General features: G+C 41.5%; 42 protein-coding genes and 1 tRNA gene (2 of these 43 only partly in view). 17 read left to right on the top strand and 26 right to left on the bottom strand.

Annotated elements, in window-relative coordinates; genetic code table 11:
• Nucleotides 1-1,726 carry the 5' portion of a TonB-dependent siderophore receptor gene (locus H5123_RS03155; protein ID WP_182697010.1) on the bottom strand. 380 nt of this gene lie to the left of the window's left edge, so 1,726 of the gene's 2,106 nt are visible here — the first part of the coding sequence; the start codon lies at nucleotides 1,724-1,726; its stop codon lies beyond the left edge, outside the window.
• 260 nt (nucleotides 1,727-1,986) lie between these two features.
• Here H5123_RS03155 and H5123_RS03150 point away from each other — a divergent pair, with 260 nt between their 5' ends.
• A complete protein-coding gene (locus H5123_RS03150) occupies nucleotides 1,987-3,159 on the top strand; it encodes a PepSY domain-containing protein (protein WP_182697009.1) in 1,173 nt (390 codons plus the stop codon).
• A complete protein-coding gene (locus H5123_RS03145) occupies nucleotides 3,159-3,635 on the top strand; it encodes a hypothetical protein (protein WP_182697008.1) in 477 nt (158 codons plus the stop codon). Before H5123_RS03150 ends, H5123_RS03145 begins: the two co-directional genes overlap by 1 nt.
• Before the next feature lie 92 nt (nucleotides 3,636-3,727).
• Here H5123_RS03145 and H5123_RS03140 read toward each other — a convergent pair whose 3' ends face one another.
• From H5123_RS03140 to H5123_RS03125, 4 genes are all read right to left on the bottom strand, one after another.
• Nucleotides 3,728-4,054: a YkgJ family cysteine cluster protein gene (locus H5123_RS03140; RefSeq protein WP_049763595.1), complete on the bottom strand. Its 327-nt coding sequence runs from the start codon at nucleotides 4,052-4,054 to the stop codon at nucleotides 3,728-3,730.
• A gap of 504 nt (nucleotides 4,055-4,558) precedes the next feature.
• Nucleotides 4,559-5,290 (bottom strand): hypothetical protein, encoded by a 732-nt coding sequence (locus tag H5123_RS03135; RefSeq protein WP_182697007.1) that lies wholly within the window; start codon nucleotides 5,288-5,290, stop codon nucleotides 4,559-4,561.
• 97 nt (nucleotides 5,291-5,387) lie between these two features.
• Nucleotides 5,388-7,307: an alkaline phosphatase gene (locus H5123_RS03130; protein ID WP_404948296.1), complete on the bottom strand. Its 1,920-nt coding sequence runs from the start codon at nucleotides 7,305-7,307 to the stop codon at nucleotides 5,388-5,390.
• A gap of 19 nt (nucleotides 7,308-7,326) precedes the next feature.
• Nucleotides 7,327-8,931 (bottom strand): alkaline phosphatase, encoded by a 1,605-nt coding sequence (locus H5123_RS03125; protein ID WP_182697005.1) that lies wholly within the window; start codon nucleotides 8,929-8,931, stop codon nucleotides 7,327-7,329.
• Nucleotides 8,932-9,386: 455 nt separating this feature from the next.
• Between H5123_RS03125 and H5123_RS03120 the strand changes: the two genes are divergently transcribed.
• Nucleotides 9,387-9,608 (top strand): penicillin-binding protein, encoded by a 222-nt coding sequence (locus H5123_RS03120; RefSeq protein WP_182697004.1) that lies wholly within the window; start codon nucleotides 9,387-9,389, stop codon nucleotides 9,606-9,608.
• Nucleotides 9,609-10,093: 485 nt separating this feature from the next.
• Here the strand turns inward: H5123_RS03120 and H5123_RS03115 are convergent, their stop codons facing one another.
• Nucleotides 10,094-10,705: a Yip1 family protein gene (locus H5123_RS03115; RefSeq protein ID WP_124016455.1), complete on the bottom strand. Its 612-nt coding sequence runs from the start codon at nucleotides 10,703-10,705 to the stop codon at nucleotides 10,094-10,096.
• 365 nt (nucleotides 10,706-11,070) lie between these two features.
• Between H5123_RS03115 and H5123_RS03110 the strand changes: the two genes are divergently transcribed.
• The gene (locus tag H5123_RS03110) at nucleotides 11,071-12,675 is read left to right on the top strand and encodes a methyl-accepting chemotaxis protein (protein ID WP_182697003.1); all 1,605 of its coding nucleotides are present in this window, start codon (nucleotides 11,071-11,073) and stop codon (nucleotides 12,673-12,675) included.
• A gap of 283 nt (nucleotides 12,676-12,958) precedes the next feature.
• Here H5123_RS03110 and recD read toward each other — a convergent pair whose 3' ends face one another.
• The 8 genes from recD to rmuC form a co-directional block, all read right to left on the bottom strand.
• Nucleotides 12,959-15,007 (bottom strand): exodeoxyribonuclease V subunit alpha, encoded by a 2,049-nt coding sequence (gene recD, locus H5123_RS03105; protein ID WP_182697002.1) that lies wholly within the window; start codon nucleotides 15,005-15,007, stop codon nucleotides 12,959-12,961.
• Nucleotides 15,001-18,834 (bottom strand): UvrD-helicase domain-containing protein, encoded by a 3,834-nt coding sequence (locus H5123_RS03100; RefSeq protein ID WP_182697001.1) that lies wholly within the window; start codon nucleotides 18,832-18,834, stop codon nucleotides 15,001-15,003. Before H5123_RS03100 ends, recD begins: the two co-directional genes overlap by 7 nt.
• Complete coding sequence (gene recC, locus H5123_RS03095) at nucleotides 18,834-22,610, bottom strand: exodeoxyribonuclease V subunit gamma (RefSeq protein ID WP_182697000.1); 3,777 nt, start codon at nucleotides 22,608-22,610, stop codon at nucleotides 18,834-18,836. Before recC ends, H5123_RS03100 begins: the two co-directional genes overlap by 1 nt.
• Before the next feature lie 103 nt (nucleotides 22,611-22,713).
• The gene (locus H5123_RS03090) at nucleotides 22,714-24,765 is read right to left on the bottom strand and encodes a DUF3488 and transglutaminase-like domain-containing protein (RefSeq protein WP_182696999.1); all 2,052 of its coding nucleotides are present in this window, start codon (nucleotides 24,763-24,765) and stop codon (nucleotides 22,714-22,716) included.
• A complete protein-coding gene (locus H5123_RS03085; protein WP_182696998.1) occupies nucleotides 24,762-25,880 on the bottom strand; it encodes a DUF58 domain-containing protein in 1,119 nt (372 codons plus the stop codon). Before H5123_RS03085 ends, H5123_RS03090 begins: the two co-directional genes overlap by 4 nt.
• Before the next feature lie 14 nt (nucleotides 25,881-25,894).
• Nucleotides 25,895-26,806 carry a MoxR family ATPase gene (locus tag H5123_RS03080; RefSeq protein ID WP_182696997.1) on the bottom strand — a complete coding sequence of 304 codons (912 nt, stop codon included), beginning with the start codon at nucleotides 26,804-26,806 and terminating at the stop codon, nucleotides 25,895-25,897.
• Between the two features lie 309 nt (nucleotides 26,807-27,115).
• Nucleotides 27,116-29,044, bottom strand: coding sequence for a transglycosylase SLT domain-containing protein (locus H5123_RS03075; protein WP_182696996.1), 1,929 nt, complete (start codon nucleotides 29,042-29,044; stop codon nucleotides 27,116-27,118).
• Between the two features lie 133 nt (nucleotides 29,045-29,177).
• Nucleotides 29,178-30,683, bottom strand: coding sequence for a DNA recombination protein RmuC (gene rmuC, locus H5123_RS03070; RefSeq protein ID WP_182696995.1), 1,506 nt, complete (start codon nucleotides 30,681-30,683; stop codon nucleotides 29,178-29,180).
• Nucleotides 30,684-30,980: 297 nt separating this feature from the next.
• Here rmuC and msrP point away from each other — a divergent pair, with 297 nt between their 5' ends.
• Together msrP and msrQ are read left to right on the top strand one after the other, a co-directional pair.
• Nucleotides 30,981-32,018, top strand: coding sequence for a protein-methionine-sulfoxide reductase catalytic subunit MsrP (msrP, locus tag H5123_RS03065; protein WP_124016465.1), 1,038 nt, complete (start codon nucleotides 30,981-30,983; stop codon nucleotides 32,016-32,018).
• Nucleotides 32,018-32,623 carry a protein-methionine-sulfoxide reductase heme-binding subunit MsrQ gene (msrQ, locus tag H5123_RS03060; protein ID WP_124016466.1) on the top strand — a complete coding sequence of 202 codons (606 nt, stop codon included), beginning with the start codon at nucleotides 32,018-32,020 and terminating at the stop codon, nucleotides 32,621-32,623. The genes msrP and msrQ overlap by 1 nt, the downstream gene beginning before the upstream one ends.
• A 16-nt stretch (nucleotides 32,624-32,639) precedes the next feature.
• On the opposite strand, the gene H5123_RS03055 is transcribed toward msrQ, so the two are convergent.
• Both H5123_RS03055 and H5123_RS03050 read right to left on the bottom strand, forming a co-directional pair.
• Entirely contained in the window at nucleotides 32,640-32,969 is a 330-nt protein-coding gene (locus H5123_RS03055; protein ID WP_182696994.1) for a hypothetical protein, read from the bottom strand.
• A 242-nt stretch (nucleotides 32,970-33,211) separates the two neighbouring features.
• Nucleotides 33,212-33,679, bottom strand: coding sequence for an N-acetyltransferase (locus H5123_RS03050; RefSeq protein WP_259395578.1), 468 nt, complete (start codon nucleotides 33,677-33,679; stop codon nucleotides 33,212-33,214).
• A 177-nt stretch (nucleotides 33,680-33,856) separates the two neighbouring features.
• Here H5123_RS03050 and H5123_RS03045 point away from each other — a divergent pair, with 177 nt between their 5' ends.
• On the top strand, nucleotides 33,857-34,285 hold the full coding sequence (locus H5123_RS03045) for a lysozyme inhibitor LprI family protein (RefSeq protein ID WP_182696993.1): 429 nt from the start codon (nucleotides 33,857-33,859) through the stop codon (nucleotides 34,283-34,285).
• 45 nt (nucleotides 34,286-34,330) lie between these two features.
• Here H5123_RS03045 and H5123_RS03040 read toward each other — a convergent pair whose 3' ends face one another.
• The 3 genes from H5123_RS03040 to H5123_RS03030 form a co-directional block, all read right to left on the bottom strand.
• Nucleotides 34,331-34,507, bottom strand: a complete 177-nt coding sequence (locus H5123_RS03040) for a DUF6435 family protein (RefSeq protein WP_182696992.1) — start codon at nucleotides 34,505-34,507, stop codon at nucleotides 34,331-34,333.
• A 283-nt stretch (nucleotides 34,508-34,790) separates the two neighbouring features.
• The gene (locus H5123_RS03035; protein WP_182696991.1) at nucleotides 34,791-35,477 is read right to left on the bottom strand and encodes a glutathione S-transferase family protein; all 687 of its coding nucleotides are present in this window, start codon (nucleotides 35,475-35,477) and stop codon (nucleotides 34,791-34,793) included.
• A gap of 165 nt (nucleotides 35,478-35,642) precedes the next feature.
• Nucleotides 35,643-36,635, bottom strand: a complete 993-nt coding sequence (locus H5123_RS03030; RefSeq protein WP_182696990.1) for a catalase family peroxidase — start codon at nucleotides 36,633-36,635, stop codon at nucleotides 35,643-35,645.
• Between the two features lie 398 nt (nucleotides 36,636-37,033).
• Here H5123_RS03030 and H5123_RS20565 point away from each other — a divergent pair, with 398 nt between their 5' ends.
• Nucleotides 37,034-37,156, top strand: coding sequence for a hypothetical protein (locus H5123_RS20565; protein ID WP_259395220.1), 123 nt, complete (start codon nucleotides 37,034-37,036; stop codon nucleotides 37,154-37,156).
• Between the two features lie 58 nt (nucleotides 37,157-37,214).
• Here the strand turns inward: H5123_RS20565 and H5123_RS03025 are convergent, their stop codons facing one another.
• A complete protein-coding gene (locus H5123_RS03025) occupies nucleotides 37,215-38,420 on the bottom strand; it encodes an MFS transporter (protein WP_124016471.1) in 1,206 nt (401 codons plus the stop codon).
• Between the two features lie 575 nt (nucleotides 38,421-38,995).
• On the opposite strand from H5123_RS03025, the gene H5123_RS03020 reads away from it, so the two are divergent.
• The 4 genes from H5123_RS03020 (at nucleotide 38,996) to H5123_RS03005 (ending at nucleotide 46,295) form a co-directional block, all read left to right on the top strand.
• On the top strand, nucleotides 38,996-40,699 hold the full coding sequence (locus tag H5123_RS03020; RefSeq protein ID WP_182696989.1) for an AMP-binding protein: 1,704 nt from the start codon (nucleotides 38,996-38,998) through the stop codon (nucleotides 40,697-40,699).
• 717 nt (nucleotides 40,700-41,416) lie between these two features.
• A complete protein-coding gene (locus tag H5123_RS03015) occupies nucleotides 41,417-43,498 on the top strand; it encodes a hypothetical protein (protein WP_182696988.1) in 2,082 nt (693 codons plus the stop codon).
• Nucleotides 43,499-43,611: 113 nt separating this feature from the next.
• Nucleotides 43,612-44,982, top strand: coding sequence for an ankyrin repeat domain-containing protein (locus H5123_RS03010; RefSeq protein ID WP_182696987.1), 1,371 nt, complete (start codon nucleotides 43,612-43,614; stop codon nucleotides 44,980-44,982).
• 887 nt (nucleotides 44,983-45,869) lie between these two features.
• Nucleotides 45,870-46,295 carry an HPP family protein gene (locus tag H5123_RS03005; protein ID WP_124016473.1) on the top strand — a complete coding sequence of 142 codons (426 nt, stop codon included), beginning with the start codon at nucleotides 45,870-45,872 and terminating at the stop codon, nucleotides 46,293-46,295.
• 262 nt (nucleotides 46,296-46,557) lie between these two features.
• On the opposite strand, the gene H5123_RS03000 is transcribed toward H5123_RS03005, so the two are convergent.
• From H5123_RS03000 to H5123_RS02990, 3 genes are all read right to left on the bottom strand, one after another.
• Nucleotides 46,558-46,634, bottom strand: a tRNA-Pro gene (locus H5123_RS03000).
• Nucleotides 46,635-46,993: 359 nt separating this feature from the next.
• A complete protein-coding gene (locus H5123_RS02995; protein WP_182696986.1) occupies nucleotides 46,994-48,784 on the bottom strand; it encodes a DUF3413 domain-containing protein in 1,791 nt (596 codons plus the stop codon).
• Nucleotides 48,785-48,868: 84 nt separating this feature from the next.
• On the bottom strand, nucleotides 48,869-49,081 hold the full coding sequence (locus H5123_RS02990; protein WP_124016475.1) for a YejL family protein: 213 nt from the start codon (nucleotides 49,079-49,081) through the stop codon (nucleotides 48,869-48,871).
• Nucleotides 49,082-49,264: 183 nt separating this feature from the next.
• Between H5123_RS02990 and yejK the strand changes: the two genes are divergently transcribed.
• Together yejK and corA are read left to right on the top strand one after the other, a co-directional pair.
• The gene (yejK, locus tag H5123_RS02985) at nucleotides 49,265-50,293 is read left to right on the top strand and encodes a nucleoid-associated protein YejK (RefSeq protein WP_124016476.1); all 1,029 of its coding nucleotides are present in this window, start codon (nucleotides 49,265-49,267) and stop codon (nucleotides 50,291-50,293) included.
• 461 nt (nucleotides 50,294-50,754) lie between these two features.
• Entirely contained in the window at nucleotides 50,755-51,702 is a 948-nt protein-coding gene (gene corA, locus H5123_RS02980; protein ID WP_182696985.1) for a magnesium/cobalt transporter CorA, read from the top strand.
• A gap of 149 nt (nucleotides 51,703-51,851) precedes the next feature.
• Here corA and H5123_RS02975 read toward each other — a convergent pair whose 3' ends face one another.
• Nucleotides 51,852-53,102, bottom strand: a complete 1,251-nt coding sequence (locus tag H5123_RS02975) for a DUF3391 domain-containing protein (RefSeq protein ID WP_182696984.1) — start codon at nucleotides 53,100-53,102, stop codon at nucleotides 51,852-51,854.
• 115 nt (nucleotides 53,103-53,217) lie between these two features.
• On the opposite strand from H5123_RS02975, the gene H5123_RS02970 reads away from it, so the two are divergent.
• On the top strand, nucleotides 53,218-53,913 hold the full coding sequence (locus tag H5123_RS02970) for a 2OG-Fe(II) oxygenase (protein ID WP_124016479.1): 696 nt from the start codon (nucleotides 53,218-53,220) through the stop codon (nucleotides 53,911-53,913).
• A gap of 79 nt (nucleotides 53,914-53,992) precedes the next feature.
• Here H5123_RS02970 and H5123_RS02965 read toward each other — a convergent pair whose 3' ends face one another.
• Nucleotides 53,993-55,345, bottom strand: a complete 1,353-nt coding sequence (locus H5123_RS02965; protein ID WP_182696983.1) for an ATP-binding protein — start codon at nucleotides 55,343-55,345, stop codon at nucleotides 53,993-53,995.
• On the bottom strand, nucleotides 55,336-56,010 hold the full coding sequence (locus tag H5123_RS02960; protein WP_182696982.1) for a response regulator: 675 nt from the start codon (nucleotides 56,008-56,010) through the stop codon (nucleotides 55,336-55,338). Before H5123_RS02960 ends, H5123_RS02965 begins: the two co-directional genes overlap by 10 nt.
• 241 nt (nucleotides 56,011-56,251) lie before the next feature.
• On the opposite strand from H5123_RS02960, the gene H5123_RS02955 reads away from it, so the two are divergent.
• On the top strand, nucleotides 56,252-57,106 hold the full coding sequence (locus H5123_RS02955) for a putative selenate ABC transporter substrate-binding protein (protein WP_182696981.1): 855 nt from the start codon (nucleotides 56,252-56,254) through the stop codon (nucleotides 57,104-57,106).
• Nucleotides 57,106-57,671, top strand: the 5' portion of a protein-coding gene (locus H5123_RS02950; RefSeq protein ID WP_182696980.1) for an ATP-binding cassette domain-containing protein. It continues 112 nt past the right edge of the window; the window shows 566 of its 678 coding nt (coding positions 1-566); the start codon lies at nucleotides 57,106-57,108; the stop codon falls past the right edge of the window. Before H5123_RS02955 ends, H5123_RS02950 begins: the two co-directional genes overlap by 1 nt.

Here is a 57,671-nt window from a genome sequence, read left to right as displayed (position 1 = left end):
CCGTTACTTCAACTTCAAATCCTTTCGATTCGACGTTTACACCTTTATAAAAATAGTTTCCGTTAGCATTAAGGCCGGCGTAGCTAGCGAGGTTATTTTGCTCAGCACTAAATAGTGCAAAGGTAGCCATTAAATCATTATCAAGCCACAGGGTTTTTAGCCCCAGTTCGTAATTGACGCCTTTAGTTGGGTCTAAAAAATACCCATCGTAATCATATTGCTCTTGTGGTTGGTAAATATCTGAATAACTGAAATAGGTATTTATATCCTCTGTGATGCTGTAAACCACGCCTGCATAAGGGCTTAATTCACTCTCATCGTTGTCAATATCAACACCGCTATTAATACCTTCGCGGGTATATTTAATCGCATTAAAACCAGCAACGACAAATAGGCTGTCATTGATATTGAACTTAGTCGAACCATAAGCGCGCAGTAAACTAACATCTATGTCAGAGTACTCGATTTTATCGGCCCATTCTGGCTCAGGAATAGCATCGAGATCGTAAGGGAAGGCCGGCGTGGGCCCATATGCCGGAGTGGCAGTATAATCAAATGGGTGTTGGTACATGTATTTTTTACTTTTTGAACCGCTTAAGCCTAAGGTCAGTTCGTGATCTTGACCAAATAAGCCGTAATGACCAATTGTGGTGATATCTAATATATCGGCTGAAAATTCAGTGTCATAGCGACCTGGCGACCCCATTAACCCTAAACCCGTTTCTTTATCAATGGTACCAGAAGCATAAAATAGCTTACTTTCATCTTCTAATCCTTGATGATTATAGGCAACTTTAAGATCCCAATCGTTAGGCAGTATGTAAGTATACTCAACAAACGCGGTTGTATTAATGGTGTCCCACATGGTCCAGTCTTGACTTGTAGTCGCACTAGTATCCCACTCAGCTTGGGTACCGTCAGTATAGTTAAATACTAATCCACCCCAGGTATTACCGTCTGTGTTGGCATCTTGGTAAGAAAACCCTAACGTTAAGGTTGAGTTATCTGTTAACTGACCATCAACGACAGCGTAAAGATAACCACGGTCATTTTCTAGGCCATCTAGGTATGACCCTTTGTCTTCTACTACCGCAACAACTCTACCAGCCCAACTACCGCTTTCTGTTAATAGGGCAGAGTAATCAGCCTGTACGCGCTTAAAGTCATCTGAACCGTATGAGATGCCTACTTCACCTTCATTTTCATTCGTCGGGCGTTTACGCACATAATTAATGGTACCAGCAGAATTACCTATCCCGGTTAGTAGGCCGTTAGCGCCACGAATAACTTCAATTTTTTCATAACCATAAGCTTCCATTGCACCAGTGACTATCCCCCAGTCATTTGGCAATCCAACGCCATCAATTTGGGTACTTTTAATTTCAAAACCACGAGAAGTATATTGTGTGCGGTTGGTTTCCCATTCTTCAACATTAATACCAGTAGCAAGACGAAGTACGTCGTTAAGATTATTAGCGCCAAAATTAGTTATTTGATCGTTGGTGACCACACTGATTGATTGAGGTGTCTCATTAATCTCCATGGTTAAGCCTGTTGCGCCTTGGCTAACGCGTTTATAACGTACACCTAAAATTTGGATTTTTTCAATGTTTTGATCATTGTTGTCAGCATTTTGTTGTTGTTCGGCTGCTAGGGCGAAGGGCTGTACTACAAAGCCCATCGCCAAAACTAATGATGAAAGTGCAAATATGTGTTTCGGTTTCATGTTTTGCTTTACCTGTATCTTTTTCAAACGATGAATAATATTAACGGCCAACCATAGCGCTTATTAGATGCTAATGTTATTGCTAACGATTATCATTAGCAAATATAATTAAGGTCAGATTGATAAAAATGCGAGGATTAACCCAAAATTTACAATTGATAATAATTATCACTCAATATTTGTTGAGATTGGTTATCAATCGTATTAGCATGTGCGGGATATTCATGTATATAACGACAGCGAACAAATTTGGAAAACAGATGGCAAAACGTAGTAATCGATTTTGGTTTAAGCTTCATGGCTGGTTTTCATTACCCGTATGGATAATATTTTGTTTTGTGTGCCTTACCGGGACCATTTCAGTGATAAGTCATGAGTTAACCTGGCTGACCAATCCTGACGCTCGCGCAACTAATCCGCAAAATTTGACTGAAAAGCCGATGTCAGAACTCGTTGACATTGTGCAACAAGCGCACCCAACAGCAAACATCACCACAGTGATGAGCTTTGAGTCTTATCTAGTTAATGCAGTGATCTTTAGTGATAGCGATGTGCCTTTTGCTATCGCTTACGTCAATCAATACACAGGCCAAATACAAGCAATCAACCTTGGCATGACCTTCACTAATTTTATGCGTTCCTTACATGGCTGGTTGCTGTTTCCTTGGCACAGTAATTACAGTGTTGGCTATTACATTGTCTGTTTCATGGCCATTGTTATGTTAGGAGCGCTGGTATCTGGACTGGTGATTTATAAAAAGTTCTGGCGCGCTTTTACTCAGCCTAAATTACGAATAAACCAAGGTAAAAAAACGCTGCTTGCAGATCTCCATCGATTGGCTGGCGTGTGGTCAATGTGGTTTTTAATGTTAATGAGCATTACGGGGTTATGGTATTTAGCACAGGCGATTATGTGGCACAATCATATCGAGATTGAAGAACATCCTCCTTTAGTGGAGGTCAGTCAGCTTATAACGACAACCGATGGTGCGCCAATTAGGCCATATACTTTGGCTAATGCACTTCATCTCGCAGAGCAAACCTTCGCGGATTTTAAAAGTACTTACATTATGCTTCCTGAGCACAATCGAGATACTTACAAAGTGTATGGTCAAGGAGATCACATTTTCTATGACCAATACGCTTATGGTGTGACGGTTAATCCTTGGAGCGGCAACATTGAAAGTGAAAGATCGCCAGCGGCAATGACGACGTTACAAACGCTATCACATATCGCTAACCCCCTGCATTACGGCACAATCGGCGGTCTGTGGACAAAAGTGATTTGGTTTATTTTTGGCGTATTTCTAACGGGTATGTCTATCACAGGATTTTTAATGTGGGGAAGTCGAACCGTAAAAGCTGCCAGAACCGAACTCGACGATTCGTTGACAATGCATAACTCATCGCTAGTCGAGCAGGAAGGTAACTAATGGCCCGCATTAAAAATACCATATGGAATCGTTACAAGTATAAAATAAATGGCTTAATGCTAGTGCTAGTCGGTTATTTTCTATATCAGTCTTTATTCCCGCAATTCCCTGAGGCATGGGAAACCCAAGCGGTCGGAGCTTTTGAAATAACACCTATGCCGTATAATCTTGATCCGCCATATCTTCACGATGGTACCTACACTAAAGATTTTTTATTATTGTTTAGTAAGGGGCAGGTAAACCAGATCCGTCAAGCATATTTAAATATTGGCACAGAGCCCTTACCATTAGAAACACTGCAAATGGGCGATGCAGGTATCTTGCATGGAAGTCAGCATGGACAAGAAGTTCATGCTATTGCGCCAGAAGTATTAACAGCAGAACACAAGGCGTGGTTAACCATTGAAAATTGGCAGGGGCAACAGCAAGTTATTAGCTGGAAGTTACCAGATGTATTTTATCAGTCATCAAACTAAACCATTGTAGCTTTTGGGACGGCTTGATTTCATTGAGCAGTTTGTTGATGTTAACTGTAATGGCATTACAGTTAACATCAACGTCTTAGGGCTTATATTCCGAAAGCTTCGCGTTCAGAGACACATTCGTATTCGGCCATTTCAAATTCACGGCAAATCAGTGGCCGAACTTCGTAAATTGAACACATCATAGTGTCTCGATCTAGCGCGGCACACCAACCATCATCAAGACGGCGCATTACTTCTCCGCCCCAATTATCTTTGGCTATATACACTTTAGGCACACCGGTTTCGGTGATTAACATTACTTCTAAGCGGCAACAACAGGCCTGGCAATTTGAACAGGTCACAGCTGCTGGTTGCTCTACAGCGCTTATCGATGCGGGAGTCGATGATTTATCGGACGACTCAGGGAACATGGTAATGATATTGGTGGGCATTTAAGGGCTGCAGTTGAACATTTGGACTAAGGATACCGTAATTTTGCGGCGTTGACGTTATCTTAGCGCAAATAATCATGAGATTGGGATACTCGCCAAACTCACTCAAAAGCGCTTGGTGGTTGAGGATGATAAGACAACCATTTTAGCGGTTGATACATGCTCGCAATAATAATGCCGCTACCACATAGGCAAGTGTCATCGCTGCTGAGTTTGTTGTCGCATGTGCCGTATTTTCATTAACCCAGCGCGACGTCTAGTAAGGTGTTGTCAATATTGAGCGAGAAGCCTTCAATCAGTCTAGTTTGTCACGGCGTTATGTTTAATGACCCGTATTACGGGAGTAACGCTTCACTTCCCTGTGATAGCGAGACAAATAGTCTGGTTAATGTTCAGTTTACTTAATACTGGGGCGCGAAGAGCGAAGATAACTGTCACGGCTTTGATCACATAAACCCATAAATACGATGGCTCATGCCAATGTTAATGCTGATGTGCTGACGATAATGAATTACCTTCACTGTCATAAAATCCTGATGCGCTGTGCTCAATAAAACCTAAGTTGATCATTTTTCTAAAAAATGGGTCATATTCACTATCGCCAATATCAGCAAAGTCGGTCGATTGGTACGCAGATAATGTATCTAACTGTTGTTGAATAATGTTGTTGTCGTAAGTTATTTCGCTTAATTGCCAATTTATGGCTTTATCTGCAGATTCACTTTTATCTGACAATACAGTACTAATGCGTTGTACTAATTTTTTTGCTGGAAACCACCATATATCAACTGTTTTTGTATTTGTTTGTTGTTGATAATGCTCAATTTTGTTGCAACCTTGTCCAGTAGTTTCAATGAGTGTTGACTGGTTTTTAAATAACGGATTCAGTAATTGTGCATGATATTGCCATGCTTGATTAGATTTCGTTTTGGTCGCTTCGTATTCAATTGCACGTTTATCATCCATAAAATATGAGGTTTTTTTCATGTGATTATTTGGCAGTGTGGTCCATTGTGTTGCTACTTGTTGATTGCTGATGTGAAATACCGAGTTTTGGGCTCTTAATAATACCAGTTGGTTTTGTTTGTTTGATGCCGCATCGTGAGTTGTTTGTTCAATATTATAAGTCGCCATAAGGGTAGTTGATTGGCAGTCTTCACTTGCTGAAGCAAATAACGGCAAAGTAATAGCGGTTATGAATAATAGAGTTTTCATGTGTTTCATCTTTTTGGCTGATTAAGTATCAAGGTGGAAGCTAAACGTTAAAGAATAGGGGCAAGCCCCTATTCTTTATTGATAACGTTTTACTTATTTACTGGGCTGTACCTGAAAGGTTGCCTGCGTAATCCATTACGTGAAATATTAAGCTTTGCTCATTAGTTCCTGTTATTAATTGGGCACCAGGTCCAACAGCAAAAACACCAACGTCTTCACCCGCATGCGTTTCACTATCGAGTGGTACTAACGACTCTTGGTGGAACCCCGCAGTTGATGTATCAACATCAGTTAAGTCAACGCGGCCTGTTACTGCTGCAGCTGCATAGCTTGCATCAGCATCGGTTTGTGCGCCTAAATTTCTAAAACCAAGGCCGTTGGCATAACCTAACGTTGTATAAGGCATGTCGTCTGAGGCTAAACTTGGCTCAGTCTCACCAATACCAACCACTTTACCTAAGATTGGGTTACCACGTTTAGGGTAGCCTGCAATGGTAAATACATGGCTGTGATCTGCTGTAACAATAATTAAGGTGTCTTCTTGGCTAGTTGCATCAACCGCTACTTGTACAGCCTTAGCAAACTCAATCGCGTCATTTAGCGCGTTGTAAGCATTTCCAGCATGGTGAGCATGGTCAATTCGACCAGATTCAACCATTAAGAAGAAACCTTTGTTGTTATTATCAAGCACCTTAATGGCAGTGGCTGTCATTTCTGACAAGCTAGGTTCACCAGCAATATCATTCTTACGATCAGCTTCGTATTGCATGTGTGATTCGTTAAATAAACCAAATACGTGTGGTGTTGTTTCAGTGTCGATAGCATTAAATGAAGTCTGGTCATATACATAAGCACTTGTTGCATACTTAGCTTGCCATTCGGCGGTTAAGTCACGGCCATCAGTACGGTCACCTTCAATAGTACTGACTGCGTCATTACTATTGTATGCTGCATCTTTAGGTAAAAAATGACGACGACCACCACCCATAACAACTTCAATACCATCAACATCTACACCGGTATATCGAGCTTCTAAGTTGGCTTCAAAATTGACTAACTGTAATGCAATATCTTCACAATTAGCGCGTTCAGGATTGTTGGCAATATCCATATCAGAGATATCTTCCCAGTCACGATCTGCTGACTTTGCATAAGTCGCAGCAGGTGTCGCGTGCGTAATACGTGCGGTAGAAATAACCCCCGTTGATTTACCTGCAATCTCAGCTAATTCTAAGGCCGTGATCATCTCAATGCCTTTAGTGCTAGCACAATTGCCTCGAACCACATTTTCGTCAACACCTAACACGCCAGCATCCGTTTTAATGCCCGACATCATCGCTGTCATTGTTCCTGCAGAATCTGGTGTTTGTGCATCAACGTTGTAGGTTTTTGCTAAACCAGAAAATGGGAACTTATCAAAGCTTAATTGGTTTTCTTCACCCATCATGCCTTTATTTTGACCATCTAAAATACGCGCGGCAGTTACAGTTGAAATACCCATACCGTCACCAACAAATAAAATCACGTTCTTAGCTGAGCCTTTAAGTGCTGTTATTTCAGCCGCGGTAGATGCTGTTGCAATCGATACGTTGGCATTATTTACTAATTGGCTATCTATTTTTTTCCAAACATCATCTGCCGTTTCTATTTCGGCAGCACCTTGTTTAAACCATGAGTTATTTAAACTGCTCAGCAGTTCGCTATCATTTACTGAGGTTGCGGCAGGCGAGCATACATATTGAGTGGATGTTATTTCAGACGCATCTAAAACGGTATCAGCATTGGTATCGATCCCCGAGTCGATTTGCACACCACCATTGAGACAATTTTCATTACCTACCGGCAAGGGAGTTTGTGTGATTAACGCGTTGTTTCCGTTAGTACCATTCGTTCCGTTTGCTCCATTTGAACCATTGATGCCGTTGCTTCCATCTGTGCCATTGTCACCGTTGTCGCCGCAAGCTGATAATGCAAAAACCAAAGAAACTGTTATTGTTGATAATATAAATTTATTCATCATAAAAACCTTATAGGGTCTATTGACCAACTAAACCAAGAGCACGATTGATTAAATGGAATACGACACTTTGTTCAACAATACCTTGAACTAAATGCGCACCTGGGCCTGATGTATGAATAGCAACATCTTCCCCCGCGTGAGTTTCGCTATCTAATGGAACAGTCACTTCTTGGTGATAACCTGGGGTTGTTGTATCGATTGCGGCAATGTCTTGACGGCCAGCGACAGCTTCAGCAGCATATGATGCATCGCCATCTGTTTCTGCGCCTAAGTTTCTGAAACCCAGTCCATTGCTATAACCTAATGTGGTGTAAGGATTGCCGTCTGAATCTTCACTAGGCTCAGAAGCACCAATACCAACAACTTTACCCAAAATAGGATTACCACGTTTAGGATAGCCAGCAATCGTAAACACATGGCTGTGATCGGCGGTGACAATAATGAGCGTTTCTTCATCATTTGTTGCATCTAATGCCGCTTGAACGGCATTTGAAAACTCAATAGCGTCATTAAGGGCTGTGCTTGCACTACCAGCATGATGTCCATGGTCAATTCGTCCAGACTCAACCATTAAAAAGTAACCTTTTGGATTGTTATCCAATACTTTAATGGCTTTGTCGGTCATTTGAGAAAGGCTTGGTTCGCCGGCAATATCATTGCCTCGGTCAGCTTCGTATTGCATATGAGATTCATTGAATAAAGCAAAAACACGTTCAGTCTTTTCTGTATCAATGGCATCAAATCCAGCTTGGTCGATAACGTATTTACCATTTGGATACATAGCGCTCCATTCTGCGGTCAAATCACGTCCATCGGTTCGATCGCCTTCAATAGCGCTAACGGCATCAACACTATTAAATGCGGCGTCTTTAGGGAGAAAATGTCGACGTCCGCCACCCATAACAACATCAATACCATTTACATCAACTCCGGTATAACGTTGTTCTAGATTTTTTTCAAAGTTAACCAGTTGAGATGCGATATCTTCGCAATTTGCACGTTCAGCATTATTGTCAATATCCATATCTGAGATATCTTCCCAGTCACGGTCTGCTGATTTTGCATATGTGGCGGCTGGCGTTGCGTGGGTAATACGAGCGGTTGATATCACACCCGTCGACAAGCCTTTTATTTCGGCTAACTCTAGAGCCGTTACGACTTCGTTGCCTTTAACGGAAGCACAGCTCCCACGAACGACGTCTTCGTCAACACCCAAAACACCAGCGTCTGATTTTAAGCCGCTCATCATGGCTGTCATGGTGCCAGCTGAATCTGGTGTTTGTGCATCTACATTGTATGTTTTAACTAGAGCTGAATAAGGAAATGTTTCAAAGCTTAAGTAACCTTCTTCACCAGAATTACCAGCTAATTGTCCTTTTAAAATCCGAGCAGCGGTAAGTGTAGAAATACCCATACCATCGCCAACAAACAAGATGACATTTTTTGCTCTTGTTGATCTTGATTGTTGTAATTTTTCGGTGATGGTTGCTTGACCGTCTTTATACCAAGCATTATTGAGTTGTGTGTCAGTCGTTGTCGCTGCGGTTGCAGAACCAGCGTATGTTGCCGAAGACAATATACTAGCGATAACCACTGATAAGCCTTGTTTGAGCATATTCATATTACCCTATGTTGTAGTTAAGTTATTTAAGGACCTAGCCATAACATAGAGGTTTACAATGAACATAAAGTAACACTTAGGTTACAATTTGTTTACAAGTGGGTTTCAGTTTTAATTATATCTATTAAGCTATTAATTTTTATAATTATTGAGTAATTGATACTGTCTTGTTATTTTGCAGATAAATAAACTTGCTACCTTGTCTGTACTTGAATTACCCTGAATGCAATTAACATCCAATACTATGATTAAATTAAATATTATATAAGTAAGTGATCATAAATAACTATCGTAATCTGAGTTCAAAGAGGTTAAGTTGTTTACCTGTAAAAGGGTACAGTTGAGTTCTAGTCTCGCTTGTGCGCTTGTTGACACAATCAATTTCAATGCTACCTAGTGGCAGAATGCTTGAGTTAGATGCTATCAATTCAAACTATCAGATAAGGACCTTCTATATGAGTGACAAAATAAGTGAATCGGCGCTAAACGCATTGAAAATCGCGTTTACTTACATGCCAAAATCAATTGAAGTGACTAAATATGAGTATGGTGATGATTACCAAAAGATTTTAGATCACATTGAAACAGTCAGGGAAATATTATTGATTAATGATGTCGATCCTGAAGAGGTTTATGGTGAGGTTAATCCTGAGAGTACGCCCAACTCATCGTACTGATAGGGTGAGTCTTGTTAGCTATCATTTTAGCCGTGTTAGAACACCAGGTTACAGATTTACATCCCCGAAGCCGGCAGATAACGTCAGCGTATTTATTGTGTGACGATATTTTTTCATTATAAAATGGTTTTTATGGTTGATTTTCATTCAGCAAATTCTCAATGGACTTAGCACAAAGTAAGATGTGTTTTTTGTGGAATGATAATCTCGCGGATTTAATGAGCCTTTATTACCTGTTTTTACGCTGTGCGACCGCATGAGTAAGATGGTGGTTTTACCTAAATAGGTTGTGGTTTTTTAGTATTCCTAGCATCCAGCATTGCGCTACAGTTATCTTGTTTGCTTAAGCTCAATAAAAAGCTGTTCATGTCTTGTGGGAGTCATCAGAAGATAATGCATCTCCTGATGACTTGATGCTTAACAGCTCATGTATCTTTGGCCAAATTGTTAAGGCGTTTTCCGTCGATGTACTCACAACATATGGTCTATCTGAATAGGTTCCAGATAATGGTATTGTCTGCACCAAGACTCCACAGCAATACAACGGCGGCCAGTAAAACCTCTAGTACTAATACACCAATGGCTAGCGTCGTGCTTGATATAATAAAGCCCTGTTGATTACTTATGCCTAAAAAGCTTGGTGTACCACGATAGAGTAAATAGCCTGTATAACAAATGCCCATAATGCAGGCGAGTGTACATAACCAAATCATAGGGTATATAGCAAACAGGCCACTTAAAAACATCGGTGTGGCAATATAACCGGCAAAGACAATACATTCATTTCTGCTTGGGCAATTAGGGTATTTACGCGCCAACCCATGGATCAAACTACCGACTATTGTCACTGCCGTTAAAATTAACACATAAAATAAAATTCCTAGGCTTAAACCGCTCTCCATTGAGACCTTGATTGTGTCTTCACCACCAAAAGTCCAGCCAAACTGTGTCGTACCAATAAAAGTACTGACCACCGGGATCGCCGCCAACCACAGTACATGACTCGTGTACAAATGACTGACCGTTTCATGTTCATTACTTATGTTGCGCCATTCTTTATCAGGATGATGTACAAGTCCCCAAACGTGATTAATCATGCTTCCTCCTCGCTTTTTTCAAGCTGCAGTTTTTTATAAAAACTAAGGTTACTGGCACACTACGGTGTGTCTTAAATAACAGTATAGGAGGTAAGCGCATATTTGCTTTATTCGGCGCTATTTTTATTATCCTTTAGTGAGTGGCAACTGCAGTTAAGAGTGTTTGCGCAATCATCATAAAAATCGCTGGCTTTGTTACTTTTCTCAAATAAGAGCAATATTTTTTACCCGTTATATATTCAATGTAATGATTTAAAGACTAAACCAGTTATTGCGATGACCCCAATTACTGAGACCCTAAATAGTGATCGATTAACGCTCGACTAACGTATTGACGTTGTTACTTTTTTTATTAGAGATCTATTATGTGGTTTAGTTCGAAAATTAGTCGGAAAGCGCTAGCATTGCAGCTAGTTACCACGCATCAGTCAGCTGCTGTTGTGGTCGATGCTCAGCAAAATATTATTGTCGTTAATGATGCTTTTAATCAATTAAGCAAGCGCTTAAAACAAGCTGGTCATAATCAAACCTTTACTTTATTGCTTACTCGTTATGACAGTAGCAGCAAAACTATTCGCTGTGATGAAAACCTACTCCTTAGTCAGCAAGTTATCCAACTGACTTATAAAAACTTAGAGTCTTGCTCACTTTATACGTTTGATGCTGTATCAACACCGTTATTAACTGAAAGTGTGTGGCAAGAGTTATTAGCTTTCAGTGGCAAGGCCTATGTTGTATTTGATAACAATGAAAAGTTAGTAACAGCTAATTTAGATCCCGTAAATACTGACTCTATTTATTTAAATCAAGCAGATATCAATTTACAGAGAACGTTAAAAAATGGGCTTAACAATAAAGAACACCTACTTTGTTTATCTGAGCAGGATAAGGTCTATGTTCATGTGGCGCGCCATCAAATAAATTCTGGTAATCAAAAGTTCACCGCCTATGTATTATCCCATCAAGAGCAAAACCAGCACATTAAGCAATTTGAAATGTTATCAAAGGTGGTAAGTAACACTAGCACTAGTGTATTGATCACTGATAAAAATGGTTTAGTTGAATATGTAAACCCTGGTTTTGAAAAACTTTCAGGCTTGACCCTTGCAGAAGTAAAGGGCAAAAAACCCGGTATACTTTTGCAACGAGAACAAACCGACAAAGAAACGATTAAGCGCATATCTCAAAAGCTCAAAGCAAAACAAGCCTTCTATGAAGAAATATTGAATTTTGATAAAAATGGAGTGCCATATTGGATTGTATTGGCAGTAAATCCGATTTTTAATGACAAGGGTGAGCACACAGGTTTTGTTGGTGTGAGCTCTGATGTGCGTGAAATCAAACGTATTGTGTTAGAACAGATTAATCAAAGAGATGCAATAAGCAGTCATTCGGCAGTGTTAGAGTTTAATCAAAGTGGTCAGTTTATTTCAGCTAATGACTATACTAAAAAGCAGTTAAATTTACACGACGATATACAAATGCAAAATGTAGTGGGAAATTTAAAAGACCACTTAGACCATTCTCGTACGCAGATGATCCAACGAGGCGAACCGACAGCAGTCATGATGAAACTGACTCATCAAGGGAATGAAGTGATTTTAGATTGTGTTATTTCTTCCATTACGGATTTGAATGGAAATATTTCTAAGTATATTGTTTTTGGTAGTAATGTTTCTTCTCGTAATAAGTTAGTGACCGAAACGCACAGTGCTATGTCTATAGTGTTGAGTAAAATTCAAAATACAGTAACGACCATTAATGCGGTCGCCGATCAAACTAACCTATTAGCCCTCAATGCAGCCATCGAAGCAGCAAGAGCAGGTGAAGCCGGACGTGGATTTGCCGTTGTTGCGGACGAAGTTCGTAATCTTGCGAAAACGTCAAATGACGCCGCGGTTCAAATAGGCCTACTCATCAATGAAACTCAATCTCATGTTGATGAGTTAGCTTCGTTTTTAAGTGAATAAGTTGAGCTCAACTCGTTTTAGCTGCCTATAAGTTGTTCAAAAGACGATAATAGAAGCCCACTTTAGTGAGTGGGCTTGGAATGATTTGGCTTATGCGTTGCTTGAATGAGCCGCTTGCTCAAATGGCCAACAAACCAGATAAGTGCACTGGCAGATTTTATTCGCTGTCACCCATAGCGCTCATCTTTAGGCCAGCTGAAGCTGTTCAAATTCGGTCCCGACTAATCTGTGATAGTGCAGATTTGCTTACCTTGGAATAGCGTTCATGTTATTTCTCTTAAAATCAGCCCCACAATCTCCAAGCTAGCCCAGATGCTCGTGATGTCGCTTGTTTGCTGGCTTTTTCAAATATCATTGCCGTGCCTAAGCAATAGAAATGGTTTTTGGCGCGGGTGATGGCGGTGTAAAGCAGTTCTTTACTGAGTAGTTGCCATTGGGCGGAGCTGGGTTTATGTGGCAATACAAAGCTGACTTTATCAAACTCGCTGCCTTGGCTTTTGTGGACTGTCATGGCGTAGCAAGTGTCGTGGCTGGGTAAGCGTGCGGGCAATACTTTAAGCAGACTGCCATCAGCCATAACAAAGTGGGCCATTAAGCGGCTTGGCTTAGTGCTGTCTTGCAAGATTAAACCAATGTCGCCATTAAATAAGCCTAAGTTGTAATCGTTACTTTGAATAATGATCGGTCGGCCTAAATAGAACTCATTTTGAGGAGTAATCAGTTTGGCGTGTTTAAGGCTGTCGGTGATGGCGATGTTCATGCCCTCAACCCCAAATTCACCTGCCCGCATGGCACACAAGACTCGATATTGATTAAAGCTGTCGATGATGGTTTGTTCAGCATGCGGCAGTGTTATGGCGCTGTCTTGCCGATCCGCTTGATCGATAATGGCCTGTTGATTCTGTAGTACCAAATTAAGGTAGTCACCATAAGCGTGTACCGATAATGCCAATAATGCTTGTTTACCTGTGTTATCTCCCTGGGCATTATGCTGATGTTCAAACCAATTCAATTCAGCATGATTATCTTGCCATACTTGGCGAATCGCATGCACATTTGATTGATTAACCGCATTGGCCAATAACCCAATACCTGCATCACCTTTAAAACGATGGCTGTGCATCAACATACACAAACTGTCACCAATTTTAGGCTGTTGATGAATAAACTGACTGACATCTTGTTGGGTTAATTGCTCAATGAGCTTTGCCTGTGCGGCGCTGTAACGCATTGACCAAGGGGATACCTGTACCGGGTTGGCTTGTTTTAAGCCAACACAAATATCCGCGAGCACTGCGCCAGCTTCTACGGATGCGAGTTGATCTTGGTCGCCTAACAATATCAAACGGCCATGAGACGGTAGGGCGCTGAGTAATTTATACATCATGGGTAAGTCGACCATCGACGCTTCATCGACCACCAGTAAATCTAAGCGCAACGGATTATCCTGATGGTGCCTAAATTGATATGAGTTTGGGATAACCCCCAACAGTCGATGCAATGTTGAGGCTTCTTCTGGTATTTGTTTTAGCGAATCTGTTAATACTTTCGCCAATGCTGGGTCGCTGACTTGAGTTAGCTGTTGCAGTAATCGATGTTTAGACGCCTTGATCGATTCACTTAGCCTTGCTGCCGCTTTACCTGTAGGCGCGACTAAACGGATTGTTAGCGGCGATTGGGTTAACAGTAACAATAATAGCTTGGTTACTGTGGTGGTTTTACCGGTTCCTGGGCCGCCGGTTATCACTGCTAATGCTTTGGCCAACGCTGTGGCCGTGGCAATTTTTTGCCAATTAAACTGGCTGCTATTGCTGTCTTCTGCGGTAAATAAGCATTCAATGAGCTGCGGCAGATTACTGTTAGCTAGATCGATTTCAATTTGTTGATTGGCTAATTGGGTCAACTTATCCGCCACTTGAGTTTCAAAGAAGTGGTATTTATTTAAATATAAGCGCCCATGTTCAAAAATCATCGGTTTGTTGTCACCGGGCTGGCCGACGGCATCAAATAGCACGATTTGTTCAATCAATTGTTGATGGTCAAGTTCAATCCGACAATTGATTTCAGCGTTGCCGCGGCTGTCCTCTGCCATGGGATTGGCTAAATCAATTTGCTCGATGACTAAACAACTGTGCTGATTAGACAATTGCTGACTGAGCATGGCGCAAACAAGCAAGAACAGTTGCGGCTGTTGTTCGCTTATTGCGGGATCGTTATTGATGGTTTCAATATTGGCCAGCTCTAAAGCAAAATGACGATCGAGTGCGGTAATGAGCCGCTGTTCTTGCCAAAGGTGCAATAACTCAGTGATTGGATGGGTGAGTATTAGCATGATGACGTCTCCGGCGCACGATTGTCTGTATTACCTGTAAATAAGCGGTCGAGTTGTTCGATTAATGCTTGCGGTGGTTTGTCATAAAACACCCCCGCGCCAGGATGCTCAGGATGCATGCCGCGTAAAAACAGGTAATAGCAGCCGCCAATATGTTGCTGATAATTGTAGTTTGGTAATCTAAGCGATAAGTAACGATGCAATGCCAAGGTATACAAGATGTATTGCAAATTATAACGATGAGCATCAATGGCTTTAGCCATGGCTGAGCGAGTGTAGTCGCTATAGTTATCACCCAAATGGTTGGACTTATAATCGGCAATATAAAATTGACCTTGGTGCTCGAAGGTTAAATCGATAAAGCCTTTTAACATGCCTTTTAAGGTGTCAAAGTCGAGTCCGGCGACATAACCGTGTTGCTGCAAAATATGATTTAATTGCGACGCTTGTAAGGTTGAAATAGGCAAATAAAACTCCATTTCGACCATTTTTTGCTTGATGCCTAATTGGCTTAATGTCAGTGATGTGTCCTCTGACGATGTCTCGATAAACAAGGGCGCTGCCAATATTTGCTGATACCAGTCCATTAACGGCTGTTGCCACAGGGCTTCGTCAAATCCATATTGTTTCATGGCTTTCGTTAGCGCAGGTGTCAGTTCAGTGTCTGCTTGGGTAAAATCAAACAGCTCTAACACTAAATGCATAAAACTACCGGCGTTGGCGCCGCGTTCAAAGGTAAAGCGATCAAGTTCAGGTTCGCTAGTTAGCTCATCTTGTAACTGTAATTGGATTAACTCATCGGTGAAGTCTTCATCGTCGGCACCGGGCGCGACTCTCTCATGAGGCAGATGTTTTACTAAGCCAGAATAACTGCCCACTCGCCATGCAAGGCTCTGTACTCGAGTGACTTTTTTGGCCGCTAGCGGGTCATTATTGTCGTGGATATCGGCGAGCACTGAATCGTCAATATCGTTGCTCAAGCATTCCACACTCATCGCTGGTAAGGTGGCAATTGCATTCACTTTGGCTTGAATAAGAGCAAAGTCAGTTTTCTTGTCGGTAATCCCCAACAGATAACCAATACCTGTTTCAGGTAATTGGCTGCTGATCCCCGCCTTTAACTGACGGCTTTGGTTAGCAATATACAAATAACACACGTAAACCGGCCGTGTTAGCGCCACATACAGTAGGCGTAAATCTTCAGCGAGGGTTTCTTGTTTGAGTTGTTCCCAGCCTTCGTCGGTGGCGTCGATATCCCAAATGAGCTGCTCATTTTTATGGTACATCATAGGTGCAGGGCGTTTTTTATTGCCACGGGCTAGGCTGACAAACGGCACAAAACAGACCGGATATTCCAAGCCCTTACTTTTATGAATAGTGACAATTTGCACTAAGTTCTGTTCGCTTTCTAAGCGCAGTTGCTGTTCATCACCGCCATTGTTACCAATCAGTTGTTGTTCGTACCAATTGATAAGCGCGCTGCTACCATCGAGCTCAGTGGCTTTTTGCTGCAGTAATTCGGCTAAATGCCTAAAGTCGGTTAAGCGTCGTTCACCAGAGGCTTTAAGATCTGCTGCGTTGTCGTCATCAGCATCATTAAAGCTATTGTCACTATTGCTGCTATAAGTGCTACCACTGTGAGCATTAACATTATGTTCATTAGCGCTATTAATGTCAGCCGTGACAGATTGCGACAGGTAACGATGGATCAGTTTGGTTTCGCTGGCAAAGTTAAGCAGCGCAGGCATAACGCCGCGTTGTTGCCATAACTGATGCCAATGAGTGAATTGATCTAATACCTGTTGGCGTTGTTCTTCATCTTGGTTAAATTGATGGATCCGCTGGGCATTAAACCCGACAAGCTCAGTGGCCAGTGCGGCGCGGATAGCGCGTTCATCTTTAGGCGTGGCTAATGCATACAATAAAATGGCCATTTCACGGGCTTCAATGGTGTTAAACACACTGTCTCGGCTTAAAAATACCGCGCCAATTTTACGTGCTGATAATGCCGCTTTCATCACGGCGGCTTCGTTACGGTCGCGCACCAATATGGCAATGTCTTTGGCAATGAGCGGTTTACCTTCCTGCTCAAGGTTGGTATTCACTCGGCATAACCCTTGTTGCGCTTCGGTGAGTAAGCGCTTTATTTCGCTGGCAGCATCAGCGGCCAAGCGTTGTCTTGCGCTGGTTTTATTGAGGCCATTAACATCGTCTTCGGCTAATAAACGGATCCGCAGCGCGGCAGGATTGGTTGTGGCTTCACTCAGGTGTTTATTGGCTGCCGATGATGGGGTTTTAACAATATCATAGGGGATAGCTTGGCTAATAAACGGGTCTTGATGTTGGCTAAATAGCTGATTAACGCCATTGACTAATTGAGTCGATGAGCGGTAATTGGTGTCAAGATTATAATGGGCCTGTGTTTGTTGGCGCGCGGCAATATAGGTATAAATGTCGGCACCACGAAAAGCATAAATCGCCTGCTTAGGATCGCCAATCATTAATAAGCTCAGCTGACCTTTACTGGCGTCGTTAGCTTTGTTGTCATTACTATTGTCTTCATTAGCTGGGCTGTGCACAGTGGTCGCTGTGGTTAAGTCCAGTTGCGATGCTAGCGGCTGTTGATATACCTGATTAAAAATGGTGAATTGCAGAGGGTCGGTGTCTTGGAATTCATCAATTAATGCGACCGGAAAACGCTTAGCAATAGCATGGGCTAGGGTGATCGGGTTTTGGCTGAGCGCCATGGCTAAGCTGAGTAATAGGTCATCGGGTGTCATTAAATTACGTTGCTGTTTTTGGCCAGCAAAGCGTTGACGAATGCCTTCACGGGCGCGTACTAAAAATGACGGAATAAGCTGATTAATTAACTCAAGCAAGCGCTCGATATGATCCAGCAACGGCGCTTCAGCAGCAGTGGGAATAACGCCCCCTTTATTGAGTTTAAGCTCGGATAATGCCAATTGCTCCAGCGCTTTTATTGGCGGTAATCCTTGGCCAAATTTTACCCAGTTACTAATACTATCAAACAGTTGACTTAGTTTAGGGTAGCCGTCGGCGCCTTTACCAAAACGTTGACCGTTTAATGGTAGCGATTGCAATAATTCAAGAGTGCTGTCGTGCAGGCTTTGCCACAATAAGGTAAAGCGGCTGATGCTTTGGCTTAGCTGCTGTTGTAGGGTTTCAAAGGCCAGCGGTTGCTTTGACAACACAGCTTGGCTTGCACCTAATAGCGGGCGCAGCTTTTGTGCTAACACGTCTGGTTCAGCAAACACATCACTAATGGCTTGGGCTAAAAAGGGCGGTAATGGATAACAGACTTCACGCCAGAAATCGCGCACTGCATGGTGTAAAAACTCACTGTCGTCGAGGGTAAATTCGGACTCAAATAGCAGTGACGACTCAAATGCCATGTCTGACAATACGCGTTGGCAAAAGGCGTGAATGGTAAAAATGGCCGCTTCATCTAACGACTTTAACGCTAAGTCTAAGCGTCTTAACGCAATAGGACGTTCATCTTCCAAGGTGTCTTGGTAAAGCTGTTCAATAAACTCATCATTGACGGCTAAGCCTAAAAAGCGTTTAAACGCTAAGTTAATCCGTTTACGAATACGGTCTCTGAGTTCTTCTGTGGCAGCGTTGGTAAAGGTTACCACCAAAATTTGCTCACAACTTAATGGCGCTTTACCACCGTGGCCTAACAATAAGCGTAAGTATAAACCCGAAATGGTATAGGTTTTCCCCGTACCGGCACTGGCTTCAATTAAGCTGGAACCATTAAAAGGTAAGGTGAGGGCATTAAGCGGTGTCACGGTAATAGCGTCCATTAATGCTCTCCTGGTTTAGCTGCGTTGGCAATGAGTTGCGCTTGAATATCGACTGCGGCGCCACTGACAAAGGTGTCTAATTCTGCCAGTTTATCTTTGTGATACAGGCTTAACATCGGTTGCAGTAAATGGCTGGCTAATGCGCCAAATGTCGCTTCACTAAAGTCTTCTGGGAAATGGAATAAACGCTGGTTATGTGGATCGTGGCCTTCGCCGAATTGGTTTTGGCCGTCATCCCATTTTTGCTGGGCTTTGAGTAACTTTTCTTCATGGTCGCCATCGGTTTCAACATAGGCAAAAGCCGTTTTAGGCATAAAGCACAAGGGTTGAGTTTGCCCTTGAATGAAACCACTGATAAAGCGCAGGAGTTGCGCCTGCGCTTGTTCGGCGGTGATAGGCGCAAAGGCATGAAAATGACCAATGTCGAGTAAGTAACTAAATTGATTTTTACCCATGCCCGCGGTGGACGAATTTGCCATAGCGTTGATGCATAAATGGCGTAAGTACACCCGAATAAAATCGCGTCCGTGGGCAGCGCCGGGGCGGTAATTGACTAAGCCTTTAGGCAAAATATCGTCAATACGGCCGACAAGATTGACTCGCACTGTGGACGATTGGCTTGGATCTGCTCTTGCAGGTAAATCCTGCATCGGTAGATCAAAGTTAAGATCCACATTCAGCGTGTGCATGGTTTGTTGATCTTGTAAAAACTGCACCCGATTAATCAACGGCGATATATCGCGTAAATATTGATTAATTAACAAGTCGTCGAACGGCGCCATGGGCAATTCACCGCTGGTTTTGAGCTTGCTGAGTAATTCGTGATCTGGGCTGTCGAGTTGATGTTCAATGGCATTATCGAGCATGCGTGATTGCAATAAATAACGCTCGAGTGCATTTAAGCTAAACGGCTCGTCATTGTCATCGGCTTGAATATCCAGTGATAAATCAACTTTTAAACTGCGGTTGAAAAAGAATTGCGCAGGATTGCGATAAAAACGGATTAATGCCGACAATTCGAGTTCGACCACTTTAATGCCATTGCTATTGATGTGAGTATGGGCGAACACTTCATCAGCCTGTTCGGCCGACAAGGGTAATGCTTGCTCAAAAAAGTGGTTGTTAATGGTCGCATTGGTGGCTGGCGGACACCATTGGGCATTAAAACTGTGTTGCAGTTTACTGACACTATTCGCTGATTGTGGTGTGTCTCGGAAGAGTTTAGCGTCAAATGGTTGCAAAGGTTGCGCTTGAATAAGCTGTGCCAGTACGGATTTATCAGCATCATCAAGATTGATGTCTACTTGCTGTTCAAGCTGTTGCTGTAAGGATTGCGGTAGGTAGCTGAGTTGGCAATATTCGACCAATTCAGACACTAACATTGAGGCGATACGTTCAGCATTATCGCGCTCACTGTGGCCAATATAACTGATGTAAAGCTGCTCTCTAGCAGACAGTAATGCTTCTAAAAATAGGTAGCGGTCGTCTAATCGGCGCGAACGGTCGCCTTTTTTAGGCCCCAAATGCGCCATTAAATCAAACCCGACAGGATGTTGAACCCGCGGATAGACGCCGTCATTCATGCCCAGCAGGCACACCACTTTGAAGGGGATTGATCGCATTGGCATTAAGGTACAAAAATTCACGCTACCAGCAAGGTAACGCTGGCCGACTCGAGATTCAGTTAAGCGTTGATTAAACCACTGTTTTAGGACTTCAATATCGACTTGGCCTTGATGGCCGGCGCTTTCAAGCTCGGAATCTAGGGTGACTAATGCATCTCGAATGGCTTGGATTTGTTCACGCTCGTCATCTGTGGTGTCGTAGCAATCGGTGAGTAGCTGTTGTAATTGTTCAAGGCGCTCTGCGGTGCTGTAGTCATTGGCAAATAAAGTGAAATAGGTGTCGATGGTTTCTAAGAAATTGAGCAACTTACCTAATGCCTGAGATGACTGACCTTCAATGCCTTGCACCATTAAGGTATCGCGATAAATATCGGCATCGTCGTTAAAGGCGTAACCCAGTATTAAACGCTTAATGCCAAATGCCCATGAGTTTTGCGTAAAAGGCTGCACACCCAGTTGGCTTCGAGTGTGTTCACTGCGGCCCCAACGGACATTGGCATCATCTAACCAGCGGCGGATTAACGACAATTCGTCATCATCGAGTTGGAAACGACGCAAAATAGCCGGCACTTCTAAAATACCAATCATGTCAGTGAGGCCAAAGCGACTTTGATTGATATTTAACAGGCTTAAAAAGCTATTAATCAGCGGTGACTCTTGCGCTGCGCCCCTGTCGGCAATGGCGTAGGGAATGTAGTAATCGCCTTTATGCGGATTTTTGTCGGCAAAATACTGACTGTTGGCGGTGCCAAATACCGCATCAATATACGGCGCATAGGCCGCAACATCGGGCATCATGATCACTATGTCTTTAGGGCTTAAGTCGCTGTTGTTTGATAATAATTCTAAAAGATGATCATGTAAGGTTTCAACTTCACGCAAGGCACTGTGACAACTGCGTAAGGTAATAGAGTCATCACTTGGCAATAAGGTGCGGCGAGCATCAATATCTTGATACAAACTGGCATTTGGCCCTAATGGTTGACCGAGTGTTTCCATTTGTAAAATGTCGTATTGTACCCCGTGCAGCAGATTATTCGGCTCAGGTTCAACATAACAGTCGTAACCAAAATCGGTGTGCTCTGGCGGTAACGACAGTAATAAATCCAGTAGTTCACGGCCCATTTGACCATTATTGGCCAGTATAGGATTACCTACTTCTAGCTTGTCTTCCCAGTCTTGGTCGAGTTGTTTTTTATTGGCATATTGCAACGCCATGCGGGCACGGGTTTTCGGCTCAATAATATCGCCCCAATAATGCTGGCAAGGGCTGAGAGACAGCATAATCACATCAATGCGACTGGCTAAATGGTACAGCACATCGAGGGTTTGTGGCGGCATGGATGAAATACCAAACACGTATAATCGAGCCGGCAACATGGATAAGTCAGTATCTGGATTGGCCAGGGTTGCAATTAAATCGGCATGTAAATTGGCGCGATGATAATGACTGGCGTGTAAATGATGTTGGTTATAATCGATTAATGCTCGCCACAGGATTGGTTGCCATTGCTGGTTTTCATCTAACGTTAAGCGATTGTCTAGGCTTGATAATGGCTGATTTTGCTCCCACGCTAAAATCCACTCGGGACGATAAACTAAGTATTGGTCAAAAATATCGGCAATGCGGCCACACAATTGAAATAGCTTAATCGCGTCATGTGACTGATTGAGCTGCAATATGGCGTGGGTGTTTGCTGTATGAACATTAGTTTCAGTATCAATATCAGTACCAGTACCAGTACCAGTATTCGCATCGATATCTGTATCAGTAATATCACTTGGAGAATCAACTTGAGGTGATAAGTACTGTTTGAGCTGGCTAAAGTCTGGGTTATCTAGCAGACTTGGCAATAAGTCCATTAATTTCCACGTCATTGCCGCTTTGGTAAAGGCATTATCTTTTGGCACATCGGGCAGCAAGTCATGGCATAATTGCCAGGTAAAGCTCGAGGGTAGTGGGAACGATAATGCGGCGGCTATACCATTGTGTTTAGCGATTTCTAAACGCAGCCAAGTCGACATCCCCGGGCTTTGAACTAACACATGCTCACAGGCTAATAAACTGACATTATCTAAGCGAATAGCCAATAGTTTGGCCAGTTGTTCAGATAACACTTCCATCTGATTAGATTGAATTAAAGTAAGCATGGGCGACCCGCTAATTTGAGATTAATTCATTCTATGGACTCTGCCGTAAATCATCAATCAAAACCGTTAATAATCAGGATGATTGCTGCTGTAGTGCACAAGATCAGTTGCGAAAGAGTCGCAGGCGTAAGCGACGATATAACTGGCTAAAATGTTGCTGTTGTTGCTGGATTTGCGACACTGTCAGTGGTTGATATTTAAGAGCGACATAGGCACTGCTCAAGGCCGTAAAGTCCGCTGCCACTTGAGGGGTAAGGGCACCTAAATGTGCACTGACTGCCGCAGCGTAATCGGACGGTGCTTGGCCTTGTTGGCGGGCGATGCCTTTTTTGGCTAAGCGTTGGCAAATGATCTGATAGCGTTTATTGAGTGGATCTTGTTGGCGATCGGTACTAAATAACCCAGCATAATAAGCAATAATCAGCGCGATAATGATAAAACTAAACATCATCAATAAGGCGATTTTAGTGCTGCTGACATCCCCCAATAGCTTGGCTAATACCTGTTGTTTTCGTTGTTCATCGAAACCTAATACCCACACGCTCCAGTAATAATCGACACTGGCAAACTGTTGGCGTAATTCATTTAACCATGGGTATTGCTTCATGTGCAGCGTGCTAAACGGGCTGTCTTGTAAGTAGCTGCTTTGGCTGTCAAAGGTGGCATCAAACCCATCGAGTACCCGTTGCGGGGCAATCATTGCGGTAGGATCAAAACGTTGCCAACCTTGGCCTTCTAACCACACTTCGGTCCAAGCATGCGCCATGTATTGATACACACTGTAATAGCCTGCTTTGGCATTGTATTCTCCGCCCTGATAACCGGTAACCATCCGCGTTGGTATGCCGCTGGCGCGAGCCATAAACACCAGCGCTGAGGCGTAGTGAGCACAAAATCCGGCACGGTTTTCAAATAAAAAGTCATCAATTTGCTGCTCACCAACACTCGGCGGACTTAAAGTGTAATAGTAGGCCTGCTCAGCAAAATAATTCATCATCGCATTAATGCGCGTCTGTGGATCCGGATAATCTTTGGCAAATTGTAAACCAAGCTCAAGGGTTTTTGGGTTGCTGTTGGGCGGTAATTCAAGGTTTAGCTGTTTGGTATTGCGATCGAGTTTTTTATCCATAATCTGATCGGGATATGAGGTCACTCGATAACTCATGCGCTGATCGACAGGCCTGAGTGAATACAAACGATAATCCGCTAATTCAACCACTTGATCATTATTGCTAAACGCTTCATCTAAGCCATACAACCATTTTTGATGACTGGGTTCGCTAATCACCACATAATCGATTTTGCTATTATTGCTGTTGGCAGCAGGGGCTTGGCGATCGGGTTTTTTAAAATATGCCTGCTGTTGAATTTGTTTGATGCTTGGGTCTTGGCGCCATGTTTTACCATCGTAATTTTCCATCACTAAGGTGCGCCAATATAAGTCTTGGTTTGCCGGTCCTAGGGAACTGCCATCTGGGTTGTCAAAACCGACGCGAAAGGCTAATTCTGCTGAACGAGTGAGCTTACTAATGTCACCAAAGGTGACTTCATCGGATAATCCAGTTTTGGCGGTTTTCATATTGGGCACTAACCATAAAGGCCCGAGCCTTGGGAACACTACAAACAGTAATATGGCTAATGGTAGGCTTTGTAAGATGATTTTTAGACTAAAACTGAGGTTAGCCGCTTTGTTGGATTTGTCTTGATAAACACTGATTAACACACCGGTATTGAGCACCGCAACTGCCAATAAGTGCAAGGTATCAAGCATGCTTTGTTGATCAAGCAGGGTGAGTCCAATAAGGAAATACCCTACTAATACAATCGCTTTTACATCTCTTAGTTGGCGCATTTCGATGTATTTTAATGCGTAACCTAAAATTAATAAGTTAACCAAGGCATTGAGTAAACCGATTTCAGATGACACTAAAGCAAGGGTTATCGCGGCGCCAATCGCCAAAGAAGTTACCAGTAATTTAGGCGGCGCAGCGACTTTACCGAGAAAAATGCCTACTCGCCAAACAAAGCAAATCGCACAGATGCCGATGCTCCATAAGGTGGCTTGTTGATACAAGGGGCTAAGGATGGCGACATTAGTGACCAAAAGCCAAAACAAGGTATTGCGACTAATAATGGCATCAAAGTTATCGGTCATAGTGATTTACCTACCGTTGAGGAAGTCACATCGCTTGGGCTAAAATCAGGGTTCATATTGGCGGGTAAACGATAAGTTGCAATCATGGTTTGGCAAGCCACTCGGTGTGCTTCGCCTGTTTGCTGGTTGATAATATGCTCATCCAGAATTAAGCCAAATACTTGCTGAGTTTGGCTGAGTTTATCAACTTGCCAAGCTAACTTACTCAGTTTGTGTTCAATGTTATTGCCCGATGTGTTGGCCAAGGTTAACCAAACGGGTAATCCTTCAGGCTCTGCAAACTCTTTGGATAACATGCCTTTGTCTTGGGCCCATTGTTTCCATGCCACTTGTTTGAGTGATTCCCCCTGAATATAAGTGCGTAAGCCTTTGTAGTAATCAACGCCTGGGCGTAATTTACCGTGCTCATATTGGCTATCATTGTCACTTATGTGGCTTGCAAGCTCAATGTCACACATTTCTGGTTTAGCGAAAATAACATGATGAATATCTAAGTCTACATAGGACCATGCACAGCATAATCCTAACGGGAAATAGGACGAGACTTTGATTCGCCCAGGGGTTAATTGACCACGCTTAGCCCCTTCAAATGGCACGATAGCAATAGTTTGCTCGTGCATTTGTTTGACGCGGACATGGCGCTGATAACTAAATTGCAAACAAATTTGCTGGTGGGTGGTGTCGGGATTCTTCTGCCGAGTATGGCCAGTTAACATGATGGGAAATGGCATGCTGTCGCCAGCATAGCATTGTGGCGGCGTGACTGGATTAAAGGTTAACCCTGCAAGGTTTTTATAGCTGTATATGATGCAGGTATGAAACACACTGGCGAGTAATAAGCTTAAGCCAATCACCAAGTTATTTTGATAATTGGTGCCAAATAAATACAGTAAAACAATGAGTCCAATCCACACCAAGCCAAAACCACTGGGAAGAATAAAAATACCTTTGTGGCTGAGGGTAATTTGCTTTTGTGCTGGTAGGCGCTTACTTATCCACCTTGACCAGCGCTCGGTTAACGATGCTGGAATTAAACGACGCAACCGTGAGGGCTTAATAGCACCATTGGCATAGGTTGGCGAAGAGTGCTTTTTTGCTGTCGTCGATTTAGCCATGGGTATCTGCGCCGTTAACGTATTGGGTTAACACTAGCGAGGATAGTGTCAGACAACGCTTCGCCCTGAAATTGACTACTGCTGCGAATGCGATGTTCTGCTACTGAGGCAAATACCGCTTGAATATCTTCAGGGACTACGTACTGGCTTTGATTGATAAAAGCCCATGCTTTGGCAGCTTGAAGCAGAGCAATACTGGCGCGTGGCGATAAACCGTTAGCGGTATTGTGTTGCCGAGAAAAATCGACCAAGGCAATTAAGTAATTTAGTACCGCATCAGATGCCGACACTTGCGCCACTTGTTGTTGCAGTAGTATTAGCTCTTGCGGGGTTAAGCATTGTGATAATGAAGCCGGTTTATTCGCTTGAGTGCGCGATTTTAACATGGCTAATTCCGCTTCTGCGCTAGGGTAGCCGATGGAAATTCGCATCATAAATCGATCAAGTTGCGACTCTGGCAAGGGGAAGGTGCCGGCTTGATCAACTGGGTTTTGGGTCGCAATAACAAAAAACGGTGAACTAAGTTGATGGGTTATGCCATCGATAGTAATTTGTTGTTCTGCCATGGCTTCAAGTAAAGCACTTTGGGTTTTCGGGCTAGCGCGGTTAATTTCATCGGCCAACAACATTTGATTAAACACTGGGCCTTTGTGAAATATAAACTGTTGCTGCTCTTTACTGTAGATGGATACACCAAGAATATCAGCCGGTAACATGTCACTGGTAAATTGAATACGCTGGTAACTCATGCCTAAACTGTTGGCAATACCCTGGGATAAACTGGTTTTACCCATGCCGGGCAAGTCTTCAATCAATAAATGGCCTTTGGCGAGGATACAAGCGACGGCAAGTTTTATTTGCTCTGGCTTACCGAGCAGAACTTGGCTGAGTTGAGTGAGTAATGTTTGAATATTTGATTGCGACACGAAAACTCCAACTTGTCTGCAATAAACCCTTATTGGTTTATTGTCGAAAGGGTTTATTGTGGGTTACGGTTTGTCGTTCAGTATTTGATCACTATCCTTGCCATTCGGGCTTATGATTACTGGGCGTTAATGGTGATAGATGACCATTGTGATTAGCATCAATCACCACCAAGCGCTTCAACACCTATGATGCCAGCACAATACCTATATCATAGGTTATCTTGTGAACCCATGTTAGCAAAATACACCAATATTGAATGGCGATTATTGCGTCAAACCAGTGCTAACACGGGTCACGATTTATCATTGCTAGTAACGATAGCTAAGCTCTTTACGACTAAACATACCGTCTTTAGATGATTTATTCTGTTGGAATATCATGCGATAGCTCAGTACTGCTTGAACATATTCCCGGGTTTCAGTGTACGGAATTGTTTCAATGAAGCTCATTACATCTAGGCGACCATTGGAGTCTTTTAACCAGCGTTTAACACTACCTGGGCCAGCATTATAAGCCGCAGTTGCGAGTACTCTATTTTGATCAAATTGTTTAAGTAATTCACTGTAATACGCACTGCCCAGCATAATGTTCACTTTCGGGTCGTATAGGTCTTTTACGTTATTAAAAGGGATTTTATTTCTTTTAGCCGTTTGTTTGGCCGTAGCTGGCATTAACTGCATTAAACCTCTGGCTCCTACACCTGAAGTTGCATACAGATAAAAGGCACTTTCGCGACGAGAAATAGCACGAATTTCATCAATATTAACCGAGAATTTTTTACTGGCGTTAACGAACTCATCGTTAGCCGCTTCCGGAAAGCGCAGTGCCAGTGAATCCCATAACTTACCTTGAATACTTGATTCAACGCTCAATGCATGCCAACCGTTTTTTAAGGCTAACAAACCGTATTGTGCCGTCATGTCACTGTTATGGCGGCGCATTAAATACAACCACTCATTACGAGCATCAATTTGCTTATCTAAAGCCATTAATTCAATCACGCGAGCAAGGCCGGGATCTTGATTTAACTTAGCTTGCAATTCTGGATTGGGTGCTAAGTTATTATCATTCATCGCCAAAGGTTTACCGAGCGCTTCTGAGGCATTAAAGCCGTAAAAGTTACGTTCGCCACTTAAGGTCAACTGCAGTTGTGTTGCACGGGTTTTGTCATGGCTAGAGGTCATCTTAGCTTGCCAATATTGCCAACGAGGATCAGCTTTACCTTGATCGCTTAACAAGGCTAAATACTTCTCTACTGTCGCAAAGTCCTGTTGACGAATGGCCCAGCGTAAGCGCATTTCATATAAATCATCAGACTTAAGTAATGGCAACATGGTGTCAATGTGTGACACTAATTTATCGTCTTGCTTTATCAGTGCTCGGCGAACTAAATAGCGATTAAGTTGGCGTCCGCCAAAGTCACTGAATCGATCTAATTTTTGATATTTTACATACAGTTTAATTGCTTGATGTAAATCCTTGTAGGCCAGTTTACGCAATCCGGCATCAACAATATCACCTATGATAGGTTTTGAGCTGGCAAATTTTTTCATGTGCCGTAAGCTATTTGGGTCGCGATACACTGACAATAATAGTTTGGCTTCGTCATTATGTTGGGTGATTTTTTGAGACAAATAGTTGAGTAAACTGGATTGGCCAGCGTCGAAACTAAGTAGCATGCGGGCCCAGATAAGTTCTTGGGTGCGATAGCCCGCTTTAGTCCATTGATTAATCACCGCATCACATTCTTTAGGACGTGAATAGCCATAAACCCATATGCGTTCTACACCTTTGTATGCCATCTCTTTATTACCCGCATCAAGTTGTGCTTGGTAGTAATAACATTGCAGACGGATATCATTAGGCGTGTCTGGTGATATCACCAGAAAGTCTTGCCAACGTTGTTTTTTACCTGCGTTAAGCAGATAGCGATAACGGGCATTATTGTACAGCGGTGTAGTATCAAATTTGTTGATAGCATTGAGTGCTATGCTACCTGGAGACTGCACTATGCTGTCGATGGTTGCGTGGTAGTCGAGGTAAACCGTTAATGGATAATCGGCTAATTTTTTGCGTAATGCTTGATACTTATCCAGCTGGTTTTTATCCAGTGCTTGACGAGCATCAAGATAGCGTTGCTGTTGTGAGGTCAGCGCATTAGCTTGGCTTATAAAGGCCAATGATGTACTGAATAATAATGCGCTAGCCATTAACATGTTTGCCCAAGTGTTACGCATTTAAATAAGGATCTCCGCCACAGTAATTTATTTCCTAAAAAGAATGGGTGATTAATGCTTTTGCTAAACAGTCGTTGTACGTTGTTAAATCACTATTAGTCTTATTGATTAAATAAAGATTAATTATTACTTATTATTGCAATTCACTATCACTAGTGTGTTTTTCGACTGATTCATCTAGTGCCCGGTTGAGCAATTGTTTATCTAACTGCTTGCTGGTATCGACACCTAATTGCTGCATGTAATGTGCTTGTCTAATGACATTGCCTTTACCTGAGGATAATTTTGCCATGGCACTTTGATAGCTTTTGTCTGCAGTGTCTAAGGCACGGCCAAGCTTTTCCATGTCTTCAAGGTAACCGCATAATTTATCGTAAATACGACTGGCTTGCTTAGCGATATTTTGCGCATTTTGGTTTTGGTACTCATAACGCCATATATTGTTGATGGTGCGCAAAGCTACTAATAAGTTGGTTGGACTCACCAGCATAATATTTTGCTCTAAGGCAAAGTTAACTAGGCTTGGATCATATTCAATGGCCAGTAAAAATGCTGGCTCTATCGGAATGAACATTAGTACATAGTCCAAACTCTTCAGCCCATGCAGCTTATGATAATCTTTTTGGCCAAGACCCTTAATATGTTGTCTAATCGACAACGCATGTTCTTTTATTGCTTGGTCGCGAATGTCTTTATCTTCGCTATTAAAGTAACGCTCATAGCTGACCAGCGACATTTTTGCATCAATTACCACGTCTTTTTGCTCAGGCAAATGCACGATAACATCGGGTTTAAAACGCTTGCCATTATCGTCTTTTAAATCTTGCTGTGTTTGATACTCATGGCCTTCGCGTAAACCACTTTCTTGTAATACGCGTTCTAAAATCACTTCGCCCCAATTACCTTGCTGCTTATTGTCACCTTTAAGCGCTTTGGTCAGGTTAATGGCATCTTGGCTCATTTTTAAGTTGAGATCGCGCAAATTGTCTAATTGATGCTTTAACGCGCTACGCTCAGATTGCTCATGGGTGTACGACTCTTGAATTTGACGTCGAAAGCCTTCTAATTGTTGTTTCAGCGGCCCGATAACACCGTCTATTTGCGAGACATTTTGTTGTTTAAAGTTTTCACTGCGTTCTTCGAAAATTCGATTTGCCAGGTTTTCAAATTGCAGTTTAAGGCGTTCTTCAGCAGATTCGAGTAAGGCTATTTTATCTTGTAATGATTTTTGCTCAGTTTCAGCTTTGACAAGAATCGTTTGTTGCACTGCATTAGACTTCGCTAAATTGAGCTGTGATTCCATTAAACGATGTTGAATATCAACCATTTGTTGTTCAACAAGACTAACCCGATCTGCTTTGGTTTCTGCGCTAGACAGTTGGCCAATCAGATCTTCAATTTTACTTTGTAGATGATTACTGTGATCAATTTTGTCATCGAGATTATCTTGTAATCTGGACATTTCAATTTGGACTTCATTGAGTTGTTGAAGCGTTTGCTGTTCATGTTGAAGCTTAAGTTGCTCCCATCGTTTACGAGTTAATCGTTGATTGATTAGGGCGCCAATGAGAAAGGCAACAAACGCGACAGCAATCAAAGCTGCAATTTGAGGAGGAGTTAACGACACTGCAAAAGGCATAACAAAAACCGATAGAAAATAATGGTTAAGGGTCGCACGGCTAATAATCCGCTGCAAGAGGTAAACTGAGGATTTAATCAAATATTATTGTTAATGATTAAATTTAAACCTAACCCTTATATAGGTTCGTATAGGATTTACAGTGACACCATTTTGCCAATCGATAAAGGTTGACGGCCTTTTGGTTTTTTTTAGTCATGTTCTGAAATAAAAAAAGGTTTTTACCTGTCTATTGAGATAAGTATGGCAGATTATGGTAATACTTTGCTGTCGAAAAATATTTTATTGAGGTGATTTATGACCGGTAAAAAACGCTTTACTCAAGGCATACAACAACGTGCGGCTTGGCATATTCCTGATAACCAAGTGACACCCGAATCGGTATTTAATGATCGCCGTAACATTATCAAAGCACTTGGGTTAGGAGCGTTGGGAGCCAGTTTGCCTGGTCAAGTTCAAGCCGGTATTTTTGATTTATTTGGCGAGCAAAAAGCGCAACATCCTTTTGTGACTCAAGGTCTGCAATATACAACTCCCGCTAAGTTTGTGTTACCCAATCCGAAAACCCCAGAAGATAAAGTGACTCGTCATAATAACTTCTATGAATTTGGTACCAGTAAATCCGATCCCTATGACAATGGGCAAAACTTTAAGGTTGATCCTTGGACACTGACCATTGATGGCTTGGTTGATAAGCCGATTACCTTAGACCTTAATGAGTTGACGACCCGTTTCGCTCTTGAAGAGCGCACTTATCGTTTACGCTGTGTTGAGGCTTGGTCGATGGTGATACCTTGGGTGGGCTTTTCGTTAGCCAGTTTACTTAAACAAGCTGGGGTGCAAAGTAACGCTACTCACGTTGCTTTTGAGACCTTGTTTGATCCAGAGCAAATGCCCGGACAAAAGAGTCGCTTAATGGGTGGTGGGATCCATTATCCCTATGTTGAAGGCTTAACGGTTGCAGAGGCGATGAATGACTTATCGTTTTTAGCCGTCGGTTTATATGGTAAAACCTTGCCGCCACAAAATGGTGCGCCTATCCGCTTAGTCGTGCCTTGGAAATACGGTTTTAAGAGCATTAAATCAGTAGTGAGAATCCGCGTGATGGATAAGCAGCCACCAACGAGTTGGAATCAATTAGCTTCGAGTGAGTATGGTTTCTATGCCAATGTCAATCCAGAGGTTGATCATCCACGTTGGTCACAAGCATCTGAGCGCAGTATTGGGGAGGGTGGTTTATTTTCTGCTAAACGTATTCCGACGCAAATGTTCAATGGTTATGGCGATTCAGTCGCCGACCTGTATAAAAATATTGACCTGAGGAAGTTTTACTAATGCGCATAAGTGCTCGAGGGCTGTTTTGGCTAAAGGTGTTGTTGCATATTAGCTTTTTATTGCCAGCCTTTTATCTCGTGGCGCTAGTGTTAACTGACAATGCGGGCGGCGATCCTGTGCAGTATATTATTCATTATACGGGCATGGGAGCGCTTAATAGCTTGTTAGCTACTTTGCTTATTTCACCTATCGCGAAACGTTTTAAGATAGCCGCGCTAATCCAAACTCGCCGCTTGGTGGGCTTGTATGTGTGTGCCTATGCACTGTTACATATTAGTGCTTTTATCAGTTTAGACTTACTGTTTGCGTGGGGATTATTGTTTGAAGAGGTGATTAAGCGGCCTTATATTTTAGTTGGCGCAGCGGCATTACTAATCATTTTATTACTGGCGCTAACGTCACCTAATAGCATCAAACGCCGCATGGGAAAGCGCTGGCAGTCATTACATAATTGGATTTATCTGGCTGCGATTTTGGCACCTATCCATTTTTATTGGTCGGTAAAGTCTGAAATTATTGAGCCGAGTATTTATATTGTGCTGTTTGCGGCGTTATTGCTGTACCGAAAAGACAGTATTTATAAATGGATTAAACCGAAAAAATAAGCTTATTTTTTATTAACTAACGTCTCAATTTTTGATTGAGGCCGTTAGTTGAAAAAGCGGCAAACACAGTAAATACCATCACAGACAGCATAATAATGGCCAATCTTAACCAAGGTTGTTGCAGTGCAATGCGCATATCAATAAAATTAAATGCGCTGACCGACCAGACAAATACTACGCTTACCAGTAAACCTATCTTGAGTAATGTGTGGGTAAATGAATGCCGAATAAGCATGAGTAATGGTAAGGTCATGGCAATAATGGCTAAGACGTGCTGATCAAAACGTAAAAAATGCGCGCCTAATAACAGGTAAGCTAAACTAATTATGGTTACTCGCCACCACATACCATTCTTCCTCATTAATACGCCACAACGAATGCCAATAGTGCCACTACAAAAGTGTTATAAGTGTGTATATCGTTGGCGATGAATAATGCAGCATAGCGTTAAATGATGGCTGATTGTTGGCTGTGGTTCACAAATTACTTATTTGTCAGCTTAATGATTCTCGATAATCAGTGATTAACTTAGGGTTATTTCAAGGGTATTATTTATCGGCGCGATGATTAGCTAGGCGCAGGCTTAAATTACAATTTGAGCGCCAGTATTAACCTTGCTTCACCAGGGGAAAAATAATCATTTTCGTTAGTCAGAATAATAAATTCCATTGATTGATATAAAGACAAAGCGACAAGATTGTTAGGCGCAACTGTGAGTAATAAACGTTTAATTGCCCCATTGGATTCACCGCGGGCAGTAGCGATAGCGTGATTGATTAGTCCACGAGCAATTCCTTTACCACGAGCTTGTGTTGCAACGGCCAATGATAAAATCCAAGCATCACCAGTTTGAGCGTTCGACTCAACCCATAATAAATAGCCTAATAATGAGCTATCCTGTTTGGCAACTAATAGTCCTTTAGGCCAGCAATCAAAAGCTTGTCTAAAGAAAAAGGCAGGGTAACAAGGTTCACCAAATATCGTCTTTTCAAGTTGATGGATATCAGCTAAATCAGTTTTTTGGGCGAAATGGATCGGCAGTTGATCAAGAGGCAAAATATAATATCCTTATTATCTAACTTAGATTAGCGATGACTGATAAAGTGATTTTAGTGATTATCCCTTATGGATACAAAGCACTTATTAGCAAAATTAATACAATAGCATTATTCTCACTATCAATAAGCTACAAATGATTGTTGAATTAAGGTAAACACCACAGGAGTGTTGGCAATGAAGGCATATATGGCTGTAGGGTTACTCAGCTTCACATTAATCATAAGTGGTGCCAGCAGGGCACAAGAAACTGAACATGATATCGATTGCGATGCAGCAATGAGTACGGTTGATATTAATCAATGCGCTAGACAGGAATTTGAAGTGGCGCAAGTTAGGTTAGATGAATATATTGCTAAGGCTAGTGACACTTTTCATGATGATCCTGAAGTGCTTGAAGCACTCCAGCTATCGCAAAGAGACTGGCTGACTTATCGAGAGTCTTATTGCCATGCGATATACCAATTATGGCGAGATGGCACAATAAGAGGGGTTATGTATCAAGGATGTATGCTGCAACTTACGGTGCAGCGTACTCATAATATTTGGCAAAACTATTTAACCTACATGGATTCAAGTGAACCTATATTACCCGAGCCACAATGATGACTTTCATTAATCTCTTACTCATTGTATTGACTCAGTATAGGATTATTTACTCGCTGCTTCCAAGCTGACTATTTTAGCCCAAATTTGTTCCGATTCAGCCGTAAGTAAAGAGTAGGTTTTAATATCGCCTTTTCGCTGCGCTTGCATGGCTTGCTCTAGTATTGCATCGTAGCTTTTGCGCAATTTTTTAACTGGATCTGGCTTTAAAAATGAAAACATTATAGTGCTCTTTGTGATGACGATTGTTATTAAATACGAAGCGACTGAGGTTTCAGCTCAATGTGAATAAGGTTTTTGTCTATTTTAGCATTTATTCAAATATGCTTGGTTGTTTGGCCTATTGATAAAATCAAAAGACTGGGTAAACCGCTTGCCATTATTTAGTCGACAAAGAAGGTTTACAGACTATTTTTCGTAAGATAACCAATTAATATCATTAAAAATCATCGGTGCAAGGGAGATTTTTGCATGACTCATTGCGTTGTCATCACACCTTTATTGATTAGATTTCAAATGACGCTTGCTTTGATGTGGCTTTTTTTAATGAAGATAATATTTTTTGCTCACCTTGTAATAAATCCGCCATTGATGCTCGGGCCTTGATCCGCGTATAAAGCGCTGAAAGATTCGGCCAACGCTGTGCATCTAGTTGCTCTCCTGCGTGCTCCATATTGACCATTTGAGAAGCAAACGCTAAATCGGCGAGGCTTAAGGTGTCTGCCACAAAGAATTTAGCATTACCTAAGGTGTGTTCTAAGTAATCAAAGTGGATGGGGAGTTTATCGTTTAAAGCTGACATTACCGAAGGTTCATCGCAAAGATGGCCCATACTGGGATTAATTATACGCTGTTGAAATAGGGTAAAGGTGACCAGTGGGGCCAACTCATAATCAGCATATTTTTCTAACCAACGTACCTTGGCATGTTGCTCTGCGGTTTGTCCTAGTAAAGGAGTAAGCTCGCAATATTTATCTTCAAGGTATTGGCAGATCACGCTGGAATCAGCCAAGGTTAAGTCACCATCCTTCATAGCTGGAATACGCCCCAGAGGATTGAGTTTTTTAAACCAAGCCGGTTGGTCAAAAGGCAATACAATGACCAACTGATAATCGAGCTGTTTTTCGGCCAGACATAAACGCAGTTTACGTACATAAGGAGAAAGTGGCACGCCATAGACAATTAGGCTCATTATAGATCCTTGTTAGTTAACCAATTCATAAGCTAGGTAGGTTAATTACTAGTGAGCAGCCATCACGATTTCATTTAGCGTAATGCAAATATCGCTGGCTGATTGAACCTCACAGCATGATCCTGCTAAAGATGTAATGGATCATGCTGTGTCGGTCAGCGGCTATTACTGACGTCTAATAAACGATTCAATATAAGCCGGAGTCCGTGCATTTAAAATAGGATCCGCTGACGGTGTAATCCCTTTTGGTAACAACACAGGGTTAAAAATACCATTGCCACATGTTTGGATCGTTGATTCGTTATCTCTTTCGCCGTTAATGATAACTTGGCCAACTAATAAACGCTGTCTGTCTTCAGGCCAAAGTACCGTTGGGTTATTAATTTCATCATCTTTTTCTGCAAGCTTAATGAATAAATTCCATACTGCGGGCTCATGTTTAATTCGTGATAATAATTCTTCTTTTAAAAAGTCATCTGGAAGCTCTGCAAGTTGAGCTTGAGATAAATTAACGACGCCGTCTGCAGGTTCAAAAATCCAACGGCCAGGTACTATGTCGTTATTTTTGGTTGTGAATAGGAAGCTATTAACACCGAAATACGGGCTATTGGCAAAACTGGCACTGGGTGGCAACTGTTTAACGAAGTCAAAAAATGCCTTGGCATCGGGTTTGTTATCGATTAACCATTGTTTGCCTTCTGGCCCTTGTTTTACTTTAACTTGAAAAGTAAAAAAATCATCTAGGTTACCGGCAAAAAATACCGGTGAGTTTGTGGTGACAAAATTGAGGTTTTCTTTGTCACCATCAATTTTAAGTGACATAAAGCGTCCGGCAGTTTTATCTGAAGCGTGTGGATTTGTGCCACCCATTGAAAAACGCGCGGTGACATTAATCTTTGGTTGATCAAAGAAAGGAATCGCTAATTCATCATTTAATTTAGGGTTAGGTGCAAAATATCCAGAGGTACAGAATCCTTTGGCATGATTGCGCAGTTTGACTTTTTTACCTGCTTCTCGACTCGCCATATCAGGTGTGCCATTAACAGCATCAACGATTTCTTGCATGGTTTTTTCTGATGCATAAAGTGACGTTGATAGAATAGAAAGACTAGAGAGTAAACAGATTTTTGACAGTAATTGATATCGACGAGTCGTCATTTTTATTATTCCTAGTGGGGTAATGTAATCAGTATAGACAGGCAGAACCCGTGAAATATTTCACCGCTAAGGTATTTATTTTATATTTACGCTTAAATAGATTAAAAATCTCAATGTAACGTATATCAATGACAGCCATTATTTGAACCGTTGATCATTTTTTAGGTCAACGAGATAATTGTGTTATTAATAAAAGATGGCTTAAAAATAACCCCTAGATGATTTTACCAATGGTGTTTTAAAGTTGTACCCTTAATTAGATAGTGCATTTTTCTCTAGTTATTTTTAGGGGCATTGAGAAAGTTTTGAAGGCTGCTTATAGCTAAACCATAACATTATCTGTTGCGGTATTTTTATAATGCATCTCATGCTTATCAAGCAGAGGCCATGAAGTATTAATGGGACAAACTTCTGGCCATTTGGAAATTAACCTAACCCGTCAAGGTGAAGGCGTATTATTTGATTGGGTAGTCGGTTCGGCAGCTCGTCAGTCACTTCCTGCTAAAATTCGCAGAAGTTAATATTGGCACCTAGTTTGAAGCTAACAACGCTTTCCATAAAATGGAAAGCGTTGTTAATTTATGCTGAACACTGTTCCAGTTGAGTATTTTTCTTGTTCATTTGCAGATAACTTAACAGCCACATGATTAAGCCGCCGGCAAATAGCACTGCCGCCACATAACCGGTCTCGTTAGGCATGGCACCTTGTGCGATAAACATACCACCCACCCAAGGGCCGATAGCATTGGCGGTGTTAAATGAACATTGCACTAATGCACCTATCATGGCGTGACCATTTGGCGATACGTCCATCAGTAAGGTTTGAATTAATGTGGCTAAACCCACACTGCAACCAATAAAGAAAATCACCGCATACAATAGCCAAATATTATGGCTGGCGCTGACATAGGCCACAGAAAATATAATCGTACACACTAATGCGATACCTGTGGTTTTTAAGGCGGCGCGATCGGCCGCTTTGCCTAATACATAGTTACCTAAGGTACAACCAATACCAAACATCACCATGGCAATTGAAATCGTGTAGGCCGGGGTTTGTGTCACCACTAAGATGGTGTCGGCGATATAAGTGTAAATACAAAACACACCGCCAAAGCCAATAATCACAATGCCTAAAATTGACCACACCAATTTATTTTTCAACACACTAAATTCATTAATTAAATTAGATGGTTGGCTATTTTCTATTTTTGGAATTACCACATAGACGCACACAAGTGCGATTAAAGCGAGAGCCGATGCACCTGCTAAACAATAGCGCCAGCTTAAGTTTTGGCCGACTAAAGTGACAATTGGAACCCCAACAATGGTCGCTATGGTTAAGCCCATAAACACTTTAGACATATAGCTGGCACGTTTATGTTGTGGGGCAATATCGGCAGCCAATAAAATTGCGGCACCAAAATAAGCGCCGTGAGGTAGACCGCTTAAAAAGCGAAATACAATAAGCTGTTCAAGTGAAGTGGCCATGGCACTTAAGCCATTTGAGATAAACATTAATGTCAGAAATATCGCCAATGCATGACGTTTTTTCATATTGGCAGTTGTCAGCATCAAAATCGGTGCACCGACAACAACCCCTATCGCATAAGCACTAATAGCATAACCGCTTTGAGATGGCGTAGAGGCAAATGTCTCGCTAATTAATGGCAGCATTGGCATCATCGAAAATTCAGATAATCCCAAAATAAAGGTGCCTAGCGCTAACACGAGTAAAATGGCGGTAGTGTTTAGTTGGCTTGGTGATGTTGCCGCCGGTGTCATATGTAATCCTGTTATTGATAAGAGACGAATAGTGGTGAGTTTTATTTTTAAGCTTATGATAGTCATGTTATGTAAAGACATTATTACGGTTTAGATCTGGCAACAAGCAACAAGCTTTAATGTGCCAAAGACATAATGGTTAAACATGACTGCATCGACAGTGAATTCGCTATTATTAGGGGAAACTTAGCGACTGCGACATCATAAAGCACCACAGTTTATTAGATTTTTAATAAAAGGCCGCAATAAATTAAATTTTTATTATAAACAGGCTATTATGATTATTTAATGTGTCCTTTTATTGTCCAAGTCGTAAATGCGATGTAATCATGCGGTTAATATTAGCTGTTAGCTTGAGCCGGTAACTTAAGCGGTCAATCTCAGCCAACATTGATTCTTGATTCTTGATTCTTGATTCTTGAAATATTGATTTTTGGGTGCATAAATTCCTTTCGTCTACGTTAATCTTTAGTCTAATACCCGCCTTTTTTACTTGTGAGTGACCCCATGCATTGGTTAGTTTGAATAAGACGAATAACATTATTCATTATAATAATAAATGCACGGAGGCTTTAATGGTCAAACAACACCAAGCGCAACTTCCTCTTACTCTGAGTGAATACCATGGTGCCACTTCGACGACGCTTATCAATAAAACCATTGGTCAATATTTTGATGATATTGCTAACACCTATCCAGATAATCTTGCCGTTGTTGTTTACCATCAACATATCCGCTGGAACTATCGCCAGTATCAAGAAAAAATAGACTCCCTCGCCACAGGTTTATTGCAGCTAGGCATTCAAGCAGGAGATAGAGTAGGGATCTGGTCGCCTAACAACATTGAGTGGTGTTTAACACAATTTGCGACCGCTAAAATTGGCGCCATTATGGTGTGTATCAATCCCGCTTATCGACCTGAAGAGCTGGAATACTCCTTGAGCAATGTTGGTTGCCGTGCCGTGATTTGTGCTGATAGGTTTAAGTCCAGCGATTACCTACAAATGTTGAATGAGTTATTGCCAGAATTGAGCAGTAATCAGGGCCGTTTATCCGCTCGCGCACTGCCAAAACTTGAATTTGTTATCCGCATGGGTACAGACAAAACCCCTGGTATGCTTAATTTTAATGATTTGCTGGTGGAGGTTAACGCCGATGATCAACATGTGTTGGCTAGCATTGCTGACTCTCTTAATACACATGATTCGATTAATATTCAATTTACCTCTGGTACTACTGGCAGCCCCAAAGGCGCGACATTATCGCATCATAATATTTTAAATAATGCTTATTTAGTGGCTGAGGCGATGAAACTTACTCCGGTCGATAAATTGTGTATTCCTGTGCCGCTATATCATTGTTTTGGCATGGTTTTAGGCAGTTTATGTTCAATTATAAATGCCTCCGCAGCTGTATACCCGGGAGAGTCTTTTGATCCGCTAACTACGTTAACCGTGGCTGCACAAGAGCGTTGTACCGCACTACATGGTGTACCGACCATGTTTATTGCTGAATTAGAGCATCCGCAATTTAGCGAGTTTGACCTTAGTTCATTGCGCACTGGTGTAATGGCGGGCGCCACTTGCCCCGAAGAAGTGATGCGCCGCGTTCAAAATGTAATGTATATGAAACAAGTATTAATAGGTTACGGACAAACCGAGTGCAGCCCGTTAAATCATATTACTGAGATTGATTCTTCCATCGAAAAGCAAGTGCTCACAGTTGGTCGTGCATTGCCGCACACTGAAGTGAAAATCATCAATGAATTTGGTGATGTGGTGGCTGTTGGCCAACCCGGTGAAGTGTGCAGCCGAGGTTACTGCATTATGCAAGGTTACTGGAATGATCCGGTGAAAACTGCCGCAACCATTGACAGTGTAGGCTGGCTGCATTCAGGAGATATCGGTCAAATGGATGAACTTGGCTACGTACAAATTGTCGGCCGAATTAAAGACATGATCATTCGCGGCGGCGAGAATATTTATCCTCGTGAAATTGAAGAAAAGCTCTACAGCCACAAAGATGTGCAGGACGCAGCCGTTTTTGGCGTTCAAAGTGACAAATATGGCGAGGAGGTGTGCGCATGGATTAAAGTGCGCGCCAATGCCGATATTACTGAAGACGATATTCGTCATTTTCTCACTGAGAAATTTGCCTATTTCAAAGTGCCGCGCTATATCAAATTTGTCGATCAATACCCCATGACAGTGACAGGTAAAATCCAGAAGTTTAAGATGCGTGAGTTAATGTATCAGGAGCTACACGAAGCGATAAATTAGTCTTTGAGCATTGAGTTTATACAACACCCAGTATTGCGTCATTGATACTGGGTTTTTTAATGGGTTCAAGGCTGTTGTACCGAAGCAATACCACACTTAACTTCAAAGAGATAAACCGTTGAGTTAGTCGGTTTAAACCAAAGTATTTTAACGACTCCGCATATCTCCATAGGACCAGCTAAATGAGCGGGTTTTATTCTCTGGCTTGAACTGCATACATCAACTACAGCGTTTATTTTTATGCGAGTAAATGCAAGCTCTGTTGAGATAACCGTAATATTTAAAAAGCTAAAATGTGTAGTTGTCATTCGAAAGAATGAGAACGCCAACTCCTTGATCAGCATAGTCAAAAATATCACTTTTTATTGATCTGACCCCGTATTTTTTAATTAATTGAAATTAAATATTTTTCAAGTCAAAAAGCGCATTTTGATGGATTAAGGGCTATTTTACCCTCTTGAATATTTCCACATTTTTTGTATGGTTAACGGTATGTTTAATAGGTTTCTTTTTGGTAATAAAAAGGTGGTTTAAATGTTATCTGTCGGTGCCGGTTGTTTAAGGTTTTGACTGTTGGATCGACTGGCGAACAAGGTTTACAGAGTGCATAAACCTTGTCGAGTTTTAATACCGCCCCAACTTAGTTACATAAAAATAAAATATAGGAGGTTGTTATGGTTGATTAATTTAATCCCAAAATAATTACAGGAGGTTGTTATGTTATTTGTTAAATATTTTAATAAAAAACCGCTTGCCCTTGCTATTTCTATAGCATTGCTTGCCTCAATAGGGAGTGCTACGGCTTATGAATCGCCAGTGCACGTTTTTTCAGTTAAGGATGTTCTGGGGGGACTTAATGGTGTGACTTTCTCTGAAGATCCATCAATTATTTGTGATATTGGAGAAATCAGTTGTCCTAGTGATAATCTTCCATTTCTTGATAAGTCGGGGGTGATGTTATATCCCGTCGATAGTGAATTTGGATTTTACGTTGTAGATTTTCTTGGCGCCCAACCCAAAGCGCGCAATGGTGACTACCTAGAAGGATTCGTTGGTAATATTCTCGATGGAGGAGAGATTATCGGTATTCAAGTTGCTAATGCTGCCACCGAAAAATATAAGGTGAAACCTCCATTAGGTACTTGGTGTCAAGGGTTAGGTGGCACCTCGGTAAAATGTGAAACGGAACATTATACCGTTATGGAGCATGCCCTTAGTTGTTATGAAACCATCCCATACTTTTTTGCCAGTCCAGATGGTACCCAAGCGATTTTATCAACACCAGACGGCAGTCTCTCGTTTGACTGTGCAAATGCACCACTGGATGATAATGTCCAAGTTTTAGTCGGTGGGAAAGCATATGAACGCTTGATCAAGGCAACACCTTGTGTGGCAGATAATGATCCAATTGGCTGTCAGATGTTCCCTAATGATAAGACCAATATGTTAGATAATATTGCCTTAAGTACTGATTATTCAATACAGCTCAAAGATGATGGTAAGCCACTTTATGGTTGGGGAGGAATACATAAACGGCCTAATGATATTCGCATGTATGCTCAGCTGGCATTGCCGGCAGAATGGAAAGATCCAGCAGCAAACTTTGTGGTTACTCGAGCAGAGTTGGTGGTTAATCATTGGATCACTAATAATCCTAATGACCAACTTCGTCCTGAAGACTTGGAGAATGAGGCGGCAACAGGTCGTAAACCATCTTATAGAATTGAAGGTGAAGGTGACACTGCTATTTGGAAAAGTACTGTTCCTTGTTATGAAGGTGATAGTGACATAATTGATACCGATGAAGGGTCTTTAGAACCGTCTTTTATCGGAATCGGTACCGTACTAAAAAATTCCCCTAAAGCGCTAGACCCTGCAGCTTCTCCTGGTTCAGAACCCTCCGATCATCCTTATGCCTTCTCATCGGATCTTGTTGGTGGTTATTCTAACGCCTACTATACCACCCTTAATCGAGACCCATTTGAATGGTCTTATGATACAAATCCAGATCCAAATATTCAGGACTTCATCGGTAGTGCATTGCCCGATGCTTCGCTTGGGGAGCTGGTTTCTGGGCCACGCTGGAGACTTAAACCTAATAAGTTTGGTCAAGACCTTCCTGGAATGGAAATCCCCTTGATTGAATGTAGTGCGCCGCCTTTTGCCAAAGATAACGTGAAATATACTGTGGGTATACCGACAACAACAGTGATCAATTTACTCGATTGGGCTGAGGGCGAAACCTCTCCACTCGCAACGAGTAAAGGCTGGGTAGATGTAACTGCAAATGAGTATGTCACAATTGTTTCTGACTCAGGTGAACCGCCTGTCACCAGCAATGGTTTGCCGATGACGTCGGACTTTGATCTTGCGGTCTATATTAAAGGCGATAGTAAATCGACGGCTTTATATAACGCGCAGCTTATCATCGAATATGAGGGTGAAGTACCTGTGGTGAATACTGAGGTAGATGTCGCATTGACGGCCTTTGCTGCATCAGCACAAGCTAAGTTTGGTGACACTGTGGCTATGGTTGTCGAAGTGGCCAATCTGAAAGAGAGTAGTGTTAGTGGCGAGGTAAGTGTGAGTGGCGTAACCAATAGAGGATTAGTTATTCACCTGCCTAGCTTGGCTTTTAGTGACTTAGCTGGCGGGGCTGCTACATCTTTAAACTTCAGCTGGCCAGTCAATATCCTAAAAAACGAGAAAATTATCTGGACGGCGACAGTGTTTGCCGAAGGCGATCTTAATAATGATAACAATACTGGTACTGCAATAACCAAAATCCGTAGATTTTAATTAAGGATTGACTGGTGAATCAAAGGGGGAGAGCGCTGTTCTCTCCTTTTCACTCAAGCTAAATAGAAACTGTTATTAGCCGTTTTTATAGACCGAAAGGATAGGAATAGCAGATGCGCATTATACAAATTGTCTTCATTGCGATTATTATTTTATCTTCGGCAATTATCACTTTGTCAGCTGAAGATAATCGTGATCCAACCCAATTAGAGACACCTGTTACTTCAGCTACGCCTGCTGAAACAAGCACGAAACCGTCACAAGTAACAGTAAAGCCAACTAAAGTAGTTCAAATAACAGTCACCCCAACAGCTAAACAAAGTGCTAAAAAACCGGCAATGGGCCACGATTACCAGAAAAATATGCCTAAGCTTGGTAAAGGTGAAGCTAATTATCGTGGTGGAAAGGAAACAACATCAGAAGAACAAGCTAAGGATAGCCCATTAAAACAATCACCAATCATAGATGAACAGCATATAAATAGTGCTAATGTTGGTTATCCTGGATATCGAGAACAAGGAGGTTCTGCTTACTTTCAGCATCAACAATATGCTAATCCACCCCGCTCTTCAGCAAGCCAAGCTGACCCCAAACGATTAGACCAACGCAATGATTTGCAACATAATCCGTTATTGATTGATGCTCAGGATAATAATGCTAAACCCCTGAAACCCTCTCACGAGCAACGCAGAGCATTACTTCATGCAGCCGCTTTTGGCGATGTGCAAGCGGTGAATAAACTTCTTAAAGAGGGAGCAAGTCCTGATGCCAGAGCAAAAGACAGAATAGGGCGTACAGCCTTAATGCTCGCTGCGTTGAGTGGGCATACCGACGTCGTTAATACTCTGCTTAAGCAAGGGGCGAGCGTAAATATAAAAGATAAAACAGGGCATACAGCGCTGAACTGGGCGGCAAATCGTTCAGATATAAATATCGTGACGATATTGCTCAGCTACGGAGCCGACATTAATACTCAAGATAATGCTGGAACATCTCCTTTGTTGTATGCCATTGGAACACACAATATTGCAATGGTCCGTTTATTGTTATCTCATGGCGCCGCGACTGAAATAGAAAGCGATGAAAGTAAGATGACCCCCTTGCTACTTGCCATCGAGCACAATGATCTGGAATCGATTAATCTTTTGTTAGATAACCGAGTCAATGTTAATGGAAAAAACAATGATAATTTTCGGCCATTAATGGCTGCGGCAGAACAAGGTCAACTCAATACTGTGCAACAACTTATCTTTCATGGTGCAGAGGTTAATCAGTATGATAATAAGCATTTTTCTGCATTGATCTATGCCGCGAATAAGCAACATATTGCTGTAATGGAGTTTTTATTGGCCAAAGGGGCAGATATTAATGCTCTTGATGGTAAAGGGTTGTCCATTGTGATGCGTGCCAGACAGCAGGGTCATACTGAAGTGATAAAGTTACTATGTGGAAATGGAGCTAAGCTTAACGCCGACGACTGCTGATATAAAGGGTGCTATCAATCTTTTATTATTCTGAATTATCATCTGCAGTACATATGCCGAAAGTCACGCTGATAATCAACGTATTGGCCGTTATAGTGAATATTAACTAAGGTTAGAAACCATCTCTTTACGGCTTCTCAGTGCAATATTGTAAAGCAATTTAAGCAGGACATGACTCAGTATATTGGTCTTTGTAGGATTTAAATGAAGGTTGAAATACGACATTATTTCGTTGTGCAGTGAATATCAATACAGGTACTAATGTTACTGCTTTTAATCGTCGCACCTTGTCATACAGATGCTGCAGAAAAATGTGTGTGAAAGTTCAATTCATGCCATTCAATTTTGTAAATTACAGAAAAAGGCCCACAAGCTTTATGTCGTGGCTTAGATGACGTAAAAGTCAGCATTGATATTGAGTTTATAGACAGTCAGTTCTTTTATGAAACGATCCGTGTGGCTGATTTTTATATTGCATTAAATAACTCACTTTCTTATAAACAGACATACGACGGATGAATACTTCTGATGATAATGCTTTGGTATTTACTCTTAGGCATCAAGAAGACTTATTTGTGAGTGTCACGACAGTATTTTAGGTGTAAAGGGAGGCGGGAGCTCTAGATCACCGCGAAATGCTTAAAGACATGGGATATCACTTAGCCTAAGGATATGGTATTGCTAGACATATACCATAAAAAATTAATCAATTGGATAAAGCATTGAGTCCTTTAAGAGGAGTTGCTTAAGGCTATTTAGTCTCTGGCTCAATGTCGATATGAAGGTTACTGTTATGCCTTTTTATTTTGCTACCAGCGGCACTCTGTATTCGATATAGTCTTCATTCGGAGTGAATTATGTTATGACAGCTGTAAAGGAGTAATACCATGAAAGTATGCGACATTATGACCCCAAATCCGGTGTGTATTAGTCATGAAGCTAGCCTTAAAGATGCTCACCAATTGATGCAAAGCCGTAATGTGCGTCATCTACCGGTTATTTCTGAGCAAAATGGACAACTCATCGGCATGTTGACTCACAAAAAGATGATCGCCAGCGTGTTGAGTATGCTTAATAAATATGGTCAAGGAGCGTTAGACAGAAAAGAGCGATATACTCCTATTGCCGATATTATGGACACGAAAGTACAAAAGTTAGGCTTAGATGAACCGCTAACCATAGTCGTACAATATTTTATTGATAATAAACTAGGTTGCTTGCCGGTTGTTGATGAGCAAAATAATGTTCTTGGTATCGTTACATCTTCAGACTTTGTCAAACTGTGTCAGCGCTTATTACTGGCACAAAAGTAATAACGTTCAAACTAAGCTGACAATTTGATCAATCTCCATAGCTACCATTTCGCTTTTTAACAATGTTGCCGGAACTATGGGGCAGTGATTTAGTGTTTGGTTTTTATGTGGCGAAGTCTACTGTGTCACAGGCTAAAGGCTATAAAAGAATTAACTGGATTGCTCAACACAAACTAGAAAAACAAAACCCCGTTTCAGTGTTGCTGAAACGGGGTTTTGTTTAGGTCAATTTCGATAATATATCGAAATAAAACACCTGATTTGGTCGGTATGAGAGGATTCGAACCTCCGACCCCTGACACCCCATGACAGTGCGCTACCGGGCTGCGCTACATACCGAGTTTTTAGTACTTTATCACACTAGCGGTCAATAGTTAGTATCAAGCTGGTTGGTAAAGTATCACTTAGTGCGCCTAATGGCTTTGGGGTAACTCAGCTGAGTTCACTAAGCGGATAAGCACTTTATCAACAGTAATTAACGAGTGCAAGCAGTTAGTTAAGCGCTATTTATCAATTGACTATAAACTGCCCAATTACGATAACGAATATTGGATAAGCGGCCAGAATATAGCCTTTTGCATAAGCGTTGATCATGGATATAGGTCGATATTGACTTAGATGCTGAAGGTAATATTTATTGTATTACCTTCAGCACTTTTTAAGCATAACTTACACCAATGAATGGTACTTTGGTTGGTTTATTGGTTGTATAGCCTTCTACCTTCGCGCATCACTTGAATGAGTTCTGGTGCACTCATTTTTTTATCTAAGCGTTTTTTGTAGTCCAAATCATAGATACGGTACTTGCCGAAGCGATCCAGCACGGTAATTTCAGATTTTTGATAGATAGCAAAACGGCGACTATCTCCTATGTAGACCCAGGTTTCATTATTAGGCTCTAGCAAGCTTCGGCCCGAGCTGTAATCAGTACTTGGGTTTGTGCAGCCTAAGACATGGCTTAGCAAGGTTGGTGCTATACCATAATGGCTAGTGCGGTAATTGACTTTATTACCACTGCTGTTTGGCCAATGAATGATCAGTGGCACTTTAACGTTACCGGGTGATAAATCGCTGCGTGCATCACTGGCGTTACTGGTGAAGACTTGACCGTATGTGCCGGTAATAAGCACCACAGTGTCATCACTGACATTATTGAGTAGCGTAGCGAGTTGCTGGTCAATAAAGTTAAGCGACTGACGATATTGGTTAAACAATACTTTCTGTGCTGGCTTTAATGGTATTTGCGGTTTCACGGTTTGCACGCCTAAAAAACCAACAGGAGTATCGTAGTCTTTCGGTGCAGTCAGATTGACTAAGCTGAACCAAGGTTGTGTTTGATTCTGTTGCCATTGATTGACTGCGCTAATGGTATTGATGTCGGCATCTGCACTGCCATTTTGACTTTCGCTGATGTGCATGGTCATGCCGTTAAACATTGCGCTATTGGCAGCGTATTGTTCATTTTCGGGGGCAAACATGGCTAATTGATAACCTTGCTGCTTAAGGATGTTGGTTAAGATTGGGCTAGTACTGTCAAACTCTTTGCGGTCACTATAATTACCTTGTAGACCATACATGAGAGTAAACATACTGGTTTCAAAGTCAGAACCACCAGCATAGTGATTCGTAAAACGCTGATTTTGGATTCGATATTGGCTTAAAAACGGCATAGTGACGTTATCGACCATGTCTGCTCGAAGGCTGTCTATGGTGATCAGCATAATATTAGGTTGGCTATCAGCACTGCATTGCATCGGATTGATTGGGTAGCTTAACTTTCGCGATTTAGTGTTGCGTGATTCCGTTGACTGCATGCTGCTGTCAATGCCGTGATTTTCCATAAACGATCGCGCTGTTGCTGGGTATGACACTGGATAAGCGTCATCAAAACGAGTGACTTCAGTCATGTTAGTGGCATCGGCCCAAATATGAAATAAATGGCTGCTGACGAAACAAATTCCGACAAACAATACCACTTTATTACCCCATTGTTTTTTCTGGATTTTGTCGATGCGTTTCCACAAATAATTGGCCGCGGTAAGTTCAACAATCACAATGACGATAGGGGTGACTATGTATGAGGTACTGTGCAATAGCGCGTTGAGGTCTTGCCAAGCTAAATCAAAGGCAAAAGGACTTAAATGAATACCATAGTCGTCATAAATAATGGTGTCATACAGTAGGGCATATAATCCAATTGAGGCAATAAATGCAGCAAAACCGCGTAAAATTTTAGAGTAAGGTAGGAGTAAGGTAATCGGGAAGATAAAAACTAAGTAACCGATAAAAGCCAAAAAAGTAAAATGGCCAATGGTACTGATAGTAAGATATGCCCAGCCAATAATGGATTCTGGATAGCCGACACTGCCGATATACCGAGCGCCAATCAACATCGCCAATATGCCATTAAAGAAGGCAAACCAGTGACCCCAATTAACTAAGCGTGACACTTTATCACGCGTCATTTGCTGCTTTTTGCGCTCGATCATGTTAACTCGTATTCCTACGTTATTATCACGGCTTTTTTTCAGTGTAACTGATTGTTAGCATTAGTGATAAATTTTATTTAGTCGTTACTTAATCGACTGTGTTAAAGCTTTGGCAAATTGCTCTGCTACTTTTTGACGAGACTCATTTGGGACTTTTTTATCGAGTAAATGGGTCACGCAGTTACCTAGTACCATCAGGCTTAAATCGGTAGGTGCTTGATGCTTTGCTAGCACAGCAAGCAGCTCACTGATAAGTGCCTCAACTTGAGTGTTTGTGTATTTAGATTGAATTGCCATAGTCAGAAAACTTCAATAAAGAATGAATTAGCTGCACATAATAACGGATTTAGCCGGCGCTCGCCTCAAGTTTTATTCGCTCTATGTGAGGAATATCGTAAACCCTTGTTCGATTTATACGGTTGGTCTGATATCATTCTTTTTAAAATTATCATCTGTGACTGACTAGGATTAACAAGGCTTATGGGCATTAGTATTGAGCAAGCAATTATTCACGAAATATCTCAAGACAGTCAGGGGCAAATGCGTTGTCGTTTACGCCCGCAACCGTTGTTGAATACTCACGCCGTTGAAACCATGTTAGAAGAGTTACATCAGACCTATTCGGGCAAAGCGGGAAAAGGTTTTGGCTTTTTTGGTACCCATGACGATGATGGCGAAGCCAATAGTGCATTTTCTGATGCTCTGACAGGCTATCGCAAAGGCGATTTAGGTTTTGTAGAATTTAGCGGCCAAGCAAGCCAACTATTGCAGCAAGAATTGTCTAAGTACGACTTTAGCCAAGGCGGATTTTTATTGATGTCTTGCTATACCAGTATGACAAGCGACTATTTATTTGTGGCGTTATTAAGCGCTAAGTCGTCGATGACTGTCTTAGATGACATGGAATTGTCGCAAAATAATCACTTAGATTTAAACAATATTCAACTGGCCGCCCGCATTGATTTAACTGAGTGGCAGGCCGATAAAAGCTCGCGTAAATATATTTCGTTTATTCGTGGTCGTGCGGGCCGTAAAGTTGCCGACTTCTTTTTAGATTTTATGGGCTGTGTTGAAGGGGTTAACATCAAAGCGCAAAACAAAACCTTGATCCATGCGGTTGAAGACTTTGTTGCGGGCAGTGAGTTAACCAAAGATGAACGTCAAGAGTGCCGTAACAAGGTCTTTGACTATTGTTCTGAGCGCGCGGGCTCTGGTGATGTGATTGAAGTTAAAGATTTAGCTGACGAGTTAGCTGATTCCGGCATGGATTCATTTTATGATTTCGCCTGTGGTGGTAGTTATGAGTTGGATGATGAGTTTCCGGCAGATAAAGCCAGTTTACGCAGTTTGAAGAAGTTTTCAGGCACTGGCGGCGGAGTAACATTGAGTTTTGATGGTGGCCATTTAGGTGAACGGGTTATTTATGATCCTATTTCTGACACCATTTTGATAAAAGGTGTGCCGGCCAATTTGAAAGATCAATTGGATCGTCGTTTAAAAGGTGAGTAACTTAAGCTGAACACAAGCTGAGCTAACTCAATCTGCGTAGTGTGTTGTTATAGCGTCCTATCTGGGCGCTTTTTTATATCTGCTGAAAACACTAATGAAGGTTTAGCGCGTGTTATGCTGTTGTGAGTTAGCAGCTGAAGTCACTATATGTGATGTTACACATTGGTTTTTTATGGGAATGTTATGTTGAATATCGTGTTCGTTGACGCGAATATTAATGATGAAAATAGTCATTCTTTACATCAGTATCCAGATAATTAAATAGCCTAAGTGGCGCTTAATTCAGCACAGTCTAGTCTAGACTTATCTCATGTCTTATTTCACGAATGATGTCTCTGGTACGATCTTTGGCGCAGTTGAATATTTTACTTTTCATTCATTTGTAGTTGAGTAAACTAGCGCCACTTTTTGAGTGTTTTTTGTTTGTTGTGCTTTATAGCCTAATGAACTTTGGGGGAGCGATGATTACTGCATACGCCTATCAAAATAGAGAGTTAATCACCACCGAATTGAAAGTGGGCAATAAAGTGCCCGAGTCGACCTTATGGTTAGATTTATTGAAACCCGATGATGAAGAACGTCAGTGGTTGAGCTTGTTTTCAGCTGAAGAAGTACCCGACGAAGAAGATATTAAAGAAATTGAGGCATCAGCACGTTTTTATCAAAACCAAGATGGTTTACATATTAACTCGTTGTTTCCTCAACGGGTGAGTTCAGATGTGCGTGCAGTGAACGTGTCGTTCAACCTACGTGAAAATTTTTTGCTGACAATGCGTGAGGAAGACGTTGGTCTTATCCGTTTATTGCGTAACTACTTGCGTTTAGGTCGTTTAGATATTACCACCCCACAAGGGTTATTATTAGAGTTATTTACCCTAAAAGTAGATTATCTATCTGACTTAATTGAAGATGTTTACAGTGTATTAGAAAATGTTAGCGAGCAAGTGTTTAATGATGAAGAGCTTGATGACGTATTTAAACTGATCACCTTGCAAGAAGACTCTAACGGTAAAATTCGATTAAGTTTATTGGATACCCAGCGCTCCTTGCGTTATATGCAACGTTATTATCGTGATCGTTTGTCGGATGAAAACTTGAAGGATATTCGAGAGATGTTATCGGATATTGAATCATTGATGCCACACAGCCAATTTATTTTCGACAAGTTACAATTCTTGCTTGATGCAGCGATGGGATTCAGTGGCTTGCAACAAAACAAAATTATTAAGATATTTTCGGTATCGGCGGTGGTTTTTTTACCTCCCACGCTCATTGCCAGTAGTTATGGGATGAATTTTCATATTATGCCTGAACTCGATTGGCGATTTGGCTATCCCATGGCGGTCGGATTAATGCTTGCCAGCGCAGCGGGAACTTACTTTTTCTTTAAACGAAAAGGCTGGTTATAACCGCAAATTGCGCTATAAGAAAGCCATCAATTGTTGCCAATTGATGGCTTTTTTGTTTCTCAACAAGGGTGTATCAATTTGTGAATAAGGTCGTTGAATTTTATCATTATTGACATGACGACAACCCAAAAACAGTGTCATTTAGCTGGCTAGCTTTGACCGATACCTAAGCTGATTTGTTCTCGAGGATTTAGGTATTTATGAATTTTCTCAGGTAATGCGGCGGCAGGTAAACTGCGGACAATAGTGAGTCCTTCTTGTTGTAAACTAATGATAGGGGCTAAATCTTTGGGTACTAACTGATCGTATACTACAATATTGGGACACAATAAGTGTTGTAAGTTTACTGACATCACCAAGGCAAATTGGCCACTGGATAACTCGATAATACTTCCAGGAGGATAAACACCTAATAGTTTGATTAGTTTACTAATATACTCAGCATTTAGTTTGTTTTTATAATTTTTATATAATAAACCTAAAGCGATACTGGGCGGCTTAGGTTTGATTTGATTAGTACCATTACATAGATTGTCATATTCATTGATCACTGCGATCAATTGCGACAACTTGTCTATCTTGTCTGCTTTAAGGCCTTGTGGATAACCACTCCCATCTAAAAATTCGTGATGATTAGCAATTAATGGTTTAGCCTCTTCCGGGAAATTATCTGCAAGTTTAAGAAAGTTAATGCTCATTAAAGGGTGTTGTTTAATAAAGTTTTCTTCTGGTGTGGTCAGAGGTACCCGCTTATTGAGAATATTACTTGGAATTTTGAGCTTACCTATATCGTGAAATAGCGCCCCCATACCAATAGTCTCCACCTCTTGGCGATTCCAGCCCAGCTCTTTTGCCATCAGCATACACAGCATGGAGACGTTAAGTGAATGATGGTAAATATGTTCATCATTTTTAGCATCGGCCATTAAATGCAAGGCTAAGTTATCACTGTTGAGTAGCATGGTGGTCATGTTACTAATGAGATCTTTAGCCTCGATAACCGAATTAAGAGGTCTGCTGCCGATTTTAGCGACCATGGAATGCATCATCGACACTGAGCGATTAAATTGTTGTTCGGTTTTCTTTAAATCGCGTTTGAGTTTTTGTTGTTCATCTATCTGCGCTGATTTTTGACTGAGCATTTGCTCTTTACGTGCATCGAGTGTTTGCTGGTCAGGTGCTGTAACGTCAGCTGTGTCAGATGTTACCGGTTCAATGTCGCTTTTATCAGGATCAAAAAAAACATCCTTTAGGCCTAATCCTTTGATGAGCTCTATTTGTACTGTGTCTTTAATTTTAAAACTGCTGAACAAAAAAGGATGGTCTTTCCAAGAAATAGGCAAGCGGATAAAAGTACCCACTTCTAATTGATCTACAGATATTTTTTGATTTTTTTTCATATTCAATCGATAGTTACTTTGAAGAACAAAGAGGTATGTTGTGCATTGCGCTTTACAGATGCTTTATAGGCATGGCAGCATACTACTATACATTTATTAACAATAGTTACTCCCTATGGATTTTATTGAAGTATATCCCAATGCGATAAGTAATGACCTATGTGATCGTTTAATGGCAGCATTTAATGCTCATCCGAGTGTGGGGCCTGGTCATACTGGTTTTGGCATTGATACCGACAAAAAGCGCAGTCGTGACTTAATGTTAGACGCTTTTGATGATTTAGCTGAATTGAAAAATGAGCTATTAGCGGCAACATTTACTCACATTAGTGATTATTTCACCCAATACTCATTAACCCTAATGGGGGCCGTGTCAGTGCAAGTTGCTGATGAAAATGGTCAAGCTCAAACCCTGACCCCTGATAATTTTGAAACATTAGGTCGGCCAAGGGCTGCAGCGTTAACTAAGTACTTGTACCGCAGTGGTAGTATCAACGTGCAGCACTATCAGCAAGGTGTCGGTGGCTATCCGCATTGGCATTCAGAGCAATTTCCACAAAATGGCCATAATGAGGCGCTTCATCGGGTAGTGTTATACATGTTTTATCTTAACGATGTAGAAGAGGGCGGTGAAACGGAGTTTTATTATCAGCAGCGTAAAATAAGTCCTAGAAAAGGTACTATGGTTATAGCTCCCGCCGGCTTTACTCACAGTCATCGTGGTAATGTGCCTATTAGCAACGACAAGTATATTGCCACTTCTTGGGCAATGTTTAATCGTGCAGAGCAGCTTTATGCGCCATTAAGTTAGTGATCACTATCGAGTAAAGCGTGTTGTTGCGGTATTTACTGCCCTGATAGCTTGCTTAGGTACTTATGTTTAAATGATATTACGTCGTTGCGGAGAGCTGGAGCACAAAGGCTGCTCCGCCTAACTCACTGGTCGTAATGGTCATGGTGCCACCATAACTGCTAACGATTTCATGACATACTGCTAAACCAATGCCTTGTCCCGAGGATTGGGTATCGGCTCTCATTCCGCGTTGAATGATTTTTTGTTTAATGGCGTCATCAACCCCAGGGCCATCATCTTCGACACTAAGCTGAATCATGTTGCCATCAAGATGCTGGGCGGTAACTTGTACCTTGTTACTACACAAGCGAAACGCATTTTCCATTAAGTTACCCAATAACTCCATTACATCCCCTTTGCTGAGCGGTAAGTGTAATGACGCCGATACTTGCAGTGTGAATATAACGTGTTTGTCCCGATAAATCTTATCAAGCATTTGTGCCACTTGTTGGACAATAGGTGCGACCTTTGTTTGTTGTTGACGTAAGCCTTGCTGACCTAACATGGCGCGTTTGAGCTGATACTGCACCAGATGATCCATATCATTGATTTGTTCTAGTATCTTTTGCTGTTGCTGCTGACGATCTAAAGAGTCATCGTCAATGATGGCAATGCTGGCAGCAAGACGTGTCTTTAAACTATGAGCCAAATCATTCATCGCATTTTGATAGCGAGTCTGACGTTGATCCGTTTGGTCCATAAGCTGATTTAACGCCATCGTAATACCGTGTAATTCAACGGGATAATCCTGTGAAAGGCTTTTTTTATGTCCTTGTTGTAGTTGTAATAGTTCTTGTTTTAATTGTGTTAACGGCCGCATGCCCCAATAGGCTGCACTGACTAACAGTAGTAATGCAATAGCCATGACGATGGCTAATCTAAAATAAGTTAATCGGTTAAATTGTTTAAGTTCCGTTTTTAATGCCGTCGCGTCTTTTAAAATTAATAGATGATACATTTGATCTTCAACATCAATACTGAGCAAATAAGCAAAGTAGCTTTGCTGGGTGTCAAAATTAAGATAAAACGGCGGTAAATCATCTTTTATTTGAAGATATTTTTCACAGATGTTATTCAATTTTAAGCTAATCGCGAAATCAGAACGCCATAAAGTGTGATAAGCACTATTACAAGTCGCCATAATATATTGCGTATCAACGTCATCACCTTCACGTGCTTGGGTGATGGGGATTAAATTGTTTTCGCGAAACTCCGCAGCAATGATAGGTAATTTAGCGATTAACGCGCTGGTGGTTTGGTTATAACGGTTTTGGGCATGGAGCAGGGTAATTAACCAAGCCAGACCAAATCCCACTAATGTGATAATGGCCAAGGAAGTAACAAACATCCTTGTTAGCAGGCGTTTTTGAGGTCGGGGAATTAGTCGCATGGGTGATTAAATTTATATCCTTGACCGCGAAGAGTCACAATCGCCTCTGCTATTCCGCCCTGAGCTAGTTTTTTTCTTAATCTACTGATTATTACTTCAATGGTATTGGGATCGCCTTCCTTGTCTGCATATACCACATCAAGTAAACGCTGCTTAGCGATAACTTCATGACTATGGCGCATTAAGTATTCCAAAATAAGGTATTCAAAGGCCGTGATGTCTAATGGTGTTTGATTCAGTGTCACGTTTTTTGCTGCCATATCAATTTGCAGCGCCCCACTGGTGATAGTTGAACTCACAAAACCACAGCTGCGGCGTACGATGGCGTCAAGCCTAGCGATGAGTTCTTCTTTTTGAAATGGTTTAACTAAATAGTCATCGGCGCCAGCATTAAGCCCTTCGACTTTGTCTTGCCACATGAGTCGTGCGGTTAAAATGAGAATCGGGGCTTTGATATCGGCACTACGGAGCATTTTGATTAAGCTTATTCCGTCTTGATCGGGTAAACCTAAATCAATAATAGCAGCATCTATCGGATAGTTAGTCGCTTGATAAAATCCCTCTTTTGCGGTTAACGCGACTTGTACTTGGTTACCTTGCGCAGATAACTGAACCTGTAAGTGATGTGACAAAATAGGATCGTCTTCAATAACCAATATGCGCATAATTTATCCTTGTTGAGCCGTTGCCTTAGGTAAAATGTGCTCGATTAGTATTACCTTATAAATCTTTTAGGTTAAATATTAAATAGGCTTTGGGTGTCGATATAATTAAGTTTATAACAATAATACTAATATTTTTTATTTGTTTTTACTCACATTTTTTATATTGAGTCGCTTTGGCTATGTAATCGAGTAGCAGGTAAGTTAGAATAGCGTTAACAACCGACTAACTTATAAGATTAAGATGAAACTAACACATTTATTAGCAGCGAGCTTTTTAAGTTTATTTTCGACGTTTGCATTAAGTGCAACCTTTACCTTTACTGCTATCCCTGATGAAGATGAAAGTCAGCTTCGTACTCGATTTGATAAAGTAGCTGATTATTTATCTGAGCAATTGGGCGTGGAAGTAAAATATATTCCAGTAAAGTCTTATTCTGCTGCGGTAACGGCGTTCCGTAACAATCAAGTTCAGCTTGCTTGGTTTGGCGGTTTATCTGGGGTTCAGGCTCGTCGCTTAGTGCCTGGTTCTGAAGCTATCGCTCAAGGTTTTGAAGATCAGTACTTTAAGAGTTATTTGATTGCGCATCAATCTACTGAAATTGTTCCTTCCAGTAATTTCCCGCTACTAAATGATTATACTTTTACGTTTGGTTCTAAAGATTCAACGTCTGGACGGTTAATGCCGCAGTTCTTTATTGAGCGAAACTTAGGTAAGCCGATCGAACAGATTTTTAAACGAATCGGTTTCTCTGGTGATCATAGCCGCACCATTAGCCAAGTCGAAGCGGGTGTATACCAAGTTGGCGCGGTTAATTATAAAGTGTGGGACACTGCTGTTGAAAAAGGCGAGGTTGATACCAGTAAAGTGAAAGTTATTTGGGAAAGTCCTAGCTACCCTGACTATCAATGGACAGTACGTGCTGGCGTTGATGACTCTTTTGGTGCAGGTTTTAAAGAAAAACTGACTAAAACATTAATTGGTATGACGGATAAAGATTTATTAGCCAGTTTCCCTCGTGAGTCATTTGTTCCCGCCCATAACAACGACTATGAGCCGATTGAGCGCGTCGCAAAAACCATTGGAATGCTTGATTAATGTTGTCTTTGGTTGATGTTGATTTAGGTTATAGTCAGAACATTGTTTTATCTAAGGTTAATTTGTCATTTAAGCCCAATGAACATGTGGCTATTTTAGGTCCTTCAGGCGTGGGTAAAACCACGTTATTGCATCATCTATATCTACAATTGGCTCAGCAAACCTGTTTGTGTTCTCAAGCACAAGGGTTGGTTGATAACTTGTCGATATATCATAATGTATTTATTGGTGGATTAGCGCGTTACTCTCGTTGGTACAATATGGCTAATTTATTATTGCCATTTAATAAGCCACAACAACAAATAGCCGCTATTTGTCAGCAGTTAGAGCTCACCATGCCATTAACACAAAAGGTCAGTGAGCTGTCTGGTGGACAACGTCAACGTGTCGCATTAGCCAGAGCATTATTTCAACAGCAATCCATTTTTATGGGTGATGAGCCCTTTTCTGCATTAGATCCATTAATGGGCTTACGGCTATTAAATTTGATTAAACAAGCACATCAAAGTGTGATTTGTGTGCTGCATGATGCTGAGTTAGCCTTAGCGCATTTTGATCGCATTAT

This window comes from Shewanella sp. SR43-4, assembly GCF_014163845.1.
Taxonomy (GTDB): domain Bacteria; phylum Pseudomonadota; class Gammaproteobacteria; order Enterobacterales; family Shewanellaceae; genus Shewanella; species Shewanella vesiculosa.
The sequence above is the reverse complement of the archived record's forward strand: the minus strand, read 5'-3'. Positions and strand labels throughout refer to the sequence as shown.

Coding starts and splice junctions, on each gene's coding strand:
- H5123_RS03130 (WP_404948296.1), bottom strand. CDS start 7,307: ATGAATAAATTTATATTATCAACAATAACAGTTTCTTTGGTTTTTGCA.
- H5123_RS03150 (WP_182697009.1), top strand. CDS start 1,987: ATGGCAAAACGTAGTAATCGATTTTGGTTTAAGCTTCATGGCTGGTTT.
- rmuC (WP_182696995.1), bottom strand. CDS start 30,683: ATGCCTTTTGCAGTGTCGTTAACTCCTCCTCAAATTGCAGCTTTGATT.
- recC (WP_182697000.1), bottom strand. CDS start 22,610: ATGCTTACTTTAATTCAATCTAATCAGATGGAAGTGTTATCTGAACAA.
- H5123_RS20565 (WP_259395220.1), top strand. CDS start 37,034: ATGGGACAAACTTCTGGCCATTTGGAAATTAACCTAACCCGTCAAGGT.
- H5123_RS03100 (WP_182697001.1), bottom strand. CDS start 18,834: ATGGACGCTATTACCGTGACACCGCTTAATGCCCTCACCTTACCTTTT.
- H5123_RS03085 (WP_182696998.1), bottom strand. CDS start 25,880: ATGGCTAAATCGACGACAGCAAAAAAGCACTCTTCGCCAACCTATGCC.
- H5123_RS02975 (WP_182696984.1), bottom strand. CDS start 53,102: ATGAAAAAAAATCAAAAAATATCTGTAGATCAATTAGAAGTGGGTACT.
- H5123_RS02955 (WP_182696981.1), top strand. CDS start 56,252: ATGAAACTAACACATTTATTAGCAGCGAGCTTTTTAAGTTTATTTTCG.
- msrQ (WP_124016466.1), top strand. CDS start 32,018: ATGCGCATAAGTGCTCGAGGGCTGTTTTGGCTAAAGGTGTTGTTGCAT.
- H5123_RS03005 (WP_124016473.1), top strand. CDS start 45,870: ATGAAAGTATGCGACATTATGACCCCAAATCCGGTGTGTATTAGTCAT.
- H5123_RS03055 (WP_182696994.1), bottom strand. CDS start 32,969: ATGTGGTGGCGAGTAACCATAATTAGTTTAGCTTACCTGTTATTAGGC.
- H5123_RS03030 (WP_182696990.1), bottom strand. CDS start 36,635: ATGACGACTCGTCGATATCAATTACTGTCAAAAATCTGTTTACTCTCT.
- H5123_RS02965 (WP_182696983.1), bottom strand. CDS start 55,345: ATGCGACTAATTCCCCGACCTCAAAAACGCCTGCTAACAAGGATGTTT.
- H5123_RS03045 (WP_182696993.1), top strand. CDS start 33,857: ATGAAGGCATATATGGCTGTAGGGTTACTCAGCTTCACATTAATCATA.
- yejK (WP_124016476.1), top strand. CDS start 49,265: ATGGGCATTAGTATTGAGCAAGCAATTATTCACGAAATATCTCAAGAC.
- H5123_RS03140 (WP_049763595.1), bottom strand. CDS start 4,054: ATGTTCCCTGAGTCGTCCGATAAATCATCGACTCCCGCATCGATAAGC.
- H5123_RS03010 (WP_182696987.1), top strand. CDS start 43,612: ATGCGCATTATACAAATTGTCTTCATTGCGATTATTATTTTATCTTCG.
- H5123_RS02990 (WP_124016475.1), bottom strand. CDS start 49,081: ATGGCAATTCAATCTAAATACACAAACACTCAAGTTGAGGCACTTATC.
- H5123_RS03020 (WP_182696989.1), top strand. CDS start 38,996: ATGGTCAAACAACACCAAGCGCAACTTCCTCTTACTCTGAGTGAATAC.
- H5123_RS03040 (WP_182696992.1), bottom strand. CDS start 34,507: ATGTTTTCATTTTTAAAGCCAGATCCAGTTAAAAAATTGCGCAAAAGC.
- H5123_RS03110 (WP_182697003.1), top strand. CDS start 11,071: ATGTGGTTTAGTTCGAAAATTAGTCGGAAAGCGCTAGCATTGCAGCTA.
- H5123_RS03015 (WP_182696988.1), top strand. CDS start 41,417: ATGTTATTTGTTAAATATTTTAATAAAAAACCGCTTGCCCTTGCTATT.
- H5123_RS02970 (WP_124016479.1), top strand. CDS start 53,218: ATGGATTTTATTGAAGTATATCCCAATGCGATAAGTAATGACCTATGT.
- H5123_RS03135 (WP_182697007.1), bottom strand. CDS start 5,290: ATGAAAACTCTATTATTCATAACCGCTATTACTTTGCCGTTATTTGCT.
- recD (WP_182697002.1), bottom strand. CDS start 15,007: ATGCTAATACTCACCCATCCAATCACTGAGTTATTGCACCTTTGGCAA.
- H5123_RS03025 (WP_124016471.1), bottom strand. CDS start 38,420: ATGACACCGGCGGCAACATCACCAAGCCAACTAAACACTACCGCCATT.
- H5123_RS03035 (WP_182696991.1), bottom strand. CDS start 35,477: ATGAGCCTAATTGTCTATGGCGTGCCACTTTCTCCTTATGTACGTAAA.
- corA (WP_182696985.1), top strand. CDS start 50,755: ATGATTACTGCATACGCCTATCAAAATAGAGAGTTAATCACCACCGAA.
- H5123_RS03115 (WP_124016455.1), bottom strand. CDS start 10,705: ATGATTAATCACGTTTGGGGACTTGTACATCATCCTGATAAAGAATGG.
- H5123_RS03090 (WP_182696999.1), bottom strand. CDS start 24,765: ATGACCGATAACTTTGATGCCATTATTAGTCGCAATACCTTGTTTTGG.
- msrP (WP_124016465.1), top strand. CDS start 30,981: ATGACCGGTAAAAAACGCTTTACTCAAGGCATACAACAACGTGCGGCT.
- H5123_RS03075 (WP_182696996.1), bottom strand. CDS start 29,044: ATGCGTAACACTTGGGCAAACATGTTAATGGCTAGCGCATTATTATTC.
- H5123_RS03125 (WP_182697005.1), bottom strand. CDS start 8,931: ATGAATATGCTCAAACAAGGCTTATCAGTGGTTATCGCTAGTATATTG.
- H5123_RS03120 (WP_182697004.1), top strand. CDS start 9,387: ATGAGTGACAAAATAAGTGAATCGGCGCTAAACGCATTGAAAATCGCG.
- H5123_RS03145 (WP_182697008.1), top strand. CDS start 3,159: ATGGCCCGCATTAAAAATACCATATGGAATCGTTACAAGTATAAAATA.
- H5123_RS02960 (WP_182696982.1), bottom strand. CDS start 56,010: ATGCGCATATTGGTTATTGAAGACGATCCTATTTTGTCACATCACTTA.
- H5123_RS02995 (WP_182696986.1), bottom strand. CDS start 48,784: ATGATCGAGCGCAAAAAGCAGCAAATGACGCGTGATAAAGTGTCACGC.